Raw genomic sequence first — 56851 nt, forward strand, 5'->3', positions numbered from 1 at the left:
GACTGGATACACACACACCGCAACTGGCCACTGGATCAACGGGGAGGTCGTCACCGCCGGATCCGCCGAAACCACCGCCGTCGTGAACCCCGCGAATGGGGAGATCGTCGCCGAGGTGCCCGCCGGCACCGCCGCGGACGTCGATCGGGCCGTCGCCGCCGCGCGGGCCGCCTTCCCGGGCTGGGCCGCGACGCCGCCGGCGGAGCGCGCCGCCGTCGTACGGCGCATCGGCGCGGGCCTGACGGCCCGGCGCGAGGAGATCGCCGCCGCGATCACCGCCGAGATGGGCTCCCCACTGACCATGTCCCGCACCGCCCAGGTCGGCTTCCCGGTCGCGGTCGCGGAGTCCTTCGCCGACCTCGCCGGCGACTTCCACTGGACCGAGGAGGTCGGGAACTCGCTGGTCGTACGCGAACCGATCGGCGTGGTTGGCGCGATCACCCCGTGGAACTTCCCGCTGCAGCAGATCGTGTCGAAGCTCGCCCCGGCCCTGATCGCGGGCGACACCGTGGTGTTCAAACCCTCCGAGGTTGCCCCGCTGACCGCGCGGATCCTGGCCGAGGTCACCACCGAGGCGGGCCTGCCGGCCGGGGTCTTCAACGTCGTCTACGGCAAGGGGTCGGTCGTCGGCGAGGCGATCTCCGCGCACCCGGACATCGACATGGTCTCCTTCACCGGCTCCACCCGGGCTGGCCGACGGATCTCCGCCGTCGCCGCCGGGACCGTCAAGCGGGTCGCGCTCGAACTCGGCGGCAAGGGCGCCAACGTGATCCTCGACGACGCCGACCTGCCGAAGGCGGTCGAGACCGGGTTGATGATGGCGTTCGCCAACGGCGGCCAGGTCTGCGGCGCCTGGCCCCGGATGCTGGTGCCGGCCTCCCGGCTCGATGAGGTCGTCGAGCTGGCCGTCGAGGCGGCGAAGCAGTACACCGTCGGCGACCCGACCGACGAGGCCACCCGGATCGGACCGATGGCCTCCGAGGCCCACCGGGAGAAGGTCAACGGTTACATCGAGCGCGGCATTGCCGACGGCGCGCGGCTGGTCTTCGGCGGTTCCGGGCGGCCGGAGGGGCTGGAGAAGGGAGCCTACGTCCGGCCGACCATCTTCGCCGACGTCGACCCGTACTCGGTCATCGCCCAGGAGGAGATCTTCGGCCCGGTGCTGACGATCATCCCGTACGCCGACGAGGACGAGGCAGTCGAGATCGCCAACAGCACCGTGTACGGCCTGACCAGCGGCGTCTTCGGCGAGCCGGAACACGCCCTCGCCGTCGCCCGGCGGCTGCGCGCCGGACAGGTCGACGTCAACGGCGGCCAGTGGAACCCGCTCGCCCCCTTCGGCGGCTACAAGCAGTCCGGCAACGGCCGCGAGTTCGGCCACGCCGGTCTGGAGGAGTTCCTCGAAACCAAGGCCATCCAGCGCTGACGACGGGCACACGTCCCGGAGCCACGTCCCGCCCGAGCGGGGCGACGGTTCCGGGACGCCGCTGGCCGGAAGGAATCCCCTGCCATGACAGACCTGTTGACCGACCGCCGGGCGTCCGGCCGTACCGTCGCCATCCTCGCTTTCGCGACCCTCGCCTTCGCCGCGGCGCAGACCGCGATCGTCCCGGCGCTGGGCGCCATGGCCGGTGCGTTCGGCGTCTCTGCCACGGACGTGACCTGGACCTTCAGCACGCACCTCATCGCGGCGGCCGTCTTCACCCCGCTGATGGGGCGGCTCGGCGACATGTTCGGGCGGCGCCGGCTGCTGATCGTCGCCCTGCTCTTCTTCGCGATCGGGTCCGTCGTCGCCGCCGTCGGTCCGGACCTGGCCTGGGTGGTGGTGGGGCGGATCGTCCAGGGTGTCGGCGGCGGCATCTTCCCGCTCAGCTTCGGCATCCTCCGTGAGGCGGTACCGCCGTACCGGGTCGCGAGGTCGGTCGGCCTACTCTCCGCGATCTCCGGCCTCGGTGCCGGCCTCGGCCTCGTCCTCGGAGGGCTGCTCACCGATCAGGTCACGTACCGATGGATCTTCTGGCTCGGCGCCGGAGCGGCCGCACTGTCCACGCTCGCCATCCGGCTGTTCCTGCCGGCGTCGCGAGTGCGCGGCGGCGGGAAGGTCGACGTACCGGGTGCGGCCGTGCTGGCACTGGGGCTGGCGGTGCCACTCATCGCGATCATCCGGTCGAGCCGGTGGGGCTGGGCCGACGCCCGCACGCTCGGGCTCCTGACCGTGGGGGCGGTCACCCTGACCGCGTGGGTCCTGCTCGAACGGCGTACCGTACACCCGCTGGTGCACATCCCGACCCTCGCCCGGCCGACGGTGCTGCTGACCAACATCGCCACTCTCTTCGTCGCCTTCGGGATGTTCGGAGCGTTCGTCCTGCTGCCGCAGATCGCCCAGGCGCCGCCGGGCACCGGATACGGACTCGGCGCGGATGCCACCACGGCCGGCCTGCTACTGCTACCGGGCAGCGTGGTGATGCTGCTGACCGGCCCGCTCTCCGGGATTCTCGGCAAACGGTTCGGCGCCAGGCACGCCCTGATTCTCGGCGCGCTGGTCACCGCGACCGGGCTATTCCTCCTGGCCCGCGACTTCGACTCCCGGGCCGCGCTCCTGGGCTACAGCCTGATCACGTTCGCGGGGATCGGTCTCGCCCTCGCCGCCATGCCCAACCTGGTCATCGAGGCGGTCCCGCCCGCGCTGACCGGCCAGGCAACCGGCGTGAACACACTCATCCGCTCGGTCGGCTCCTCGCTGGGAGCCCAGATCGCCGCCACGGTCACGGCGGCGAGCGCCCTTCCCGGCGCACTGCCCACCACCTCCGGCTACCGCCTGGCCTTCCTGCTCGCCGGAATCGCGAGCGCCACGGCCGCCGCCATCGGCGTACTGATCCCGGGTACGAGTGCGGGTGCGATCAGGGGGTTTCGGCGCTCGTCGTTGCGGACGGAGCCCGCCGCACCGGTTACCTCCCTATCGGACGCGTCGTCGGACCGCTGAGATCGTCACAACTTGCCCCCGGGCTGCGTGGCCGCGCCGTATCCGTGCCCGGCGACGTGGGGCGGGCCCGTTGCCGGGGCCGGCCCACGTCGTCAGCCTGCCTTGCGCACCTTGTAGGCCAGGTGGGTGACGCCGTTGCCCTCGACGACACTCGTTGGCTTCGTACTCCTCGCTGGGGCCCGGCTGCAGGTCCGCCTCGCGCTGGAGGACTGCCGGCACCTGACCCGCCGTTTGGAAGGCGACCTGCTGCGCGCCGGGCACCAGGTGGTCCGGGTGCCGACCCGGCTGATGGCCGCGGCGCGTCGGAGTTCGCGGGCCGGCAAGTCTGATCCGATTGACGCGCTCGCGGTGGCGCACGCGGCGCTGCGTGAACCGGACCTGCCGGTGGCGCAGCTGGACGGCCCGGCCCGGCAGGTGAAACTCCTGTCTGACCACCGCCGGGATCTGGTCGTGGAGCGGACCAAGTTGGTCAACCGCCTGCGGTGGCATCTACACGAACTTGACCCGGGCCTGCAGATCCCGTCCCGAGGTTCGCGCCGCTACTGCGTCATCGACGACCTCAGCTGACCGACTCGCCGGAGCCGAGGGCACGGTGGCGCCACCATCAAGACCGAACTACTGCACCGGCAGCCCTGGCCCACCCGCAAAGCCGCCCGCCAAGCGGTATTCGAATACGTGGAAGGCTGGTACAACACCCGCCGACGACACTCCAGCCTCGGCTACCTCAGCCCCGCCGCCTACGAGGCCACCGGCCTCACCCTGCTACCGGCCAGCAAGGTAGCGTGAGATCACCACACCGACCCTGTCCGTCGAAACGGGTCAAGCCCAACTGGGGTTGCGTCACCCGCTGACGTCGACGGTTCTTGGAACGGGTTGAGTCCGGCCCTCAGATTGACGCTGGATCCGGCCCCCCGATAGTACTCCGGGTCGCTACTTGTAAGAGGACCATGCCGCTGGCGCGGCACCCCGGCTGTCTGGAAGTAGCCCAGAATGGTCTCGCTCACGCCTGGGGCGACTTCCGTCTGAGCGCGAGTCTCTGAATCCTGATCTTCATGCCGGATCCGCGGGCGACGCCTCCTGGCATGCCGAGCAGCGACTGAAGGGAGACCGCCGTGAAGGTCGTGTATGCGCGGGTGGCGGCAATCGATGTGGGCAAGAAAGAGCGTCGCCGCCGCCGAGGTGACTTCGGGGCGCACGTGGACCACGGAGAACCCGATGCCGACCAGAGCGACGATGCCGACCAGTCGGGGCAGGGTCACGCGTCCGAAGACGAGATAGATGCCGTCGATGCTAGGCGGGGACCTGCGCGGTGGCCTCACATTGACGATCACCGTGGGTCGCCCAGGCTAGGACCGCCCGCCCAACGGCGGGCGGTCCCGTCCGTCGAACGACGATGACCGTCGAGAGAGTGTGCACCCTTCGACTGCCCGATCGGAATTGGCTATCAATCTGGGTCCACGGCACAGGTGGGGCAGGCTACGGCTTCAGCACGATCTTTCCTCGCGTGTGGCGGGACTCACTCAACTCGTGGGCAGCGGCCGCCTCTTCCATGGAGAACACGGCAGCGACCGGCACCGTGAAGCGGCCCCGCTCGGCGAGGTCGCCAGCGGCGGCGATTCCTTCGAGAGACGGTGAGTCCGCGCCGGGACCAGAGCCGCGCGATAGGTGCACGCCGTACGCCGCGGCGTTGATGTCTGCGATGCTCACCACCCTGTCCGGGCTTGCGACCAGGCGGACCAGGTCGGGTATAGAGCCAGAGCCGGCACAGTCGAGTACGGCATCTACTCCGCCGGGCATCAGAGCGTCGACCCGCTCGGCCAGCCCGGGGCCGTAGGTGGTCGGGATCGCCCCGAGCGAGGCGACGAAGTCATGGTTGCGGTCGCTGGCCGTGCCGATGACGGCCGCGCCGCGAGCGACCGCGAGTTGGATCGCGGTCGTACCGACCCCGCCAGCCGCACCCTCGATCAACAGCGTGGTGCCATCCTTCACGCCCAGTCGGTCGAGCACGCGCGTGGCCGTCTCGATGTTGCCGGCCGCGCCGCCGGCCTGTTCCCAGCTCAGGGCGGCCGGCTTCGGTGCCCACGCGGCCAGGACGGCGTATTCGGCGTTCGCTCCGCCCATCTGGGCGTAGTCCGTGATCCCGAAAACCTCATCGCCTACCCGAACCGTGGTCACTCCGTCACCGACCTCATCCACCACGCCGGCTGCGTCGACGCCGGGCACGTGCGGCAGGCGGAGCGGAATCCATTCCTGGAATCGGCCGGCGCGGACGTACGTGTCGGCCGGATTGACACCCGAGGCCCGAACCGCCACCCGGATCTGTCCCGGTCCGGCGTGCGGTTCCGGTGCCTCCGAGACCTCAAGCACACTCGCGGGACCATACTTGGAAAATTGCAGAGCCCTCATGCGCAGGGACGCTAACGCACGCTGCTGTCCACCTCGCTAAAGTGAGAGCAGTGACCGATCGTTTGCCTCACACCCTTCGCTCCGACGCCCTGGACAACCGCGAGCGCATCCTCGATGCCGCCCGCGCGGTCTTCGCCGTTGAAGGTCTGGACGTGCCGATGCGGGAGGTCGCACGGCGCGCCAGGGTTGCACCAGCCACCCTGTACCGCCGATTTCCGACCAAGGAGATGTTGGTCACCGAGGCATTCGCAGAGCAGATGTACGCGTGTCGCGCCGTCGTCGACGAGGGCCTTGCCGATCCGGATCCGTGGCACGGCTTCTGTCTCGTCATTGAGAAAATGTGTGAACTGCACGCACGCGATGAGGGCTTTACCGCAGCTCTCACCTCGACGTTTCCCAATGCCGTGGATTTCGACGCGCGCCGCGAATACGCGCTCAGGTCGATCGCCGAACTGGCCCGCCGCGCCAAGGAAGCCGGCCGTCTGCGCCCCGACTTCGCCCTGGACGACGTCATCCTCGTGCTCATGGCCAACAGCGGTATCCACGCGCCCTCGCCGACTGCCAAGGTCACCGCCTCCCGGCGCTTCGCCGCGCTCGCCATCCAGGCATTCCACGCCAGCCCGGATGCCTCGCCGCTCCCGCCCGTGGCGCGGCTGGCGCCCCCAGCATCGGTATCCCGCGGCCAAGCGGGCTAGAGGAGCTCGGCGACGTGGGCGATCTGGCCGCCGGCTAAAACACGTCCCACGCGGTGCCTGTTTCAGCGGTTTCCCATTTCCTCACTTACCGGGGTTCGGCCGCTGATCAGGAGCGCGATCCCGAGGAGTACGGCGACGACGAGAACCGCCACTTGACTTGCGGTATCCGTCGCAGGCATGTGTCCAAGGTGAGTGACGTGATACGCGAAGTGCAGAACTCCGAAGACGGTCCAGGCGATGCCCAGTAGTCGATATCCGATCTGGGAGGGTCGCATGAGCCCGTATGCGCTCGCCGCGCCCAGCGCGAGGTACATGGCGCCGTGGTCGCGGACGAGGTGCTCGTTGTACGGACCGTCCTGCGAGATCCACTCACCCAAGACGGCGGGGAAGTGATGGAAAGACGCCTGCGGGAGGAAGTACGACCACACGCCCACGACACCGGCGATGACCCACGGCCGCGATGAGCGCTGTGCGCTGGAGGCGGCCCACTTGAGCCATTCCGGATCCCAGCTGTCGATCCGTCGTCGCTTCAAGCATGCTGTCCACCTTTCGGTCAAGATCCATTGGCCGGGAGCCAGCCGGTGAGTTTGGCCGGGTTGAGCATGATCCACACGTCGGTAACGAGGCCGTTCTCCACGTGGAAGCTCATGACGCCGGTCACATCGACGGGTCCTACTAAGCCGGCAAGCTCGCGCAGGAACGTGCCGTCGCCGCTGGGTCCGTTCCCTACACCATCGCGCGTGCCGGGCAGTTCCACGAGTTCGCTGGGCAGCTGTTGGCCGGCATGAAGGGCCCTATCGCGGTGCTCCCCAAGACGCTGATGCGGCCCGTCGCGGCCCGCGAGGTCGGCGAACACCTGGTAAACGTCGCGGAGAGCGGGCCGGCCGGCCGCACCACCGACCTCGTTGGGCCGCATGACGAGCGGCTCGCCGACCTTGCCCGCCGCATGCTCGCCTACGACGGGGCACGCCGCAACGTTCCGGAGTTGAGGCTTCCGGGCAGATACGGGAGAGGTCTGGCCTCTGGCTCGCTGCGAGGAAACGAACCCCGACTCCAAGGCAAGATCACCTACGACGACTGGCTGAGAAGCGAGGACCACCAGCCGACAGCTTGACGGCCGGCCGGCTCGGGGTTTGGCCAAGAGTTCGTCGAGGCTGGTGGCGCGGGCGAATCGGCGCACGCCGTCGGGGCCGGTCCGCGTCGGCCAGACCCTGGAATCGCCGCATGAAGAACCGGCACCGCCATTTGCGCACCGTGTCCACGCGCACCCCGTGCGGGGCGGCGTTGGCGGTGTTCGTGGCGCCGTCCACGGCAGTCAGCACGATCCGCGCCCGCAGCACCCGCCGATAGGCACCGGTAGACCGACGCGCCAACCTCACCAGGGCGGCACGTTCATCGGGATCGAGGATGATCGGATACGGGCTCGTCGGGGGGATCGATATGTTCTGCCACCCCACACGCCGAAGCGCCCGCACCGACACGCCGCACAGTGCGGCACCATGGCAGTCGTGGCCAAGACCATTCGTCTCGGGTGTGGCGACGGTGCCTCGCGACGTGGATGTCGGGCACCCGGTGTTCGCTCGCTGATCAGCTGCGCAGGAACGCGAGCAGGTCCTTGTTGACCTGGTCTTGCATAGTCGACGTGATGCCGTGCGGTGCGCCCGGGTAGTAGATCTCCTGCGCGTTCGCGACCAACTGGGCGGTCTTGTGTGCCGAGTCCTTCACAGGGACGATCTGGTCGTCCTCGCCGTGCAGCACGAGCGTCGGGACGTCGAACTTCGCCAGGTCGTCGCGGAAGTCCGTCTCGGAGAACGCCTTGATGCTCTCGTACGCGTTCAGCAGACCGGCCTGCATGCTCCACAGCCAGAACTGGTCGAGGGTGCCCTTCGAGACCTTCGCGCCCGGCCGGTTGGCGCCGTAGAACATCTGCGCCAGATCCTGGTAGAACTGCGACCGGTCGGCGAACAGGTTGGCGCGCAGCTCGTCGAAGACGTTGCTCGGCAGTCCCTCCGGGTTGTCCGGGCTCTGCACCATGATCGGTGGTACGGCCGAGATGAGGACCGCCTTGGCGACCCGCCCGGTACCGTGGCGACCGATGTACCGGGCGACCTCGCCGCCGCCGGTCGAGTGGCCGACGAGGGTGGCGTCGCGCAGGTCGAGCGCCTCGATGACCGCGGCCAGGTCGTCGGCGTACCCGTCCATGTCGTTGCGGCTGCGGGCCTGGCTCGACCGGCCATGACCACGGCGGTCGTGCGCGACCACCCGGAAGCCGTTCTGGACGAGGAAGAGCATCTGTCCGTCCCAGGCGTCCGCGTTCAGCGGCCAGCCGTGGGAGAAGGTCACGACCGGGCCCTCACCCCAGTCCTTGTAGTAGATGTCGGTGCCGTCCTTGGTGGTGATGAAGCTCATCCCGTTGCTCCCCCATGTGTCGAGCTCGTCGCGAGCGAACGACGGCGGCAGGCGCGTCCGAACCGGCGTGTGCCTTTGGGGGCGCCGCCGCCAGAGCAGTCACCCGTTGACCACGGATCGCCGTCGCTCTTTCCGATGCTAGGCACGGATGCGGGCCCAGATGGGCGCTTTACCGGACCGCCGCGCCCATTGGCGCCACCGGACTGGGCCGCGCGTAGCGGGCCGGGCCGATGCCGAGACGGCGCCGGAAGTGGCGGGTGAGATGCGCCGAAGAGGTCACCGCTCCAGTGGACCAGATCAGGGCGGTGTACGTGAGATTCGAGTCTCAGCTCTCGGGATCCATACCGATGCCCGCGTCATCGAAAGTAGAGCCGCACGCCAATGCGGCAGAGCCTCATGACCGGCGCCATCGGGCACTTGACGACAGCCGACACCGAGAACGCGGAGAGCAGCGAGCCCTGACCACTTCGGCCTTCCCTGGGAGGTCACGCCGGATCGCTCGCCCACATCACCGCAGGTCAAAGCCCTCGGCTCCGTCCAGTGCCGGTGAGCACTTCGGGCGCGGTGACCACTTCGCCAACCTGCACCCAATCTGCACCCACCTGCAAGGCATGAACCCTCGCAGGGTCCTTACCGCGGTGACCTGCGGATACTCCCCTACCAGGCGACATAGAGTGCCGTTGGCTGCTGTTCGCTGCCGTTGAGTGCAGTTGTGTGAAGCAGGACGCTGCACCGACTCTGACCTGCAAAAACGAGAAGCCGCAGGCAGGGGTGGGTGCAGTTGCGTGCCGTTGGGTGCCGCTCGGTGCGGTTGAGGGCCGTTCATTGCACCCTGTTGCTCCCAACCTGCTCCCCCAATCCCGGGCTCGTCACGGGGTTCGGGGCTGTCTCTCTAACGGCACCTCTCTTGTCAACCTGCCGGCAGCAGAGAGGTCTCCATGTCGTGGATCATGGTGCGGTAGACGACGTCGGCCAGGCGCCGCTTCAGGCAGCGCATGGCTTCCTTGTGGGTTTTGCCTGCGGCTCGTTTGCGCTGGTAGTAGTCCCGGCCCGGGGTCGCTCGTTTGATCTGGGCCATGGCCATGACATACAGCGCGTAGTTCAGTTGCCGCTTCGTTGGCGTGCACCCAATCTGCTCCCGGTGCAAGGCCCGCCCCGGCTGCAGAGTCGTTACCGCTCTGACCTGCGCGCACTCCCTACCAGGCGACATAGAGCGCAGTTGAAGTAAGTGCAACCCAGTTGAGCACTGCGTGTGAAACAGGACGCCGCACTTCCTCTGACCTGCGGAAACGTGGAGCCGCAGGCAGGGGTGGGTGCAGTTGAGCGCCGTCCGATGCCGTTGGACGCAGTTCAAGCCCGTTCAGGGCACCCGGTTGCTCCCAACCTGCTCCCCCGAACCGGGCTCGCACCGGGCCGCCGACCGTGAGCTGCCAGCCCAGTGCCTTGGCTGGCGCCAGCGCTGGCTCCCGCAGCCACATCGGTCGATTAGGGCGCACCTCACGAACGCCGCGCCTTGTCAGCCGCGTATCGGCATCGTCCTCCCGCCCGTCTCACCCGGCAACCAGCGCTTCGCGGCTATGAGAGTGCGTCCGCACGATCGGCGGCCCCAGCATCGCCGTGCAGCGCACGCCGTCACGCCTTCGTTCTGGCGGGCCTTTGAACTGCTGGAATGCGGTTCGGGTTTGCCACACCGGGTCCAACCCGGAGCGATCCCGGGGTCAAGTCCTTGGAGGCATACGCGAACCGAGATCTGAGCGCGATCGGGGGGAGATGTCCGCGCCCCATCCTGCCGTTGTCGATCTTTCGTGGAGGCGGCCATGGACTGGATCCGGACGAACGTGAGTGCGCTGGCGTTCGCTGTAGTCGCTCTCCTGTTCGCCATACCGTTCGCGGCGCTGAAGGGTGAGGCCGAGGAATGGCGAGTGGCGGTGACCTGGACTGGTTGGGGCTTGACCGTCGGTGGCGGGACTCAGGTTCACCTGGAGACCCTGCTCTGGGATGGCGACCGTGGTCAGGTCGCCATGCAGGAGGTGCCGAACGAGGCGCCGCAGATCGGTCCCGATGAACCCATCTACCTTCCGGGGCAACCGCTCTTCATGGTCGCCGCGCTGGGTGTCCTGGCCGGCGTGCTTGCCAGGATCCTGGCCAGTGTCAAGTCCCGCCCGATGGTCTCCGCGGTAGCGGCGTTCGTCGCAGCGGGGGCCCTTGCGCTCGGCCTGCGGGGCGTACTGCGTCGCTTTGATCCGCCGCCCTACGACGAGGCCATGTCCGCCGTACCGGCCGTCGGGTTCTGGCTGGCGGTCGGCATCCTGGCATTGCTCGGCGTCGGCAATGCGATCGGGGCGTACCGGCTGCGGAGGCGTGGCGAAGCCCTCAAGTAGTTGGTCACCCAGCCAGGGCGCCTTCCACACCACCGCACCCGACGGATCGCCGGAGCACTGGCTCCCTGCGGAGACCGGGCTTGCGGCCCTCCCCCTAGTGGCCCCTGAAACCGACTCGTGGCGAGACGGGAGAGGCGCATGCCGCCGGGGCACGGCCGTATGGGGGCGACACGAAGCTCTGCCGAAAGGTGCGCGGCCGGCAAGGACCAGGTTGGCTTTCATGCTTGCGCACGAAGCATTCCCAGGCTGACTTCTGCTCGAGGGACGCTCAATTCGGCGCGGACGGGAGGGTTGGCGCCGCGACGAGCGCATGTGCGTGCCGCTACCTCGGCGGCGAACTCGACCACTTCGGTGAGGACGGCGCGGTCAGCGGCGGCGAGTGTGCTGCGCCGTTCCGCCTTGAGCAGGTCGGCCTCGCTGAGCGCGGCGAGCATCCCGGCGGTGAAGGCGTCCCCCGCCCCGACGGTGTCCACCACATCTGTATGGTGCGCCGCAACTTCGACTTCGTACCGGCGGGTCGCCGCCCATGCACCCAACTCGCCGAGCGTGACGACCACAACGTGTGCGCCGAGGGCCAGCCACCTCCGCCCCGCCTCCTGGTAGGGGCGGCCCGGGTAGATCCAGTCCAGATCGTCGCCGCTGACCTTGACGACGTCGCTCAAACTGACAAAGGCGTCGATTCTTCCTCGGGCGCCGATCGGGTCGCCGGTCACTGAGGGACGGCAGTTCGGGTCGAAGCTGATCATCGTCGACGGGCGTGCCCGCCGCACCAGTGCCAGCACGTCGTCGGCTCCCGGCTGTAGGACCGTGGCGAGCGATCCGGTGTGCAGGCAATCGCCGTGCGAATCCTCGACCATCTGCCCAGGGAAGGCTTGCCATTCGATGTTGAAGTCGTAGGTGGCCTGGCCCTTGGGATTCAGGTGCGTCGTCGCCACGCTTGTCTGCGCCAGGTTCAGGATCGACTGCTGGCTTAGGCGTACGCCGTTGCGCTCGATGTAGGCGCGGAGCATCCGCCCGTGGGCGTCGTAACCGATCTGCGTCAGCAGGGTGGTGGGCTGACCGAGTCGGGCCAGAGCGGTGGCGACGTTCGCGGGGCTTCCCCCGGGGTACGCCGCCATCGTCCCCGCTGTCTCCTCGATCAGATCCACGAGGGTCTCACCCACGACGGTGATCACGTCTCTCCTTTCTGCATGGCATCGATGCTGTGCCGGGCCGTGGATCAGCTCGTTGCGTGGCCGGGAGTTCGTTCGAGGGTGGTGGCACCGGTCATGATGGCCACCGCCTCGGCCATGGTGTGCGACGACGGGCTGACCACGCCGGCGCAGCGACCCAGTCGTTGGATGTGGATGCGGTCGGCGACCTCGAACACCTGCGGCATGTTGTGGCTGATGAGGATCACCGGGAGTCTGCGGGACCGCAGCTCCTCAATCAGTCTGAGCACCTGGTTGGACTCCTTGACCCCGAGCGCGGCGGTCGGCTCGTCGAGCACGATCACCTTGCTGCCGAAGGCGGCGGCCCGCGCCACCGAGACGGCCTGCCGCTGGCCTCCGGAGAGCGTCTCGACCGCCTGCGCGACGTTCTGTAGGGTGCCGATGCCGAGGTCGGCGAGGGCTTGGGCGGCCTCGCGGCGCATGCCCTTCTGGTCGAGCATCCGGAAGACGGAGCCGAGCGGTCCGCGGCGGCGCTTTTCGCGTCCGAGGAAGAGGTTGCTCGCGATGTCCAGCGCCGGGGCGACGGCCAGGGTTTGGTAGACCGTCTCGATACCGGCGTCCCGGGCGTCCTGCGGGCGCTTGAAGTGCACCGGCCGGCCCTCCAGGAACAGCTCTCCAGCGTCCGGGCCCAGCGCGCCGGTGAGGCACTTGATCAGCGTCGACTTGCCGGCGCCGTTGTCGCCGATGACGGCGAGCACCTCGCCGGGATAGAGGTCGAGGTCGACCCCGTCCAGCCCGACGACCTTGCCGAAGGTCTTCACCAACCCGCGGGCCGAGAGCACTGGCGTACGCTGCGCCGGTTCTGCCGCCGGCGGCCGGCTGCCTGGGCTGTGCGTGGTGGCGGTCATGCTCGCACCTTTCTGATCCACTGGTCGACGGCCACGGCGAGGATCACCAGCAGGCCCACGGCGAGCACCCGGTACTGGTCGTCGACGCCGGCGAGGGAGAGGCCGCTGCGAAAGAACCCGACGATCAGCGCGCCGAGCAGGGTGCCAAGCAGCACTCCCCGGCCGCCGAAGAGGCTGGTGCCGCCGATCACCACAGCCGTGATGCTTTCCAGGTTGGCGTCGGTGATGGCGTTCGGGCTGGCCGCGCCCGCCCGTCCGATGAGGATCCAGGCGGTGATGCCGTAGATGGCCCCCGCAACCAGGTACACGCTCAGCAGCACCCGGTCGACCCGGATGCCAGCGAGCCGCGCGGCCTCCTTGTCGTCGCCGACCGCGTAGACGTGCCGGCCCCAGGCGGTCTTGGCCAGGGCGTAGCCCACCAGCAGGTAGAGGAGCACGACCGCGACGACGCCGAAGGTGATCCGGAACTCGCCCACTGGGAAGGATTCCCCGGTCCAGCTGAGCACGGGCGGCAGATCGGTGGCCTGGACACTCTGGCCGCCGGAGTAGAGCAGCCCGATAGAGGTGAAGACGCTGAGTGTGCCCAGGGTGACGATGAAGGGCGGCAGCTTCAGCCGGGTCACCAGCCCGCCGTTGAGCGCGCCCGCCGCGGCGCCCACCGCGATGGCGAGCAGAACGGCGAGTACGCCCGGCAGCCCCTGTCCCTCGGCCAGTTTGGCCGAGAGCATCATCGCCAGGATGGCGATCGCGCCGACCGACAGGTCGATCCCCGCGGTGAGGATGATGAGTGTCTGCCCGACGGCGAGCGCGCCGATCACGGCCACCTGCTGCAGGACGAGCGACAGGGAGTTCGGAGAGGCGAAGCGGGGGTTGAGGGTGGAGAAGACGACGAACGCGATAACCAGCACGAGGAACGGGCTGATCGCGGGGTGGGCGTGCAGCAGGTGCTGAACGCGTTGCAGCGGTGAGTGCCGGCGCAGCGCGAACTGCTGGGCTGCGCTGGTTGGTGGAGTGGTCGTGGTCACGGGCTGCTCCCTGGGGTGGTCGACGGAGGCGGACGACTGCCCGGTCGAGGGCGCGGGATGCGAGTTCCCGGGCACCTCGACCGGGACAGCGGTGGACTCAGCCCCAGCAGCGCCCGGTGGCGTCGGCGCTGGTGATGCTCTCGACCCCGGTGGCCGGCTTGTCGGTGACCAGGGTGACGCCGGTGTCGAAGAAGTCGAGGCCACCGGTGACCTGCGGCTTCTCACCGTCGTTCGCGATCTTCTTGATGGCCTGCACGCCGAGTTCGGCCATCTTCAGCGGGTACTGCTGCGAGGTGGCGCCGATGACGCCGTCCTTGACCTGCCGTACGCCGTTGCAGCCGCCGTCGACGGAGACGACCAGGATGCCCTGGGTTTTGCCCGCCGCCTGCAGCGCCTTGTACGCGCCGACCGCGGCCGGCTCGTTAATGGTGTAGACGACGTTGATGTCGGGGTTCCTGGTCAGGCAGTTCTCCATGGCGGTGCGACCGCCGTCTTCGGCACCCTGGGTCGGCTCGTTGCAGGCGATGGTGTAGGTGCCGCTGGTGTAGTTGCCGGTCTTCGCCTCGTCGCCGTTCTTCTTCTTGTCGGCGGTGTCGATGCCCATCCCGGCCAGGAAGCCCTGGTCCCGGTTGTAGTCGACGGAGACGACCTTGTCGTTGAACAGGTCCAGCAGCGCGATGGTCGCCGGCTTGCCAGCGAGCTGGGCCGCCGTCCACTTGCCGACGAGTTCACCCGCCTTGAAGTTGTTGGTGGCGAACGTGATGTCCACGGTGTCGGCCGGGTCGGGCGGGGTGTCCAGGGCGATCACGTAGAGCCCGGCGTCACGGGCCTTCTTGATAGCGGGGTTCACCCCGGGACCGTTCGGGGTGATCAGAATGCCTTCGTCTCCCCGGGCGATCGCGTCCTCGATGGCCTGCACCTGGCCGGCCTCGTCGCCGTCCTCCTTGCCCGCGGCGAGGGTGAGCTTCACGCCCTCGGCGTCGGCGGCCTTCTTCGCACCCTGCTGCATGGTCACGAAGAACGGGTTCGTGGAGTTCTTGGTGATCAGCGAGACGGCCACGGTCGAGGCGCCGTCGCCGGTTCCTTCGTCGCCGGAGCCGCCGCAACCGCTGACGACCATGCTGGTCGCCGCTGCGGCGGCGATCAGCAGCGCCGTAGGGCGACGGCCAATGCGCTGGATCATGTCTTCTCCCTCGGAACCGTCCCCGGCGCCCTGCCGGGAAGCAGTGTTGACAACGATGTCAGCGCAGTTTCCAGTGACGTACCCGAAGATGTCAATGGCATGACAACGGTTTTTCCAGTTGCTGCTCGCAGTCGTACCGGCACGGTTGACATCGATGTCAAGCAGCCGCAGGATCGCTCCACCCGGCACCCACCGCCGGCCCGGCGGCCGACGCCCGCGCTGCACCTGGCGCCCCACCACCAACGGTGTCCAGCGCGGGGACCCGGGCGCCCGCCGCCGGCCGAACGGCCGGCGTCCATGACGGACGGAGGATGTGGATGAGAATCCGACGATGGTTGGCCGCGTGCGCGGCCGCGGCCGTGGTGGCGGCGATGCCCGGCGCCACCGCCAGCGGTGCGACCGGCGGCACGAGGGACGAGCCGTACCGCCCGCAGATCCACTTCAGTCCGGAGCGGAACTGGATGAACGACCCGAACGGACTGGTCTGGTACCAGGGCGAATGGCACCTCTTCTACCAACACAACCCCGAGGGTGCGCAGTGGGGCAACATGTCGTGGGGCCACGCGGTCAGCCGCGATCTGTTCCACTGGGAGGAGCTGCCGGTCGCGCTGCCCTACTCGGCCGACGAGCACATCTTCTCCGGGTCGATCGTCGTCGACGAGCGGAACACCTCGGGCTTCGGCCGCCCTGGCGTGCCGGCGATGGTCGCCGTCTACACCAGCGCCTACCCGGCTACCGGCATCCAGGCCCAGTCGCTGGCCTACAGCACCGACCACGGCCGGACGTGGACGAAGTACGCCGGGAACCCTGTGCTCGACCTCGGGTCGCGGGAGTTCCGCGACCCGAAGGTCTTCTGGGACGCCGAGGCCGACTGCTGGGTCATGGCAATCGTGCTGGCCACCGAGCACAAGGTTCGCTTCTACCGCTCCGCCGACCTCAAGGCGTGGACCTACCTGAGCGACTTCGGCCCGGCCAACGCCACCGGCGGGGTCTGGGAGGTGCCGGACCTGTTCGAGGTGCCGGTCGACGGCGACCCGCAGAGCACCAAGTGGGTGCTGGTGGTCAACCTGAACCCGGGGTCAGTGGCCGGCGGGTCGGGCGCGCAGTACTTCGTCGGCGACTGGGACGGGACCACCTTCACCGCCGACAACATGGTGACCGGCGAGCCGGAGCCCCCGGCCGGAACACTCTTCGCCGACTTTGACAGCGACTACGCCGGCTGGACGATCGAGAACGATCCAACGCTTGCCCCCGGGCCTTTCGGCACCGCCCCCTACCCGGGGACGGTCCCCGGCCAGCAGCTGGTCAGCGGCTTCCGCGGCCGCTCCCTGGTGAACAGCTTCCTCGGCTTCGACACCCCGAGAGGGCGGATGATCTCCCCCGAGTTCACCCTCGACCAGGACTTCCTGAACCTCCTCGTCGGCGGTGGCGCCCACCCGCACCTGCCCGGCACGACCACCGACTTCGTGCCCGAGGGCGCCGAGACCGTGCTCGACTTCGAGCTGCCCGACGGCCAAACGTACGAGCAGGCGGGCTGGACGGCGACCGGCGGGCTGCGCGGCCGGACGCCGGTGGTGGGTCCCGCCCGCTCGGAACGCGGGCACGTGGGCGACAAACTGCTCACCACCTTCTACGAGGCCGACACGACGACCGGGACGCTCACCTCGCCGGCGTTCCCTATCGACCGGAACCACCTCAGCGTGCTCGTCGGCGCCGGCGGTCACGCCGGTGCGAGCGCGCGGACGGTGGTGGAACTGCTCGTCGACGGCGAGGTGGTCCGCACCGGCACCGGAAACTTCTCCGGCTTCGTGAACTGGCGCAGCTGGGACGTGGCCGAGTACCGGGGCCGCAGCGCCCAGCTGCGCATCGTCGACGAGAACACCGGCGGCTGGGGGCACCTCCTGGTCGACCACCTGATCGCGACCGACGAACCGGTGCTGCCCCGGTCGGTGGAGACCGCGGTCAACCTGGTCGTCGAGGACGAGGTGGTCCGCACCGCCACCGGCAAGGACAGCGAACGCCTCGACTGGGTCGCCTGGGACGTCCGTGACCTGGCCGGCCGGCGGGCCCACCTGGAGATCAACGACTTCAACTCCGGCGGCTGGGGCCACATCCTCGTCGACCACGTCATGTTCGCCGACCGGCCGGCCCGCAGCGAACTGGAGCGCTACGACTGGGTCGACTACGGCAAGGACTACTATGCCGCGATCTCGTACAACGGCGTCCCGGGCGGCGAGCGGGTGCTCGTCGGCTGGATGAACAACTGGCAGTACGCCGGCGGCATCCCCACCTCCCCGTGGCGTGGCGCGATGGCACTGCCCCGGGAGTTCGGGCTCGCCACGATCGACGGGGAGGTGCGGCTGGTCCAGCGACCGGTCAGCCAGATCCGCCGGCTCCGCGGGGCCGGCGGCGCGTACGCCCTGCGAGACGCCGTCGTCGGACCCGGCGTGCGGGACCTGCCGGCAGCCGCCGACGGGACCGTGCTGGAGATCGAGGCCGAGTTCGAACTCCGCGACGCCGACCGGTTCGGCCTGCACGTACGCGGCGGAGACGGCGAGCGGACCGTGATCGGGTACGACGCCGCCGCGCGGCGCCTCTACGTCGACCGGACCCGGTCCGGCGACGTCGGGTTCAGCGCGCTCTTCCCCGGCGTGCACTCCGGCCCGCTCTCCGTCGATGGCGACCGGGTGCGCATGACGATCTACGTGGACCGCTCCTCCGTCGAGGTGTTCGGCGGGGCGGGTCAGACCACCATCACCGACCAGATCTTCCCCGCGCCGGGCAGCGACCAGACGCGGCTCTTCGCCGAGGGTGGGGAGGTGCTGGTGCGGTCACTCACCGTCCGGCCGCTGCGGTCCGTGTGGCGATAACCTGGGACCCGATCATCAGCAGTCCGGGGGCCGCGGCAGGTACCGCGGTCCCCGGCGTCGCCTCCGCTAGGAGCGCTCATGGACGGTGCGGTTTCCAATTCGACGGTCGCCCGGGCCCGGCCCACGCTACGGGACGTCGCCCTACTCGCTGGCGTGAGCACGAAGACGGCCTCCCGGGTGATCAACGGCGAACCGGGAGTCTCCCCGTCCAAGATCACGGCCGTGCAGCGGGCGATCACGCAGCTCGACTACCGTCCGAACTTCACCGCCAGCAGCCTGCGGCGCGCTGGCGGCCGCAGCGCGGCGATCGCCGCCGTCCTCGAGGACCTGGCCAACCCCTTCTCCTCGGCGCTGCACCGGGCGCTGGAGGACGCCGCCCGCGAACGGGAGGTGCTGATCTTCGCCGGAAGCGTCGACGAGAGCCCCGAGCGGGAGCGCGACCTGGTCCGGGCCTTCACCATGCGGCAGGCCGACGCCCTGGTGGTGGTGCCGGCAAGCGACAACCAGAGCTACCTGATGGGCGACGTCAACGCCGGCACCCCCGTGGTGTTCGTCGACCGGCCCCCGGTCGGGCTGCCCGTCGACGCCGTCCTCACCGACAACCACGACGGCGCCGCCGCCGCTGCCCACCACCTGGTCCGGCACGGCCACCGGGACATCGCCTACCTCGGCGACCTCCAGACGATCTCCACCGCCCGGCAGCGCTTCCGGGGTTTCAAGGAGGCGCTCAGCGACCACGGCATCCGGCCCGATGCCGCGAACATCGTCCACGACCTGCACACCGAGCGCGACTCCGAGGAGGCGGCCCGCCGGCTGCTGACCCGCGAGTCCCCGCCGACCGCCCTCTTCACCTCGCAGAACCTCGTCACCATCGGCGCCATCCGGGCGCTGCAGCAACTCGGCCGGCAGCAGCAAGTCGCCCTCGTCGGCTTCGACGACTTCCCCCTTGCCGACCTGCTCCAGCCTGGCGTCACCGTCGTCGCGCAGAACCCGTCCGAGATGGGCCGGGTCGCCGCCTCCCTGATCTTCCGCCGCCTCGACGGGGAGCAGTGGCGGCCGAGGACCCACCTCGTGCCGACCCGGCTGATCGCCCGCGGGTCGGGCGAAATCGCGGGGCCGCACCGGGACTGAGGCGCACCCGCAATGGCGGGAATGTAATAGAAGGAGCCTCGACCCGCCCGGACGCCCGTCAGGGCGGTATCACCGGATCGCCTCATGGATGTGCAACCGGCAGGTGAGCATCGGCCGTCGCGCCCATTGATGACTTCGGTCAACCCGGTCTGCGTAGTCCTGTCATGCGGACTGGGATTCGGTTGGCGAGGTAGAACCCCCAGTCAGGTTCGGTGCTCCGGGCCAGCTCGGTTCGCGCGGCGCTGATGATCGAATCGAGTCGGTCGCGGGTGGTGGACAGGTCGCGTACCTGGGCGTCGATGCGGGCGCTCCTCGCTCCCGATCTCCTGCGTAGACGGCGAGATGGGAGGGAGGGCTGAGCGACAGCGGCCCGGCGGCGAGGGCCTACCGCTCGGCGGATCACGGGCCTTTTCGGGTGCACTGTGCCGAGCCATCGAAGGTGCGTGCTGGACGGGACTTGCCAAACCCGCCATCCGGTCAGCCGGCGGTTGGCAGAGTGGGAAAGGTGAGCAGGAGGCGGCCGGTGCGGCAGCGGCACCAGCGCCTTGCGCGAGTCTCCCGGAACCTTCATTTCTCCAGCGAGGGTGCCGGCGTCACCAAGTTGGAACTGTTCCTCGACCTGGTCTTCGTGTACGCATTCCTCGCTGCGACGAACCTCATGGCGGAGAACTTCCGAGTCGAGGGCGTGTTCGAGGGCGTCTTGGTGATCCTGCTGCTGTGGAGATGCTGGAGCTCATATGCGTTGCTCGGCAATCTCGTCAAGGTAGACCGGGGAATCATTCGGCTGGTCATGTTCGGCGTGGCCGCGACGATCCTGTTGATCGGCATCGCCGCGCCGGTGACCTTCACCGACCGGCCGGGAGGCCTGTTCGGGCCGCTGATCTTCGTCGTCGCCTTCCTGCTTGCCCGGCTCGTTGCACTGCTGATCCTGACGTACGCCGCATCAGGCGAGCAGCGGATCCGAGCGTCCGTCCTCGGCAGGTGGTTGCCCTTTGCCGGCGGCGCGGTTCTGCTGCTGTGCGGCGCGCTACTTCCTCGTCTCCTACCCTCGGGCATCGACGGTGAGAGTGTCCGGCTGGCCCTATTCTTCGCCGCCGCCGCTGTCGATTTCATCGGCGTACGAGCGATCGGCATGGGTGGCCTTCGAATCGCCTCCGTGCCGCACTGGGCAGAGCGGCACCGGCTGGTCATGCTCATCGCGCTGGGCGAGACGATCATCTCGATCGGCACCAGCCGCGGCCTGATCGGTGATCCCCCGATCACCTGGTCGGTCATCGGGGGTTCGGCGCTGGGCCTCATCGTGGTGGCCGTGCTCTGGTGGCGCTACTTCGACATCGCCGGATTCGCCGCCGAGCGGGCATTGGAGCAGCAGCCGGCATCCGCCAGGTCACGACTCGGCCGCGACGTGTACACGATCCTGCACCTTCCGATGATTGTCGGCCTCGCCCTGTTCGCGCTGGGGCTCAAACGTGCCTTGAGTTCGGTCGAGCCCGCCGACGCAGCCAGGTGGGACGAGCTGAGCACGCTGGTCCTTTACGGAGGTGTCCTTCTGTACCTGCTGGGCATGGTGGCTCTCGAGTACCGCACCATTCGCCTGCTGGGTCGGAGCCCGTTGCTGGGGGTCGTTCTGGTGGGTGCCGCGGTGCCGGTCGCGGTCCACCTGCCGGCGGTGGGTGCCGTAGCGCTGCTTGCCGCCCTTCTCACCAGTATGGTCCTGGCTGACCTCACCGTCTTCCGTCGGCGGCACCGCACGCTGCACGAACGGGTGGCGGAGGCGGCAGACCGGACCACCGGCACCGGGGTCACGCCGAAGGAACTGTTCCTGGATCTGGTGGTCGTCTATACGTTCATCCAGGTCACGGTGTTGGCGAGCCGGCATCCCACCGGGCCGGGGGTCGCCCAGGCACTGGCAGTGCTCACCCTGCTGTGGATCGCCTGGTCCCGCTACACGCAGGTGGGAAACGTCCTGCGCAGCGAGTCCATCCCCGTCCGGTTGAGTGTCCTGCTGGTCGTGGCGCTGGCCCTGACCATCGGTATCGCCATCCCGCAGGCGTTCGATCACGTGCCGGACGGCCTGCCCGGGCCGACGGTCGTCGTCGCCTGCTACATCGCCGTCCGCCTACTGCACCTGGCCGCGCTCCGGCTTGTTGGCCGCCCGGACCGGGCGCCACCCGCACACGTGCTGCGGGCGAGCGTCCCGACCTTGACGGCGCTCGTCCTGCTGATGGTCGCCGCCCTGACGTCCGCGCGACCGGACGCTCCGGAGGTGCTGGGGCAGCTGGTGGCGAGCCTCTGGCTGGCAGCCATCGTCGTCGACCTCGCCGGCGGCTACCTCGTCCTGCGGTTCTGGTGCGTGAGTTCGGCCAGACATTGGAGCGACCGGTACGCCCTGATCATCCTCATTGCACTGGGAGAATCGATCATCTCAACGGGAGTGGCGGTTTCCGGCCGCCCCATCTCTTGGTCGGTCGTCGGTGCCATCGTCACCAGCATGGTCCTGCTGGCCACGCTGTGGTGGGCGTACTTCGACACCGACGCCGTTGTCGGAGAGCGCACCTTGCAAGCCCGCACTGGCGATCAGCGGGCGGCGCTGGCCCGCGACGCGTACGCCTACCTCCACCTGCCGATGATTGCCGGGCTGATGCTGCTCGCCGTCGGCCTGCGTGAGATTCTCGACGTGCTGAGCGAACCGTCAGGACCGGCGCGTACCCCGTTGGGACACGCCATCCTCTTCGCCGGGACAATCGTCTATCTTCTCGCCAACCAGGCATTCTGGTGGCGTGTCCAGCGCGAGGTCCGCTGGGTCCGCGTTGTCGGAATCCTGTTCGTGATGGTCCTCGCGCTGGTGACCAGCCCGCTGTCGCCGCTGCTGGCGCTGACTATCCTGACCGTCACCAGCGTTTTCGTGATGGCGATCGACTCGCTCCGTGCCGCCGACCTACGGCGACGACTGTCCGAACCACCACGCTCGGCCATCCTGACCGACGCCCGGCCGGGCAACCCGATCACGTAGCCCGGTGGAGCGCCGTACCTGGAATGTCGCCGAAGCTTGCCGGCGTTGATTCGTCGGGTTCGCCGCGCTGGAGGTCGGGGAAATCCGGGTTCGGTGGACCCCGACTTCCGGTGGCGCTCCGTCAGCTCAGCATCACATCCTGAAACTCCGCGACCGAGTCGAAGACGTTCACCCCGACCCGACCGGCGGGATAGGTGCCGTCGGTGGCATCGATGACCGGGATCGTTCCGCCGTCGAACCAGACCTGGATCCGCGGGCCGGTGGCGACGACCCGCAGTCGGTACATGCTGCCCGGCACGATGGTCACGGGGTGGACGGCGATGTCCCGGCCCGGCCGCCACAGCTTCACCAGGCCGTCGGTGTCGACGTTGACCGTGTAGTGCGCGCTGCCGTCGGCGGTGGCCCGGAAGGTCAGGCCGGCGGCGCGGCCGGCGAGCACTCGTAGCTCACCGGTGTAGACGAGGTCGGCCGCCATGCGATCGCTGAGCCGGAACCCGTTGTCCATCCGCCGCCCGCGCAGCCCACCGGTGGGTACCGTCCACTCCCCGCCCGCCGGGTGCCAGCGCGCGGCCCACCTCCGCCCCGCCCTGACCACGGTGGCCCTGCCGTACCCGATCCCGCCGCCGCTCCAGCGGCGCGTCGACCAGCAGCCCCCGAATCCGTTCGGCCAGGGGGTGCCTCAGGCCCAGCAATGCGGCCCCGCTTAGCTCAGCTGTCCCCGCTCGCGTTGCCGGGCGGCGAACCGTTCCAGTGCGGCCTGGTGGGCGCGTCGGTTCTTGCGCCAGTACCGGATGCGCCACCAGCGCAGCTGCACTCGTTGCAGGAACGACGCCCGCTGAAACGATTCCGGCTCTGAGAGGTACCAGCCACGCTCGCGCTCGGCTTCGCTCGGTCGCCGTTCGCGGGTCACGCGGCCAGTGTCGCAAGCTTTTCAGTAGCGCGGAAGCACTCGCGGCTACGCGCTCGGGCCGCGAGTCGACCCGTGTCGCTTTCCCCGGTAGCCGTCGGCCTGCTTGGCTGCGGTCGCGAGCACGCGTAGCGTGACATCGTCCGGCGCTGAAAGTGTGCGTCACGCTGGTGACACAGAAGGATCACCGCTCGGAGGGCCCTCGTATGCACACATCGTCGGGTCTGCAAGGTCCTGTTCTGTTGCTGGTGGTCTTCGGGTCCGCGGCGTTGATATTCGTCGTCCCCAGGCCGCGACTGTTGTGGGCAGCCCTGCTCGCGGCGGTCTGCGGGTTCTGCGAGGGGCGACTGGGTGACTTCTGGGATGCCATGTTTGGCACGACGGCTCCGGCTTGGCTGCCGCTGCTGCTACCAGCCGTTGTGCTCGGGGCGGGATTCGCGTGGCGGGCGCCTGGTTGGAGGGCCATGGCAGCCGGATGGCTGGGGATCCCGTGGGGGCTCGCGCTGACGGTGGGCGTGTACTGGGGCCTCCCCTGTTGGAACTGCGGCGAGTCGTACTACGGATATTGGGCGTTCGGTTTTAGCATGATCGGAGTCGTCCTCACCATTGTGGGCGCTGCGCTCACCGTGGCCCTTCGAGCCCTGATCCGCCGATTGCGGTCCTGACCAATGGCCGGCTGTAATGCTGGCCCGCTCAGTGCCGGGCCGGTGATGGCCCCTCCAGATCCTGGATGCCGTCCTACAGCTCCGCCCGCTGCCGCTACATCAACGAATGGGTTGCCACGAAGATCCGCTGGCGGCTCACCGGCGACACCGCCGCGAAGAGCGCCCTGACCAGCTGGGCGAACTCCTGCCCCAACGTCACCATCACCGTCGTCCGCGCCTTCTGACGGCACCCGGAGGGCGCCGCGCCTGCCGGTCTGTTGCGTTGCCCGGACCCTCGGGCACCGAGTCGACCGGCGCGGCCAACATCGGGGCGACAGGCCGGCCAAGCACCGGCCCACCTGGCGACGTCTCCCACTGCCAGGCCGGGCTCATCCCCTCCAGCCCCATCCGTCAAGACCGCGAGCGCCGCTCATGTGCGTCCCTCCCCCGCCATCGTCGGGCAGCGGGATCGGGCCTCGGGCGCAGATCAGGCACAACGAATGCACCGGATCTGCCGCATTACGAGTCGGTTCCCCGGCGCTGGTTCACCGCCCAGTCCTCGTGCCCGTCGTTTGGCAGACTTGGCCTTCACAATGGACGGGTGGCGTGACAAGATCTCCGATCAGCTGGCAAGTTCCCATCACCATGGAGCTTTGGCGGGCTATTTCGGCATTTTCGGCCCATGAGGGTCAGATACTAGAGAAGGCTACAAAATCAGGGCCTCCTCATTTTTGCCACGGATGTAGCACTTGGGCCGCTGCCACCCTATCAGCCAGTTGGTGGAAAGTTCATGCGTTGACTTCTCATCACGAGGCGAGCACCATCAGTGGCGCGTTCAGAGTTGACAGAACTAGGCGGCCCGGGTAAAAGGACCCGAAAAGTAGAGACACGATCGTTGACAAACGACCATGTCAACACGCTTTCGCAGTTCTTGTCGACACAACCTCCGTGGGATCCACAACCAACGGAGGGCAGTGACCACAGATGCCGCTCGGCGCGTATCGCGACCCGATTTGCGGAAGCGGCACCGTTCCTTATCCAACGCACACTCTGCGTCTCAGGAACGTCCCGATGTTGAACTCCCTCATGCTGGCAGCCGCCGCTGCCCTTTTCATCCTGCTCGGCACCCCCGCGCCCCGCCTTTGCAATTCAGCAGGTGTGGGCGGGTGTCACGACTACGCGATCCACGCGTAGCCACACCCATTAAGGAGACCCCCATGTCCAAAGCAAAGCGAAGACTCAGAGGGGCGGCATTCACGATTGTCGCAGTAACTGCGCTGACTGCCGCATTCTCCCAGCCGCTCTTCGCAGCAAAGCCCTCACCGATGGCCACTGTCAGCGGCGCGTCTCTGGCCGCCGCCTGTGACAAGGCGCCGACCGGTGTGCAGGTCAGCGATCACTGGCTGCCGTTCACGGTCCCCGCCGGGCTGATGCCCGACCCACAGTTCGACGGGCTCTCGGCCGAGCTGCAGGTGCATCGTGTCCAGCCCGTCTACGCCCACGGCAAGTGCCCCGCGGTGCCCAACCGGGCCGCGGTGCTGATCCACGGCCGCACCGCGTACGGCCCGGCTGTATTCGACCTGCGACAGCCCGCCCCAGTTGGCGGCGAGCTCAGCGTGCAGAAGGCGCTTGCCCGGGCGGGAATCGACACCTTCGCCCCCAACCTGCTCGGCTACGGCCGCTCGACGCGCTTCGCCCACGGCCTGGACGATCCGGGCAACGCGAGCCTGCGCGCCTACAACACGGACGGCACCTGCTCGTACCCCGAGGGGTGCGACCGCACTCACGTCCCGGTCTTCCCCCTCGATCAGCAGGGGACGGACCTGTTGATCAATCCGCTCGGCCAGCAGCGGCGCTCGCACTCAAGCCATGTCCGGTTCGCCCGTGTCGACACATTCGTACGCGACATCCGTCAGGTCATCGACGACGCCATCACGCGGGCGCAGCCATCGGACGGCAAGGTCACCCTGCTGGGCTACTCGGCTGGCGGGCAGCACGTCAGCCGGACGCTGTACGCGGCCAACCCGGTCCTTCCCCACAGCGACCAGTACATCGCGAAAGTGAATCGTGTCGTGTTCCTGTCGTCGCTCTTCGGTTTCCCGACCGAGGAGACACCACCGCCGACGGGATTCGCTACCTTCCCGCTGCACGTCTTCAAGACTGACGCTGCGAGTCTCACCGACATCTGGCAACTGGGGGCAGGCCGCGAGCCGGCCTGCACCGGTCATATCGTCCCGGGCAGTCCTCAGCAGCTCTCGACGCAGCTCCGTGAGGAGGAGACCGTGGGCCTTCAGTGGGGAGGGGACGACCCCGCGCACCCGACCGGCCTCGCCCGCAGTCCGGTGTTCTCTAGCTACGGCTGGAACACGTTTGTCGCCGGACAGCTGACCCCACCCACGCTGGTCATCCACGGGGTTGAAGACCAAGTCACGCTGGTGGCGAACGCGAACAGCATCTACGGCGCCCTCCCAGCGTCGATGACGAACAAGGTGCTGGTGAAGGTGGCGTGCGCGAGCCACGGACTTCTGTGGGAGGGCTGCTCCGGGCAGCGCTGCACCCCGGCCTCGGGCACGCCCTACGGCGGCAAAGTCGGTGCTCCCTGGGCCGGTCCGTATTCCACGCTCAAGGCGGCGCTGATCGAGTGGATCAATAGTGGAACATTCAACGGCGCCCCGAACGGGCAGTTCAACGTCAACGAGAGCGGTGTAGTGAGCGCCGGGCCCTGAGATCGGCTGGCTTGGCCCTGCGACGGTATGAAGAAGGCCCGGGTCACGATCGGCGATCAAGCCCGTGACCCGGGCCCTCTCCTATGGAGCCGCCTGAAGGAGTCGAACCGTCGACCTACGCATTACGAGTCCGTTCCTGGTTACTGCGACCCGGCCCGATCGGCATACCGGCTCTTCGAAGTTAAGCGGGGTTGAGGTGTCCGCGGTGGCGTCGGGTGGTGGCGGTGCGGGTGCGTAGGCGTTGGTTCTCGGGGTTGCGGAAGCCGTAGGCGTCGCGGGCGACGGTCTTGATCACGCGGTTGGTGCCTTCGGAGCCGGCGTTGGTGATTCCGGTGGTCAGGAACGCGTGGATGTGTGGCCACCAGGTCTCGATGGTGGTGGCGAGCTGGTGGAGCTCGGGCAGGTCGGTGGCGGCGCAGCGGGTGTAGAAGCAGTGCAGGAGCCGGTGGATGTGTTCGCGGTCGGGCTGGGTGCGGGCGGTCGCGAGGAGGTCGAGCAGGTCCTCTTTCGCGTTCCACGCGACAAGGATCGGGGCGCCGATCGTGGTGGGCAGGGTTTCGAGGGTGTCGACCAGGCGGTCGACGTGCTTGCCGGGCATGCGGGCGGCCGAGCGGGTCAGCCGGTTGCGCATCCGCCATTCGGGATCGGTGCCGCGTCCTGGCGTCCGCGCCGGGTCAGGGTCATGCGGCGGCGGACCTCGGTGACGGCCCGGTTGGCCAGTTGCACGATGTGAAAGTGGTCGACGACCAGCAGCGCGTGTGGCAGCACCTGGCGGAGGCGGCCTTGAAGACGGTGCACATGTCGATTGCGGCGGCTCGGACCTGGTCGCGCCAGGCCTGCGGGCGATCCCTCAGCCAGCCGGTGACCGTGGCGGTGGTGCGGCCTTCGACCCAGGGCCCCGGCAAAGTCGTGAGGGGAGTCCGGCTTGAGGTGGTTGGCGTAGACGCGCCCTGGGCGTGGGCAGCAGGGCGGCATGGCCGTCCCAGAAGATCATCAAGGTTCTCGAGGCCTGTTGATCTATCTGAAGTGAGCCATGCCCGCGCTGCCATCATCGCTGATCTCATCGTTGTCGACCGCACCGCCCGGGGCATCTGCCGTGGCCTCGGCTGCCGGCCTGCTCGCCGCGTTGAGTTCCCTGCCCGATCCACGTGCCCGACGTGGAGTCCGGCATGCTCTGGTAACCGTGGTCGCGGCGGCGGTGTGCGCGGTCGTCGCTGGTTACCGCTCGTACGCGGCGATCGGTGAGTGGGTCGCTGATCTACCCGCTGATACCGCGGCTGTGCTCGGGATCCACGCAGACCGGCGGCCGTCAGAGGCCATGATCCGCAGGCTGTTGCAGGCCCTGGACCCCGACCGGCTGGCCGCGGTGATCGGTGCCTGGCTCGCCACACAGCTGCCCGCGCCGCCGGCGGGAACACGCCGGGTGATCGCCGTGGACGGCAAGACGCTACGCGGCTCCCGCACCGGCGACACCGTCGCCCGGCACGTCCTCGCCGCCGCCGACCAGACCACCGGTGTCGTGCTGGCCAGCACCGACGTCGACGGCAAGACCAACGAGATCGCCCGCTTCGCACCCCTGCTCGACCAGCTCGGCGACCTCGGCGAGGTCGTGGTGACCGCCGACGCCCTGCACTGTCAACGCGACCACGTCGCCTACCTCGCGAGCGTGGCGCCCACTGGATTCTCACCGTGAAGGGCAACCAGCCCAACCTGCGCACCCAACTGGCCGCCCTGCCCTGGCGGGCAGTCGCCGACGCACACCGCGGCACCTGCCGCAGCCACGGCCGCCGAGAGATCCGCACCCTGAAAATCCTGTCCGTCTCCACCGGGATCGACTTCCCGAACGCCGCCCAAGCCATCCAGATCCGACGCCGCCGACGCCGACTCGACCAGCGAAACGCTTCACGACCGAGACCGTCTACGCGATCACCGACCTGCTCGTGCACCAAGCCAAACCCGCGCAACTCGCCGCCTGGATCCGCGGTCACTGGTCGATCGAGAACACAGTCCACTGGGTCCGCGACGTCACCTACGACGAAGACCGATCCCAGATCCGCACCGGCACCGGACCCCAAGTCATGGCCACCCTCCGCAACGCCGCCATCGGCGCCCTACGCCTGACCGGCGTCACCAACATCGCCGCCGCCAACCGCCACCACGCCCGCGACAGCAACCGACCACTCGCCCTACTCGGCATCACCTGAGGACTTTGCCGAGGCCCTGCCGCCACACCTAGAAGCTGACCGGGGTTGACTGGCGTCCCGCCCTATCGGGCACGCAACGGGCACGCCACAACCCCGGCGGATGGCGGCAGCTTTGGCCGTACCGATGGCTGTACAGTCCCGATCGTGAGCGTGGATTTGTTGCTCGGAAAGGCCAGACCTGAGGTGGGGGTCCTCACCGAAGCGGCTGACGCCGGAGGGTCGCGGCGGTGCTGGACATCGAGTGGGTCAAGCCTGAAATGACCTCTCCATTCGAGCCAGGTGCGTCGCCGTGGGTCGGACCACCTTTGACCGAAGACGCCGTTCGGCGTGCCCAGGAAACGCTTGGGGTTCGGTTACCCCGAAGTTACGTTGCGCTGATGTATCGCCAGAACGGCGGGGTCCTGAAGAACAACTGCTATCCCACGGACTTCCGGACGTCGTGGGCCGCCGACCACTTCCAAATCGATGTCCTCATGGGCATCGGACATGAGGAGGGGGTCGACGCCCAGTCCGCTTACCTGATCTCTGAGTGGGACTACCCAGATGTCGGGGTAGTGCTCGGTGTGACGCCTGCGGCGGGCCCTGACACGGTCATGCTCGACTACTCGGAGACCGGACCGGGCGGGGAACCGGCGATGGTGTATGTCGACGAAGACAGAATTCCCCGGCGGATCGCCGCCTCTTTCGAAGAGTTCATGGATTGCCTGGTCTCGTGCGAGGTCTATGACGATGAAGACGATGACCAGTAACCGCTGATTGAGCGAGCCCCCACCAACAGGGGTGCCCTTACTCGCGTGCGGGTGGACTAGTGAAAGCGGATCTCCTCGTCGGGCAGTCGCCAGACCGTCCAGCCTCCCCGGACGGGGACAAGGTGGAGCGCCTCACTAGCCGAACGACCTTGGCCCCGTCCGGGGAGGCTGGTAGCCCTTGTGGTGCCCGGCGAGGTGATCCGCGGCTGATCTTTGAGGAGGGCCGGGGCTCGGGGCGGAGCCCCGAGGTCTTCTAGGTCCTGGTCGTCCAAGCCTGGCCGGCCGGCCCGGCCGATGCCGGCCGGAGGTCGCCAGCAGGCCGGGGCCGGGCCGGCGCGGCCCGCTTTGCGGGCCGCCTTGATGTTCCTCACCCTCACCCTCGGCTCTTACGGCCGCGTCCACTCCGACGGCACCCCGGTCGACCCGGACGCCTACGACTACCGGCGGGCCGCGTGGGATGCCGTGCAGTTCCCCCGGCTGCTGGATCGGTTCTGGCAGAACCTACGCCGCGCGGTCGGCTGGAACGTCCAGTACGCAGGTGCCGTCGAGCCACAACGCCGGCTGGCCCCGCACGCGCACTTCGCCATCCGGGGAACCATCCCCCGCGCCCTCGTGCGGCAGGTCGCCGCCGCGACGTATCACGCGTACTCCTCGCCGCCTGCGCCGCAGCCGGCATGGGCGGCGGCGAGCACGACGGCCAGGGCGGCAGGGAGCAGAGCCCGGCGCATCCGAGCACCGTAGGTCGGGGCCCGGCTCCCCGCAGCGGTGACGATTCCGGACTCCCGACCCGTTCACCGGGTGGCATGATGTCCGGCGTGTCCGCCCCTCGTGACCCGCACAGCGCCGACCTGGCCCCGCCCACCAGCGTGATGCCGGTGGTCCGCCCGGCCAGCAGTCGCCACCGAGCCCCGGACGACGGACGGCGGCTGATGTGGCTGGCGGTGGGGGGAGCCACCGTCGCGCTGGTGGCCGCCATGCTCGCGGCGGTCTTCACCGGCGGCGAGGAGGCCGGGCCCGCCACGGGTGGCACCCTGGCTGTCGGCACGTCCGCCCCCGCCGAGGCCACCGAACCGCTCACCGACGAGGTCTCGCCCACGCCCACCGGCCCCCCGTCTTCGTCATCGCCCGCCCCGCGGCGGTCGGCCAGCCCGGCCGAACTCGCGGCCGGGCTGCGGGACACCCTCGACGGGCTCGTACAGCAACGGCAGCTTCGTCCCGGTGACGGCAACGAGCTGCGAAAGCGGTTACGCGAGGTGGCGGAGAGGATCGCCGACGGCGAGACGGACAAGGCGCGCGAGAAGCTGCGCGAGTTCGCCGAAAGGCTGGTCAACCTGCGCCGTGAGGGCAAACTGAGCGTGCGCGGGTACGACGTCCTCGCCGCTGCGGCGACGCAGCTCGCCCAGGCGCTGCCCGCCCGCTGACGCCGGGCCGTCCGCCGGCGGCCCGCCGGTGCCGTCACCGGCACTGGCGTGGGTGCGGAATCTCGGTGGAGCAGTCGAGGCCCGATCGGTGAAGATCGGGTGGTGTCCGTTCCCGCCCGTCAGATCCGTGCCCGCTACTCGGTGAACACGATCACCGTGTACCACTGCCGGCTCACATCGCTGCCGGCATCGACGCCAGCCCGGACGTCACCGCTGACGACGTGCCCGAACGGCAGCACGGACCGTGATCGTCCTGCAGCAGGCCGGCGCGGCCGCCCGCGGCAGATCCGTGCACGTGAGCTTGGATGACCCACGGCCGGCGGCGGATGGCGCAGTCGAGGGTTGTCGGCAGGGGCAGGGTCGGTCGCCACCGGCTGACGTCGCTCACCCGATCATCGTGCGCGCCGCCGTGGAGAGCAGTTCCTGAAGCAGCAACCCGCGGCGGATGTCGAGGGAATGCGGTGTTTTCGTGCGGACGGCGGCCGCGAACTCGGCGCGCACGATCGGCCAGCACCCAGCGTGGTCCACGGTGGCAAAGTCGAGGCCCATCGAACCGACGGCCCCGAAGAGTTCGATGCCGGCGCGCGACGACGGCAAACCCACCGCGCCGGAAAGCGAGAGCTGGCTGACGGCCCCGCCTTGGTGTAGGCAGGTCAGCTCGACCCACCGCCGCGGGTCGCCGCAGGCGCGCAGGTCGGTGATCCGGCCGAGCGCGGCGTCTGCGAGGTCGAGCAGATGCGGACCGAGGTCGTGCAGTGCGCCGTACGTCATGCGCCAACCGGTGGCGAACGGGCCACCGAGGAACGCGCCGTGCAGGTAGCTGGCGCGAGCGCCGATGGCCGGGAAGTCTCGCGCGGCGGTGAGGAAGGCGCGGGTGCGGGGGTGGTAGCGCTTGGTCAGCACCACCTGGCTGACCACGCCTGCGTTGTCGACGGCGTCAGCGAGTCGGCGGGCGTCGTCGAGGGCGAGGGCGAGGGGCTTCTCCAGCAGCAGTGCCTTGCCGGCCTTCGCCGCGCGGATGCCGAGGGCGGCCTGGACATCGGGCGGCACGGCGAACGCGACCGCCTCGCATCGGTCGAGCAGTTCCTCGTATGACCTCACGGCGGTCGTGCCGAGTGTGGTTGCGAGTTCTGCCGCGGCCTGCGGACGGCGCGCCCATACGGCGGTCAGCCGCGTTTCGGGCCCGGCGGCGAGCACCGGCCCGTGCATGGTCGCCGCCCATGGTCCCGCCCCGACCAGCCCCACCGTGACCGGGCCTACGCTCGGGATCATGTCGCGTTGCACGGCTCATTCTCCAGGTCGGTGCGGCACGCCGCGCCGGAGAAGGTGCGGCGACGGTGGCATGCGGACGGAATGGTCAGGCTAGGGCGGCATCGACCGTTTCGGGGGCGTACACCTGCTCGATGACCATCGCGTGGGCGCCGGTCAGCACCGCCCGGTCGCCGAGCTGACTGGTCGTCACCTCGAGGCGGCGGGTCGAGCGGGGCAGTGCGCTTTGGTACAGCTTCTCGCGCACGCCGGTCACGAAGTGAAGGTCGGCCAGGTCGCCCGCGATGACCAGTACCCCCGGGTTGAGCAGGCACACCACGGTCGCGAGCACCTCGCCGACCAACTGGCCCGCCGTGCGGGCCAGGTGCACCGCCTCGGCGTGACCGGAGCGGATCCGCTCGATCAGCTCGGCCCCGGACGAGGTCGGCGTGCCGGCAGCGGTGAGGCGTTGGGCCAGCGCGAGCCCGCTGGCCACCGCCGCCAGGCAGCCGTAGAGGCCGCACTGGCAGCGGGCCTGCGGGTAGTCGTGCAGCCGGATGTGGCCGATGTCGCCCGCGCCACCGTCGATGCCGCGGTAGACCTGGCCGTCGACGATGACGCCCGCGCCGATCCCCGTCGCGACCTTGACCAGCACCAGCGTCGGGCAGTCGGGGTAGTGCAGCGTCTGCTCGCCCAACGCCATCAGGTTGGCGTCGTTGTCGACGTACACCGGCCGGTCCCAGGTGTTGCGCAGCCGCTCGGCGATCGGGTAGCCGTCCCAGCCCGGCATGATCGGTGGTTGGGTCACCATGCCCGCCTCGAACTCGACCGGGCCCGGCACGCCGAGGCCGATCCCGCGCACCTGAGTGGGCTCCCAGCCGGCCCTGGGAAGCAGTCGGGCGAAGGCGGCGTCGACCCAGCCCAGCACCGCCTCGGGGCCCATGCCGATCTTGATGAGGCGGTGCTCCTCGGCGAGCAGTTGTCCGCGGAGATCGACGACGGCGGCCCGGGCGTGATTGGCGCCAAGATCGGCCACCATCACCACTCCGTGGTCGGTGTCGAGCTCCAGCAGCTCCGCTGGCCGGCCGCCGGTCGAGCCTTCCACGCCGGAGGCGCGGAGGTAACCGGCGGCCCGCAGCGCGTCGATGCGCTGCGTGACTGTCGAGCGGGACAGCCCGGTGTAGATCTGCAGCTCCGCCCGGGTGCGGGCCCGGCCCGTCCGGACCAGCCACAGCAGGTGGCCAGCGGAACTCTGGTTGCCCGCTGGCCTAACCCTTGTCGGCACCAGCGGTTAATCCCTCCGTCAGCAGCCGCTCGGCAGCGAAGAAGATGATCACGATCGGCAGTGTGAGGACGACCGACCCGGCCATCAGCACCGTCTTGCTCACCTCGATGCCGCCGGAGAGCTGGGCGAGTCCTAGTGAGACGGTCCAATCCGCCCGGTCCTCGACCAGGAAGAGCAGGGCAAACAGGAACTCGTTCCAAGCTATCATGAACACATACAGGGCATTGGCCATCACCGCGGGCGCGGCCAAGGGCAGCACCACCTTGCGGATGATCTGCAACCGGGTGTAGCCGTCGACGGCGGCGGCCTCCTCGAGGCTTTCCGGGATCGTCGACAGGTAGTTGCGTAACATGTAGATCGATACGGGCACCGTCTGCGCGATGTAGACGATGGTCAAGCCTGCGAGCGAGCCGCGCAGCCCAAGCCGGGTGAACAGCACGAACAGCGGGATCGCCAGCAAGATGGACGGGAACAGGTAGACCGCCAGGAACAGGAAGTGCACCTGACGTCGGCCGGTGAAGCGGAGCCGGCTGACCGCGTACGAGCCCGGGATCGACACGAGCAGCGTGAGCACGGTCGCGGCGGCCGACACCAAGGCGGAGTTGGCGAGGAGTCGCAGGAAGCCCTGGCCGCCGGCGTCGGCCGGAGTGAGCACCTCCCGGTACGTCTCGATCGTCCACTCCGACGGGCCGGCCCAGATCCCGCCGGGGTTGGCCAGGACCTCCTCGATCGGCCGCACCGACAGCAGCAGCATGTAGCAGAAGGGGAACAGGGTCACCACGACCAGCACCGTGATGACCATCCAGCGCAGGACGCCGAACAGTCGCTTCTCGAACGTGTAGCGATCCATCACGCCTCCTCCCCCTCGATCCGCGGCGCGAAGAATCGCAGGTAGATCACCAGCACCACGACGAGTCCCGCGGCGAGCACCAGCGCCTGGGCGGCCGCCGCGCCGATGTCGAAGCGCGCGGTGAGGAACTCGTAGACCCGTACGCTGACCACCCCGGTGCCGGCGCCTCCGCCGGTGAGCAGGTAGACGTCGTCGAACTTGTTGAAGGTCATGATGAACCTCAGCACGCACAGCAGCGCGATGACCGGCGCGAGCTGCGGCAGCAGGATGCGGCGAAACGTCTGGCTCGGCGCCGCCCCGTCGACCAGGGCCGCCTCCTCCAGCTCGCCGGGTACCGCCTGGAGCCGGGCGAGCAGGAAGAGGAACGCGAACGGGAAGTAGCGCCACGCCTCGAACGCTATGACGGTCAGTAGCGCCATCGGCAGGTCGACGTCGAGCCCGAGCAGCGAGAAGGTGTACTGCCGCTGGCTGAGAAACGCGATCGGCTGGTCCCAGCCGAGAAACCGGGTGCCCCAGTTGTTGGCCAGGCCGAACTGTGGACTCAGCAAAATCTCCCAGACGAACGTCACGGCCACGACCGGTGCGACGTACGGGAGTAGGACCGACGCCCGCACGAGCGTGCGGCCTCGGAAGCGCCCGCGCAGCGCGAGCGCGGCGATCAGCCCGAACAGGACGGACAGGGCCGTGCTGCCAACCGTGTAGACCAGCGTGGTCCACAGCGACGACCAGAAGCCCGGCGAGGTCACCACCAGTTCGAGGTTGGCGAGGGTGTACTGGCCGAACACGCCGGCGCGGCGCACGTTGATCAGCCGGATCCGCTGGAACGCCAGCATGACCGTCCAGAGGATCGGCAGGATCACGACGACGATGACGACGATCAGCGTCGGCGACAGGTAGACCAAGCCCGCGCGGTTCTCCCGCTGCTTGCGCGTCAGCGGTCGCCGGGGGCCGGTGGGCCGGCGGCGGCGCTCCTGCGCCTCCGCCGGCCTCGGCTCGTGGGTGGTGACCATCGCTACCCGACGGACTTCTGGATCGTGCGGACGTCCTCGGCGGCCCGCTTCGCCGCCGCGGCGGCGTCGGACTCGCCGTTGGCGAGCGCGTTGACCGCCTTCGGCACGGGAAGCTCGCCGAGCGTGGCACCGAGCAGTGCGCCCTGCTTCTGCGGGAAGCCCCAGCGCTGGAACGTGTCCGGGCTCGTCGACAACGCGGCCAGCACGTCGGCCGGGTAGACGTCACCGAGCGGCTTCTTGGTGTCGACGCCCGCTGGCAGCCCGTTCCACGCGGTGGTGAACTTCGCCGGGTCGCTCTTGTCGCCCTTGCGGACCGGGAACTTGCCCTCCGGGGCGATGCCGAGCCACTGCGGGTAGCCCTCGTTCATCATGAACTGAGTGAACCGGCGGGCGTTGGCGGTGTCCTTGCCGGTGTTGCTGATCGCCCAGCTGGTGATCTCGCCGAAGCCCTGCGGCTGACCGCTCGGGCCGCCGACCGCGGTCACGATGCCGGTGTTCTTCGCCAGGAACGCCGGGTCCTGCTTGCACTCCGGGCAGGTCGGCAGGGCGTCGTTGCGCAGCGCCGCCATCTCGTCGAGCAGGAACGAGGACCAGACGACCATCGCGGACTTACCGGAGAAGTAGGTGGCCCGGGTGGTGTCGACGTCCTGCGCGCCCGGCACCGACCACTTCCGCACCAGGTCGCCGTAGAGCTGGAAGGTCTCGACGCACTGGGGCGAGTCGAGCGTGACGCTCTTCGCGTCGTCGACCAGCTGGCAGCCGTTGCCGAGCGCGAAGTTCTCGAAGGTCTGCGCGGTGAACGCGTCGTTGGGCACGGTGGCGAGGGCGATGCCGGCCATCGCGCCGGTGTTGAGCTTCTGCGCCGCCTGGCGGATCTTGTCGAAGGTGTCCGGTGCCTGCAGGCCGGCCTTGTCGAACAGGTCCTTGCGGTAGAACAGCAGCTGCGCCCAGCCGTCGGAGGGCACGGCGAGCTGCTTGCCGTCCTGACTGGTGAGTTCGAGCGCCCGTGCGGAGAACGTGTCGCGGCCGAGCTCGTCGACGACGGATTTGGTCGCCGTGGTGTCGAGCAGGTCGTTGGAGGCCATCTGCGCCACGGAGGCCAGCGGCAGTGCGCCGACCACGTCGGGCAGGGTGCCGGCAGCCGCGGCTGAGGTGACGAGGCTGGTGAACTGGTTCTCGTCGGTAGCGACGATCTTGACCTTGATGCCCGTCTGCTGGGTGAACTTGTCGGCGATCGCCTGCGTCGCCTGTACGCGGTCGGTCTGGTTTTCCAGGCTCCACACGGTCAGGGTGCCGTCGCCACCGCTGCCCTCATCGTCGCCGCACCCGGCCAGCGCCGGCATGGCCAGCAGGCCCGCCGCGACGCCGCCCGCGAGCCACCGCCGGCTCCGAGCGTTCTTGATCTTCAAGTGACTTCCCTCCGTGAGGTGTCGGTGACCATGCACTGTGAACTCGTTACGGGCAGATTTCAGCAGTACTTATACTTGATTGCAATACATAACTCGGTAACATCTGCGGCTGACTCCGCGCGTTACGACGCGCATCCAAGCCCAACCTTGGGGTGGAAGGCCAGAGTGTCGCAAACAGTCCAGTTCGCCTCGCCGCGTCGCGTCGAGGTGATAGAGCAGCCCAGCATCGAACTCGGACCTGGCCAGATCAGGGTTCGCACCAGCTATTCCGGCATTTCCGCCGGCACCGAACTGACGGCCTACCGGGGCACCAACCCCTACCTGAACAAGACCTGGGACCCCGAACTACGGCTGTTCGTCGAGGGGAGCAGCGGCCTCAACTACCCGATCGCCGGACTCGGCTACTCCGAGGTCGGCGAGGTCGTCGAGGTCGCACCCGACCTCGCCGACGACGACGATCCGGCGATCCCGGCGGTTGGCCAGCAGGTGTGGGGCATCTGGGGGCATCGCGGCGAGGCCGTGCTGCCGGTCGACCGGCTGCGCGGTCACGTGCTGCCCGACGGCCTCGACCCGGTCGCCGCGACCTTCGCCCGCGTCGGCGCGGTGGCGCTCAACGCCGTGCTCGCCGCCGACATCCACCTGGGCGAGGTGGTCGCCGTCTTCGGTCAGGGCGTGCTCGGCCTGCTCACCACCCGCCTGGTCCAGCTGAGCGGCGCCACCGCAGTCGCCGTCGACCCCGTACCGTCGCGGCTGGACAAAGCGCGCGAGTACGGCGCCGGAGCCACCATCAACGCCGCCACGGAGGCCGTCGCGCAGCAGCTGCGCCGAATCACCGAGGGCCGCGGTGCCGACGTCGCGATCGAGATCAGCGGGTCCTACCATGCGCTGCACGACGCGATCCGCTCCGTCGCCGTCGACGGCCGGGTCGTCTCCGCCGGCTTCTATCAGGGCGACGGGACCGGCCTACGACTCGGCGACGAGTTCCACCACAACCGGGTGCGACTCGTGTCCTCCCAGATCGGCGGGGTCCCACCCGAACTCGCGGGCCGGTGGAATGAGGCCCGACTCAACCACACGTTTCTCCAGCTCGCCCTCGACCGCCAGGTCGACCCGGTCGGGCTGGTCACCCATGTCATCCCGGTGGAAGAGTCGGCGCAGGCCTTCGACATGCTCGACCGCCGGCCCGAAGAGGCACTTCAGGTGGTGTTGAAGTTTTCATGATCAAGATTTCCTGTCAGGAGCAGCTGTTGCCTGGCGCGACGCTCCAGGACAAGTGGGACTTCGCCCAGCAGGCAGGCTACGACGCGATCGAGGTGCGGGGCCGAGGCGACTTCGCCCTCCGCGACCGGCTGCCCGAGCTGCGCCGCGCCGCCCGCGACGGCGTGCCCATGCCATCGGTGTGCGTGGAGATGCTGCACTTCCTCGGCGCCTTCGACGCGGACCTGCGCCGCGATGCGATCGCCCAGATGAAGTCCCAGCTGTCGGTCATCGCGGAGATCGGTGGGCCGGGCGCGGTCGCCTGCACGCCGGCCTCGTACGGCATGTTCTCCCGGCGGCTACCCCCGTTCGAACCGCCCCGCAGCGAGCAGGACGACCGCGCGGTGCTCGTCGAAGGGCTCACCGAGCTGGGCGAGCACGCCGCCCGGGAGGGAGTGGTGCTCGCTCTCGAACCGCTCAACCGCTACGAGGACCACATGGTCAACCGGCTTGAGCAGGCGGTCGAGCTGATCACCGCGGTCGGCCTCCCCTCGGTCAAGGCGCTCGCCGACACGTACCACATGAACATCGAGGAGGACGAACCCACCTCCGCCATCGTCATGGCCGCCACCCACCTCGGGCACGTGCAGGTCTCCGACTCCAACCGCTTCCAGCCCGGCGCCGGTCACCTGGACTGGGCGGCACTGCTCGGCACCCTGGACGCGATCGGCTACGACGGGCACCTCGCCGTCGAGTGCCGGCTGCGCGGCGAGCCTGCCAGAGCCGTCGCCGCCATCCCCGGTTTCCTGCGCCGCCATGCGGTGGGCGTCGCCGTATGACCATCGCACCCACCATCGAGGCCGACACCGCTCACGCCGTGTCCGAGCACCGTAGCCTCGATCGGGCCGCCCGACGGGTACTGGTGACGAACTGGCGAGTGCGCGCCACCGTGCCGGCCACCAAGCTCTATCCGCACCAGTGGAGCTGGGATTCTGCGTTCATCGCGATCGGGCTGCGCCACCTGTCCCCCACCCGCGCACAACAGGAACTCGAATCGCTGTTCGGTGCCCAGTGGCGCGACGGCCGGGTACCGCACATCGTCTTCGATCCTGACGTTGCCAGGGACGCGTACTTCCCCGGACCGGGGTTCTGGCGCTCGGGAAGCTCGAACGCCGCGGCCGTGCCGACCTCCGGGATCGTGCAACCACCCGCGCACGCCCTCGCGACCTGGGCCACGTACCGCGCCGACCCAGCGGTCGCGCACGTCCGCGGCTTCCTGCCGCGGATGTATCCCCGGCTCGTCCAGTGGCACCACTACCTGCTCACCCGACGCGACCTGGGCGGCGCCGGCCTCGCCTCGATCGTGCACCCCTGGGAGTCCGGGATGGACAACAGCCCGGCATGGGACGCCCCACTGTCCCGGATCGACCCGGTGTCGCCCGTCTCGTTCACTCGGCGCGACCTGGCACACGCGCCAGCGGCCGAGCGGCCCACCGATCTCGACTACGGCCGCTACATCAGACTGGCCAGCGACTACCGCGACGCCGGGTACGCCGACAAACCGTCGGTGCACGCCTTCGCGATCGAGGACCCGCTGTACAACGCGCTGCTGATCGCCGGCGAACACGCACTCGCCAACATCGCCGCGGCGATCGGCCGCGACCCGGCACCACACCGCGCCACGGCCGACCGCCTCACCGCCACCCTGGTGTCCCGGCTGTACGACCCGGCCGCCGAAATGTTCTTCCCGCGCGACGTACACACCGGCGAACTCGTGCGCTCCTGGTCGATCACTGGCCTGATGCCGATGATCGTGCCGGAACTGCCGGTGGCCCGGGAACTCGTCGATACCGCGCTGGGCAGCCGCTTCCGGCTCCGCGAGGCGTGCCCGCTGCCCTCCTACGACCTCACGGCACCCGACCACGCCCCGGGCCAGTATTGGAGGGGCCCGGGTTGGGTCAACACGAGCTGGCTGTTCTGGCACGGGCTGCGCCTGCACGGCGAGACGGCACTGGCCGACGACCTGCGCGAGCGGCTCCTGCACCGAGTGCTCAACACCGGGTTCCGCGAATACCTCGACCCGCTGACCGGCGCAGGACACGGCAGCGACGGGTTCAGCTGGACGGCCGCGCTGGCCCTCGACCTCATCCGCACCGCATGAACCCCTCGGTCACCGTGGCCGGAACGACCTGCCTGCTGGCCGCGGAACCCGGCGCCGATCTGGGAGCAGACCAGCTGGACGGGCTGTTCGTCGACGATTGCCGGCACCTGTCGACGCTGACGCTGCGCGTGCACGGCCAGCCACCGCGGACGCTGCGATCCTTTGGCGCCAGGTCGGTGGCCATCCCGGACACCCCGCGCGGTTCCAACCCGTCGTTCGCCGTGCACCGGCACCGCGAGGTGACGCCCGGCCGGCTGGTCGAGACCCTGACGCTGCGGTCCTACGTCGAGGAACCGCAGACCGTACGCCTCGGGTATCACCTCGCCGCCGACTTCGCCGACCAGTTCGAGCTGCGCTCCGACCGGGTTTTCGACAAGTCCGACGCGGTCCGGACCGCGACGCTCGACGGCGACCGCCTGATCCTCACCTACGAGCGGCGCGGCTTCCGGCGCAGCACCACGGTGACCGCCGCGCCCGCAGCCCGGCTGACCACCGACGGCGCGGACTGGATGCTGACGCTCGCGCCCCACGGCTCGGCGTCGGTCAGTCTCACCGTGGACGCCGGACGGCCCGCGCCGCCCATGGACGCATCCCCGCCGATGCCGCACGTGGCCCGCGACGACCTGGCCCGTTGCGTCCGACGCGGCCTCGCGGACCTTGACGCCCTCCGCCTCACCGTGCCCGGGCTGCCGACCGGCACCTACCTGCCCGCCGCCGGCGCACCCTGGTTCCTCACCGTCTTCGGCCGCGACAGCCTCGTCTCTTCGCTGTTCGCACTGCCCTACCGGCCGGAATTCGCCGCCGGCACACTGCGTGCCCTCGCCGCCTGCCTCGGCAGCCGCCATGACCCGGCCCGCATCGAGGAACCCGGCAAGGTGGTGCACGAACTGCGCACCGGCGAGCTGGCGACGCTCGGCGACGTTCCCTACGCCCGCTATTACGGCACGGTCGACGCGACCCCGTTGTTCCTGGCACTGCTGACCGCGTACCACGACCTCACCGGCGACGACGTCCTCGCCAAAGACCTCGAGGGTCCGGCGCGGGCCGCCGCCGGCTGGGTGTGCGGGCACCTCGACGCGCGCGGCTACCTGACCTACCGCACCGACGGACCGGGCCTGGTGCACCAGTGCTGGAAGGACTCCGCCGACTCGATCGCCTTCCGCGACGGCACCCCGGCCGCCGGGCCGATCGCGGTGTGCGAGGCGCAGGCGTACGCCTACCGCGGGCTGCTCGGCACGGCCCGGCTCGCCGAACGGGTGTGGGGCGACGCCACCTGGGCGACGGAGCTGGCCGCCCGCGCCCACGCGTTGCGGGCGCGGTTCGCAGCCGATTTCCGCCTGCCCGACGGTTTCGTGGCACTGGCCCTGGACGGCTCCGGCCGGGCGGTCGACGCGCTCGCCTCCAACGCCGGGCACGTGCTGTGGTCGGGCATCCTCGCCGACGACTGGGCCACGGCGGTCGCGCGGCGGCTCGCGGAGGACGATTTCTTCTCCGGCTGGGGCGTGCGCACGCTCGCCGAGGGCCAGGCGCCGTACCACCCCCTGTCCTACCACCGCGGCGGAGTGTGGCCCCACGACACCGCATTCGCCGTGGCCGGTCTGGTCGCCGCCGGCCAGCGGACCGACGCGGCGCGGATCGCAGACGGTCTGCTCGCCGCGGCCGCCCACTCCGACGACCGGCTGCCGGAGGTGCTCACCGGGCTGTCCCGCACCGCCCACGACGGTCCCGTGCCGTACCCGCACTCCTGCTCGCCGCAGGCCTGGGCCGCCGCGTCGCCGTTGGTCCTGCTGGCCGCACTGGGCTGACCTCCCGCCGTCAGTCAGGCCGCGAGACGTCGAAGCCGCGATTCGGGTGGGTCGGGTCAGAACATCGCCCACTGCCCGACGGCCGCCAGCTCTCGGTGCTGGGTGGCACTGCCGGGCAGTCCCCGCACTGCTTGGACGCGTGGGAGGTTCGCGCGTCGCGACGCCGGCGTGGGTCACCGCTGCGCGGGCGGTGCCCCGCTCGGCGTACCAACCCTTCGGGGTCCCCCGCCAAGCCAAGCACGACAGCGCCGGCCGCAACGGCGTCGACTCTCGTAACGGCACCCGCTCGAAGACGGTGTTGACCGAGATCGGGCCGTACAGATCGACGTGCCCGTGACCGGGACGGAAGCGCCGACCCGGTCATCGCCCCGCTGGCCGCCGAGATCCGGCCGTAGGACGCGGAACTCTTCCGGTGATCGCACCCGCCCACGGTCCCCTCGCTGTTAGCGTTCGGCAGTGCCCGCAGGGACTTTGCCGGGGTTGAGGGGCGACCGGGACGGTGCCGGCGCCGATTTCTTCGAGCTGACGCCGGCATAGCGGCCATGCGTCGCCGAGCGCCTGGGAGCATCCGGGCGACGAGGATCACGTCGATTCCGGGATGGCTGAACTAGATCCCGGCGCCCCAGATACTGACCACAAACGCGCCTCAATCTGCGCTTTCACGTTGCGGTGGCGTAGCCCGGTTTGCGTCGAGTTCGCACTATGCGGGGTCGAGGTTGCTGTCCACGAGGCGGGTCAGGAAGGCTTCGACAGCGTCGATGTCGTCCGCCGTCAACTGCCTCCCGAAGTGCTTCACGACCCCCCGCAGTTGGCTGCGGGAGGCCTGTTGGAAGTGGTCGTTGCCTTTCGACGTCAGGACGGCGTAGACGACGCGGCGGTCGGCGGGATCTCGTTCCCGCACCAGTAGCCCGGCGTCGCAGAGCCGGTCGAGCAGGCGGGTGATGCCGCCGGTGGTGAACAGCACCGCCTCCGCGAGTTGCCCTAGGCGCAGCCGCTGATCCGGCGCCGCGGACACGTGGGCCAACACGTCGAATTCCGCCAACGACAGGCCATGGGCGGCCTGCATCTCGCGCTCAAGCTTCTTGAGCACCAGGTTCTGGCTGACGAGATAGAGCCGCCACACCTCGAGGTAGCGGCGCGTCGATGGACGCTGCCGGTCGGTCACGAGCTGTCCCTCCCGTCATCCTGTCGTCGCGGCAACGGCGCGTCACGCCGGTGGGTATGGCGGCTGTCCACCGCCACGAAGACGAGCGCCCGGCGGTAGCGCTCGATCCACGCGGTCGGCGGCCTGCCCAGCGCGTGCCGGCCGGGTTCTTGCGTACGCCAAAGCCTATCCATAGGCAGGGCCCGCAGCGGTGGCGGTGCCGGACGGCCCTTGCGGACAGGTGACGGAGCCCACGGAACATCCAGACTCCCTGACACGCTAATGTCTGACGCGACAGATATTAGCCCGTCAGATGTCTGCCCTGCATGACCGGCGGCACGCGTTCCCGCGTCCGGCGACCGGCCGCCTCCCGCTCTGATCGAGCGCAGGCGCGCCGCAACCTTTTGAGAGGAGTGATCTGATGCTGCGTCGTGTGCCGTACAAGTGGCTGGTCGCTACAGCGTTCGTGTTCGGCCTGTTCATGGAGATCCTCGACATGACGGTGCTGAACACCGCGCTCCCAGCGCTCGGACAGCGGTTCGATGCCGACACCGCGACGCTGCAGTGGCTTGTCACCGGTTACCTGGTCAGCATGGCCGTGTTCATCCCCGCCTCGGGATGGGTAGCCGACCGGTTCGGCAGCAAACGGACATTCGTGTTCGCGCTCGCGGTGTTCACGGCAGCATCGTTGTGGGCAGGTTTCGCCGGCTCGCTCGGCGAGCTGATCACCGCCAGGGTCGTCCAGGGCGTCGGCGGGGGCCTGCTGACACCCGTCGGCACCGCGATGCTGTTCCGGGCGTTCCCACCGGTGGAGCGCGCGCAGGCCTCCGCGGTCCTGGCCATCCCGACGAGCATCGCCCCAGCGTTCGGACCCGTGCTCGGTGGCTGGATGGTCGACAACGTCTCCTGGCGCTGGATCTTCTTCCTCAAGGTTCCGATCGGCATTCTGGCGCTGATCTTCACCATGGTCGCCATCCGCGAGGAGCGGGCGGAGCGTCCCGGCCGGTTCGACATCGCCGGGTTCCTCACCGGCGGCGCCGCGCTTGCCCTTGTGCTCGTCGGCCTCGACGGCGGTGCCCGCGACGGGTGGACCACGGCGGCGGTGCTGGCCCAGCTCGGCGCCGGGCTCGCGCTGGCTGCGGCGTTCGTCGTCGTCGAACTGCGGAGCGCCGAACCCATGATCGATCTGCGGCTCCTGCGCAACCGGCTCTTCCGTACCGGAAACCTGCTGATGCTGCCCACCTCGGGGGCGCTGATGGGGGCGCTGTTCCTGGTTCCCCTGCTCCTGCAGCAGCAGATGGGCATCGACGCTACCGGTTCCGGCCTGGTGACCATGTTCCAGGCGCTGGGCATGGTGGCCCTGCTGCCGCTCGCCGGCCGCCTCTACCCGAGGTTCGGGCCTCGGCGGATGCTCGCCATCGGGTTCGTGATCACCGCGGCCTCCCTGGCGGCGCTGCTCGCCGTCAATCCCGGAACCACCCTGTGGGCGGTACGCGTGCCGCTGTTCACCATGGGCGGGGGCATGGCGCTGGCGATGATCGCTCTGCAGACCGCGACCTTCGCCGGGGTCAGCGCCGCGGCCACAGCCCGCGCCTCGTCGCTGTTCTCCACCACCCGCCAGGTGGCCGGCGCGGCCGGTGTCGCCGTGGTCGTCACCCTGCTCACCGAGCGGACCGAGACCAGACTCGCCGACCTCGGCGCCCGTGCCGGTGACGCGGCCAGCAGGAGCGAGGCGTTCTTCGCCGCCTACCACGACGTGTTCCTGTTCACCACCGCGCTAGCCGTGCTGGGCCTGCTCGTGGCGCTGCGAGTGCGTGACGCCGACGCGGCAGCAAGCATGCGCCACGCGCCCGCGACAGCGACCGAGGACGCGCGGGTGACAACCCCGTGACCGTCACCGACTGACCGCACACCCACTCATCCACACCTCACTACAAGCACGCAAGGGGTCATTGATGTTCGTCGCCGCCGTCATCCTGTCCGTTCTGCTGGCCATCGGTTTCGCCCTGGCCAGCCTTCCGAAGGTGTCCGCAGCCGACAGCATGGTCGCCGAACTCGGCAGGCTGGGCGTGTCCAACGGGCTCATCCGTCTCGTCGGGGCGCTGGAGTTCCTGGGGGCCGCCGGCCTCGTCGTCGGACTGTGGATCGGCCCCCTCGGTATCGCCGCCGCCACCGGACTCGTGCTCCTGATGGCCGGAGCCGTCATCTACCACCTCAAGGCGCACGACCCCGCGAAGAAAACCGTGCCGTCGCTGGTCCTGCTCCTGCTCAGCGCAATCACCCTCGCCCTGCGGGCCGCCAGCCTCTAACGCACCAGCTCGGAGCCCTGGCGAGCCCGCAACGACCCGACCCGACCCATTCGTAACGAGCGACTACCACCGAGGAATCAAAGTGACCAGCCTGACCACAGCCGAATCCGGTCTGCCGATCGACACGACCTTCGAGCAGCCGGCAACCGAGGAACAGTTGCAGCGTGCCGCCGCGGCGCTTCGCGACCACAACTTCGCCGTGGAGGTCGTCGACACCGTCGCGGACGCCCGCGCGCTGGTCAACCGGCTGCTACCCGCCGACAAGACGATCTTCACCGCGTCCAGCGAGACGCTACGAATCTCCGGGCTGGACGAGGACATCAACACCTCCGGCCGGTTCACCTCCCTGCGCCCGAAGCTCATGGAGCTACGCGAGGAGGGACGATTCGACGAGATGCGCGTCGCGGGCGCCGCGCCCGACGTCGTCGTCGGCAGCGTCCACGCGGTGACCGAGGACGGGCGGCTCCTCGCCGCCTCCGGCAGCGGAAGCCAACTCAGCCTCTACAGCTTCAGCGCGGCCCAGAGCATCTGGGTCGTCGGCGCCCAGAAGATCGTGCCCGACCTCGACACCGCCCTGCGGCGCATCGAGACCTACTCCTATCCACGAGAGGACGCCCGGTTCCGCGCCATTTCCGGGACTCCCGCCATGCTCTCCAAGATCCTCATCATCAACCGCGAGATGTTCCCCGAACGCGGCAGCGTCGTACTCGTCCGCGAACCCATCGGCTACTGACCACCCTCACCAGCGAGAACGCCATGAAGACCATCTCCACAACACGCACATCGATCGACGCAAGGGAAAGGATCGACCATGTCTGAGAAACGAAGCATCCTGGTCACCGGGGCCACTGGGCAGCAGGGCGGTGCCGTCACCCGCCATCTGCTCACTGCAGCCGAGTGGCGCGTGCTCGCGCTCGTGCGTGACCCTGACACGCCCGCAGCCGTCGCGCTGCGCGAGGCGGGTGCCGAACTCGTCCGCGGCAACCTCGACGACGCCCAGTCGCTACGCGAGGCGCTGGCCGGGGTCTACGGAGTGTTCAGCGTGCAGACCTTCATGGGCCCAGACGGCGTCGTCGGCGAGATCCGCCAGAGCAGAGCCCTTACCGACGCTGCCAAGGAAGCCGGCGTGCAGCACTTCGTCTACAGCTCGATCGACGGTGCGGACCGGGACAGTGGGGTACCGCATTTCGAGAGCAAGCATCGCGGCGAACAGTACATCCGGTCTCTCGGGCTGCCAGCCACGATCCTGCGGCTGGTTTCCTTCATGGACAACTTCGCCACCTACGCCACCCCGCCGCTGATCGACGACACGATCGTCATGAGCTGGCCGCCGAAGCCGGACACCAAACTGCAGATGATCGCCGTGGATGACATCGGAGCGTTCGCCGCGTTGGCATTCGCCCAGCCTGACGAGTTCATCGGCCGCACGATCGCTCTCGCCGGCGACGAGTTGACCATGACCGAGGTCGTCGAGACCTTCACCAAGGTCACCGGCATTCCAGCACGCTACACCGAGCAGGACATTGAGCAGGTACGCGCCTATAGCGAGGACCTCGCCGCGATGTACGAGTTCTTCGAGAACAAGGGCTTCCAGGCCGACATCCCGGCGCTGCGCAAGATGTACCCGCAGCTCACCACGCTCGAAGACTGGCTACGCCGCACCAACTGGCAGCCTGCACCCGCCTCCGACAGCTGGGGCGTCTAACCGACGGGCCGGAGGTGGCGTAACCACGCACCAACTCCGGCCCGGCCATGGTTCGGGCGCTCTTGCCGCATGTCGGGCACAGGCAGGTCGGACGGAAGCCGCAATTCACCCATCTTGGCTCAGCCAAAGGTGCGCGGTGACGACGACACGTTGGCGTCCTGCCCCAGCCGACCCAACGCCCGGTATCACGCCGCCGAGCGCGAGCCCTAACCGGTCCACAGCTAACCCACCCGCGCCTGGGCCGCCTACCCCTTCCTTCGGGCGGCGGCCCAGGCCACCAGCACCGAAGGACCGGCTATGAGCCCGATCGCCGAACGCTCACCGGTGAGCGTCACCAGTCGCCTGCCGGCCGCCACACGCACCACCGCGCCACCACCGGCGGCCGGATCCACCGCGCCACGTCCGCGGCCGTGGCGAGAACTGCTCCTGATCGCCGCGCACTTCCTGGCCTACAAGCTCGGCCGGCTCGCCATCGCCGGGCACGTCGCGGTGGCGTACGACAACGCCGAGCGCGTCTGGCGCCTCGAACGCGGCCTGCACCTGCCCGACGAGGCCGCCGTTCAGCACGCACTGCTGGACAACGACACTCCCGTGCAGGCCAACGGTTTCTACGCCTACGTGCATTTTCCCGCCACCGCCGCCTCCCTGCTGTGGATGTACCTGCGCCGCCCCACCCACTACCGATGGGCCAGGCGGACGCTGGCCGCACTGACCGCGGCGGCACTGGGGGTACACCTGTTGTTCGCCTTCGCCCCGCCGCGCATCCTCGCCGGGATCGACGTCATCGGCACCGCGGCCAGGTACGGGCCATCCGTGTACGGGTCACCGCAGACCGACGGGCTGATCAACCAGTACGCCGCGATGCCCTCCCTCCACGTCGGGTGGGCCATGGTGGTCGCCATCGGCCTGGTCGCCACCACGCGCAGCCGGTGGCGGTGGCTGTGGCTGGCCTACCCCGCCATCACCACCCTCGTCGTGGTCGGCACCGCCAACCACTACTGGCTCGACCCTGTGGTCGCCGGCGCTTTGCTTGCCGGCGTACTAGTCATCCTGCGCCAACCGCCCGGCCGCGTCGCATGGCACGCCTCAACCAGTCGCCTCCGGCAACTCCGCAATGTGGCTGCGATCGGCGCCGGCCCGCCGCCCGCCCGGTGTGCCGGGATGTCGCGATGAACAGCCTCGGGCTGTCGATCGCGCTTGCCGTTGCCTCCGCCGCCGCGTACGCCGCGGCGGCCGTACTTCAGGAGCGGCTCGCCGCCTCGCACACCGCCGAGCCAGCCTTGACCTTCACCCTGCTCGCCGTGCTGCGGCGCCGCCGATGGTGGCTGACCGTCGCACTCAACGCCACCGGAGCTCTCCTGCATGTCGCGGCCCTGCGGTACGGGCCGTTGACCGTCGTGCAACCACTTGGCGTGCTCACCCTCGTCCTCGCCCTACCCCTCTCCGCCGCAGTCATCCGGCGACGCGTCACCCGCACCGAGTGGCGCGGCGCGGCGATGACCACGACAGGAGTGGCCGGGCTGATGGTCCTTACCTTCTCCGCCAAGCCGATTGAAGCGCTGGGAACACCTGAAGCCCTCGCCATCATCGCGTCAACAGCGGTGGCCCTCGCAGCGCTGGTGTCAACTGCGGCCGGAACGCGTCGCCCCCTGTCTAGCAGTCTGCTGCACGCGACCGGGTCGGGCCTCGCCTTCGGTGTCTCGTCGGCGCTGACCCAGACCCTCACCGTGCACCTGTCCGAGCGAGGACCGGGCGCACTCCTGGCACCAGCGGGCGCGGCCGTGACCATCGCTGTCGTTGCCTTGGCCGCCGCCGGCTTGCTGCTCTCCCAAGCGGCCTATCGCGGCGGGCTCGGCGCACCACTCGCCGCCGCGACCTTGGCCAACCCGGCCGCCGCAGCCGCCATCGGTCTGGCAATGCTTGGGGAGCACCACACCACGGGTGCGGCGGGAATCGCTCTCACCCTCGGCACCGCAGCAGTCGCCAGCCGCGGCGTCATCCTGCTCGCCACCGGCCTTAACCGGCAGCCACCAGAACCGCCCTTCCCCGCACCTCCGGCGCAGGTAACGTCAACCCGTGAATAGTCGATCAGTTCATCCGCTCCCCAGGCGTTCAACGAAGGCATGAATCTCCTGGCGTGCGGTGGCACCGGTCGCGGTGACCAGCAGCGGACCGGTCAGCTCGGACCGACCCTGTCAACCGTGAGTGTCACGCGCCCATACGAGTACCTAGTGCTGAAGCAGCAAGTGCTCGTCTTACGCGGCAAGGCCGCCTGGCCGCGGCGGGGTGAGTCAGCCGTACGCCAGCTGGGCGACGGTGGCGGCGCGGGGGTTGACCAGCCATTGCCCGGCGACGTGGACGGTGGGGACGGTCTCGTTGCCGTTGGCGACGGCGCGCACGGCGGCGGCCGCATCCGGGTCGGCCCAGATGTCGACCTCGGTGAACGCGACGTTGCGGCGGCGCAGGCCGCGGCGCAGCAGATAGCAGTACGGGCAGCCGGGTCGGCTGTAGACGGTGACCGGTGCCTGCCCGCCCGGCCCGCTCATTGGGCGGCCGGACCGTCGGCGGGCCGGGTGGCGCTGCCGCGGACGTGCGAGGCGGCGGGGCTGCTCGGGCCGGTCGGCGGGAATCGGAAGCGGTGCAGCTCATCGACGGCGAACCCGGCGCCGGTGATGGCGGTGACGGTGTCGCGGCCGGTGCGGCACCCGCCGAACAGCCGCGGCCAAAGCGTCGCGTCGGCGAGGCGCTGCGCGCGGCGCATCGCGCCCGGGGCGTCGGCGGCGACGTGCTCGAAGAAACGCAGCTGCCCGCCCGGGCGCAGCACCCGCCGGATCTCGGCCAGCGCGGCAGCCTGATCCGGCACGGTGCATAACACCAGCGCGGTGACGGCGGCGTCGAACTCGCCGCCACCGGCGGGCAGAGCCTCGGCCACGCCGTCGACCACCCGCACCGGTACCGGCGCGGTGGCGGCGGCGGCCAGCGCCGCGGCCCGCAACCGTGGCTCGGGTTCGACCGCGACGACCTCGGTGACCTGCGGCGGGTAGTGCGCGAAGGTCCGGCCGTTGCCGGCGCCGATCTCGATGACCCGGCCACTAAGCCCGGCGACCAGGTCGCGGCGGTGTTCGGCGCCGCCGGCGCGGTCCATCATCACGCTGAGGCGTTCGTAGACCCGGGCGAACACCGGATGCGACACCGACGCCATGACTCCTCCACCCCGTGCGGTCGGCGTTCCCGGCGTGGAGACTCGGCCGCTAGCGTCATCGTGGAGGCTATACATAGTGGATGCCATACACAATCCCGCCGGATGGCGGCCAGGTGCCGGGTTCCCGGGGGCGCTGGAGCGGCTGTTCGCATTCGCGGCGACCGAGCAGTACATGCAGGCGGGGCTGGTCGCGCGTGGGCTGACGCGGGCGCGGGTGACAGTGATCTGGCAGCTGCACCGGCAGGGCCCGGTCACGCAGCAGCAGATCGTCCGCACGATCGGCGTGACGGCCCGCAACGTCGCCGCCCTGCTTGAGGGGCTGCAGGCGTACGGGTTCGTGCAGCGCGACCCACACCCGGTCGACCGGCGGGCGCTGCTGGTGCGACTCACCGACGCCGGGGCGGCGGTCGCCCGGCAGCTCGCCACCGACTACAAAGCCGCGTCAGCCCGGCTGTGCGCCGGGATGCCGGCCGAGCAGGTGCGCCAGTTCCTGGCCACCCTGGACCCGCTCACGGCGCGGCTGGCGCCGGCTGCCACGGACGATCCGGGTCGGTGACCGCCGCGCCGGCGGTGACCTGCACCGCGTAGGTGGGCCGGTCGGCCGAGGGCACGGGGCCCAGGTAGGTGTGCCCGGTGAGGTGGCACCAGGCGGGCAGGTCCAGCGGCGCGGCCGGATCGGTGGCGATCAGATGCAAGACTGTGGAGGATATTGACCCACCCGTTGTCCAGGTCGACACCGGGCGCCGACCACCTTCAACGCGCCCTGACAGACCCGCTCGGCGATGACTTCGCTGTGGCCGAGCATCTGCGCGCCTGGATGTTGGCGCGCACGGCGTTCTCGACCGGGTCACCCGGCTGGTCCATCAGCGGGGCGACGATCGGGCGCAGCGCGTCGACGAGGGCGCCGATGTGACCCAGCGCCGAGCCGCCCTCCCGGATGGCGTCGATGGTCGCGCCGATGGCGTCGCATCGCTCATGCCCCAGCACGACGATCAGTGGGCAGCCGAACTCCTCCACGGCGAACTCGACGCTGCCGAGCAGCAGGTCGTCGACGATGGTCCCGGCCACCCGGTTGTCGAACACGTCGCCCAGCCCCTGGTCGAAGAGCACCTCCGGGGCGACTCGGGAGTCGGCGCAGCCGACGGTGATGGCGAACGGGTGCTGGCCGGCCGTCAGCCGGTGCAGGTCATCCGACCCCTGGTGCGGGTGTCGGCACTTGCCGGCCGCGAAACGCCGGTTGGCGCTGAGCAGACGGGCGAGCGCCTTGTCCGGGCTGGTGACCGGCGGCTGGGTCGAGCGGGCGGCAGCGGGGCGGGCGGCAGCGGTCACGCCCAGGGCGACTACGGCGGCAGTACCCCCGGTCGCCAAAAACGACCGGCGGGAGAAGGCCTGACGCCAGTACGGTCCTCCAGGCAGTGGTGAAAGCTTGGTGTGAAGCAGGACGCTGCACCGACTCCGACCTGCGAAAAGGCAAGACCGCAGGCCGGGGCGTATGCCATTGGGTGCCGTTCGGTGCCGTTGAATGCACTTCAACGCCGTTCAGTGCACCCGGCTGCTCCCAACGCGCTCCCCCGATCCCCGCCCCACACGGACCCACTCGGTCAGCCGGGACAGTCTGCCTAACGCAGGGCCGTCCGCGCTGCGGCACGAAGCGAGCGATCCGACGGTGGGCACGGACGGTGACGAGCGCGCTCGCGGACGCCGCGCTTTGTCAGCGGCAGATGTATCTGTCGATTCTACACGGTCCGCTGGTGGCACTGTCGCTACCGGCGGATCGTCTCGCTGTCGAGTCCTGCGGGCCGGCGGCCCGGCGCGGTGGTTAGGCTTTACGGATGCAGGGGGCGGTGTGCTGGAGCGACCTCGATGGCTGACGCCGACGATGTTCGTCAGCAGGCGCTGGCGCTGCCTCATGTGGTCGAGATCGACAGTGACGGCTTCGACTTCCGGGTCGCCGTGCGTCGAGGATACGGAGCTGTTGCTGGGCGATCCCGTCGTGCCCGATGAGGTCGTGCGGTCGCGGTGACCGTTCAGCCCGGCGGTGGCCGTCGCCCGCGCGGGAGCGGGGGAAGAGCGGGCCGACCGTCTTCACTGACCGAGCTTTGCCACTGTCAGCAACACCACCGCGTCCTCGTGGGCGACCAGGCGGTGCCGCTCCGGTGGCACGAGGATCAGGTCCCCCTGGCGTCCGGTCCAGCTTGCCGCGGAACCGATCAGTTCGACCCGCCCCCGCAGCACCAGCACTGTCGCCTGGCCCGGGTTCTCGTGCTCGCTGAGCTCGACCCCGCGACGCAACGCGATGATCGTCTGTCGCAGCGTACGTTCATGTCCGCCGAAGACGGTCTCGGCGCTGCGACCGGACTCGGATGCCGCCGCCCGCTCGCTATGCTCGCGGGCCAGCGCGTCCAGGCTGAGTTTCTGCACCTCTCGCCCACCTGTCTGTTCAACCGGAACGACGCCACCGCCTCGGCGGATGCCGGAACGTCGTACTTGACAGCGTCGGATAGAGCGAGAATACCGATCTCGGGCCGCCAGCCGGTGTGGTCGGCGGAAGTCGTCAGCGCAGCCGTAGGACCAGCGAGATGCCCAGCCACGCCACCGTGACCAGCTTGATCGCTTCCATGGCGATGTATACCACGTGCAGGTGGGAGGCGACTGGTTGCCCACCGGCGATGATCTGCTGCGCCCGTACGTCGAGCAGGGGTCGCATGACGAAGGCCCGGGTCAGCAAGACCGCCCCGGTGACCGCAACGAGCGTCCATCGAACTGCCCCGGCGCCAGCGCCGACCAGCGCCAGAGCAAGCAGGAGGAACAGCGTCAGCTCCGCCACATTGAATGCGCGGAACACCATGGTGCCGGTCGAACGGGGTGGCGCGACGGCGTCGCGGGCGGCGAAGGTCGGTGCGGGGGTCGCCAACGGGTCGAGGGTCGGGCCGGGTTCTGATGTTCCGCCGCCGGCTGCGCTGGCGGAGGCGCCACGCCCACCGACACAATCTGGAGGGTCATGCCGGCCTGGCGATGTCCGGGCAGGGAGCACCACCCCCGATCGCCGCCCTGTCGACTCCCGCGCCCAGGCGGACCGATTCACCCCGGCCACCAGTGGGGTCCGAGTGCCAGGTCCTGAGATCCGACGGCCGGCGGCCGGTTGCCAATGGCAGGTCAGCCACCCGATGAGCGCGACTGACCTGGTGGGCGACGGACGAGTCGACCTGTACGCGGCGGGGCCCGGTCAGGACGAGGGTTGGCGGGTCCGAATGGTGTGGTGCTCGCTGCCCGTGCCGCCGTTGAGGCGCCGCAGCATCGACTGCGCGATCCGGCCGGCCTGCGCCTTGGCCAGCTCGGCCTTGGGGCCGGCGTGCCGGTCGTCGATGGTGCCGCACCACAGCTCCCACCAGCGGTCGAAGTGCCGCTCGGCCAGGGGCTCCCGTCGGTGCAGGTCCACATGCAGGCGGAAGGCGCTCCCGTGGTACGCGCCGGTGCGGAACAGCACGGTCTCCCAGAAGTCGCACATGATCGGCAGGTGGGCCGTGAGGTCCATCCGAGCCACGTCGATGAAGACCGGACCGAGCAGGTCGTCGGCGAAGGCCCGGCGGTAGAAGTCGGTCACCAGGGCGGTGATGTCGGCGCGGTCGGCGATGTCGGCCATGGGACCCTCCTTTTCACTATGCCCATCGTATAAAATAGGTGCGTGGTAGAAGACGTGAGCTACGCCGCACTCGCCGTGCAGAGCCGGCGCCGGATCCTCGACACGCTCCGCGCGGCGGACGGCCCGACCGGCGTCAGCGAGCTGGTCACCGTCACCGGACTGCACGCCAACACGGTCCGTTTCCACCTCGAGGTGCTGGTCGAGGCGGGCTTCGTCAGCAGCGGGCCCGGCCCGCGGCGCGGTCGTGGACGCCCGCACACGGTCTACCGCAGCGTCACACCGCCGGCGCCGTCGACCGGGTACCAGTTCCTCAGCCAGGTGCTGGCGGCCCAGCTCGACGACCGGGGCGCGGGTGAGCTGGCCGAGCAGGCCGGCCGCTCCTGGCTGCGCGGCGACGGCCGCTCCGCGGCGGCACCGCCCGGCGCCGATCCCGTGGGCGTCGCCACCGCCCGGGCGCTCGCCCTCTTCACCGAGCTGGGCTTCGAGCCGGAGCGCGCGGCCGACTCCGCCACCGTCCAGATCGACCTGCACGCCTGCCCGTTCCTGGAGGTCGCCCAGCGCCACCCCGACGTGGTCTGCGCCATGCACCGCGGCCTGCTCCGGGAGGTCGTCGAGGCGGCGGCGCCGGGCCTGGCCGCCGAGCTGATCCCGTTCGCGCGACCGGGCGTCTGCGTCGCCCGGCTCACCCCCATGGAGAAAGGACCCGTCCGCTCATGACCAGGCTCCGGGACATCGTCCAGCTGGCCGTTCCCTTCCTCTGGCTGGGGATGGTGATCGCCATCTCGCTCATCGAGGCGCCGCTGAAGTTCCGGGCACCGGGCGTCAGCCTGCCGATCGGCCTGGGCATCGGGCGACTGGTCTTCCGCGCCCTGAACGCGGTCGAGTTCGTCCTGCTGGCCGGGCTGACCGTGGCGGTGCTCGGGGCGTCGATCGGCGCGGCCCGCTGGACGGGGATCGGCGCCCTCTGGCTGGTCCTGCTCACCCAGGCAGCCGTCCTGCGGCCGCTGCTCGACCGGCGTGCCCAGCTGATCATCGACGGCCACCAGCCGCCGGCCTCCACGCTGCACCTGTGGTACGTGGCGCTGGAGCTGATCAAGATCGTCACCCTGGTGCTGCTCGGCTGGTCGCTCGCCGGACGACTGCTGCGCTAGCGCTCGTCGGCTGCGCCCCGCCGGTGGTGCCGGACGCACTGGGCGATCACCCGGCCCGCCCTCCGCTCAGCCGCCGGCCGCGAACTTCCGCAGCTTGTCCGGGTTGAGCACCAGGAGCAGTCCTTCGATCCCGCGCGCCGAGGCGTCCAGGGCGCCTCCGACCCGTCGTTCATGACCCCTGTCGGGGGAGCCTGGTCCCAGTAGTTAGGCAGTGTCAACAGGCACGGTTCGCGGCAGATGCCGTGGTCCGGCGGGGTGGGCAGGCCGGCCGGTCCGTGGCATGTGAGGATGCGGCGCATGCGTGCCGTGGTCTTCGACGAGTTCGGTGCCCGACCCGAGGTCCGCGACGTCCGGGACCCGGTGCCCCCGTCGGGAGGCGCGGTGATCCGCGTCGAGGCGACCGGGTTGTGCCGCAGCGACTGGCACGGTTGGCAGGGACACGATCCCGACATCCGCCTGCCACACGTCCCCGGCCACGAGTACGCCGGCGTCGTCACGGCGGTCGGCGCCGGCGTACGCGGCTGGCAGCCCGGCGATCGGGTCACCGCGCCCTTCGTCTGTGCCTGTGGGCAGTGCCCCGCCTGCCTCGCCGGGGACCAGCAGGTCTGCGAGCGGCAGACGCAGCCAGGCTTCACCCACTGGGGCTCGTTCGCGGAGTACGTGGCGGTCCATAACGCCGACGTCAACCTGGTCCGGCTCCCCGACGAGCTGGACTACCCGGCTGCGGCGGCCCTCGGCTGCCGCTTCGCCACGGCGTTCCGGGCCGTGGTCAGTCAGGGGCGGGCCGCCGCGGGCGAGTGGGTGGCGGTGCACGGCTGCGGCGGAGTGGGGCTGTCCGCGGTGATGATCGCGGCGGCGTGCGGAGCGCAGGTCGTGGCGGTGGACGTTGCCCCCGGTGCGCTCGAGCTGGCCAGGAGCTGCGGGGCCACGATCTGTCTGGACGGTAGCGCCCTCACCGGACCCGGCGAGGTGGCCGCGGCCGTACGGGAGGCGACCGGCGGCGGCGCCCACCTGTCGCTTGACGCGTTGGGCAGTCACGCCACCTGCACCGCCTCCATCGAAAGCCTCCGGCGGCGCGGACGCCACGTGCAGGTCGGACTCCTCCCCGCCGCCCAGGGCCGCCCAGCCCTGCCGATGGAGCTCGTGATCGCGTTCGAGCTGGAGCTGCGGGGCAGTCACGGCATGCCCGCGCACGCCTATCCCGAACTGCTCCGGCTCGTCACCGCCGGCGTACTGCGCCCCGCCGAGCTGATCACCCGCAGCATCGGCCTCACCGAGGTGCCCCACGCGTTGGCCACGATGGACCGGCCCGCTCCCGGCGGAATGCGCCTCATCCACCCCCGGTAAGTCGGCGTACCTACGACGGGTTGACCGGACTGCAACACGTCATCGACGACGAGCTGGCCCCGCGGTTGCGCCGGTGTGCACGAACGTGACGATGATCGGCTGTCACAGGTTGTGACGGTCGTCGGCCGGCAGGCGGGGCGGCTCCGGTGGCTCCGGGGACTGGTCGGGCTGACCGAGCTGCGCGACCTGGGTCGGGTCGAGGACCCGAGAGAGGAACGAGCGGGTCCGTTCGTGCTGCGGCGCGCCGAGCACCTCCTGCGGCGGCCCCTGCTCGACCACCACGCCGCCGTCCATGAACACGACCCCGTCCACCTGGGCGAAACCGGGATCGACGGCCCCGTCCAGAGCCATACGCTCGGGGCGAGCCTCAGCCCCCTATCACGGCGGCACAGAATCAGACCGGCCCGGACACGCCTAGGCTGGGGCTATCCCGGAATCGACGACATCCCACTCCTGAGGTGCCCGCCACGCCGGCTCCGTCCGAGGCGATGCCATGTTCGTACCCGCCCGCGCCCGATCCGCAGTGGCCCGACCGACCGATCTTTCGCCGTCGGAGCATCGGGAAGCACTCCCCACCTT

The 56851-nt window shown here is 69.6% G+C and carries 52 protein-coding genes and 5 pseudogenes; 31 read left to right on the forward strand and 26 right to left on the reverse strand.

Annotation, left to right across the window (positions count from 1 at the left end; all coding sequences use genetic code 11):
* Window positions 1-34 precede the first annotated feature (34 nt).
* The 4 genes and pseudogenes from NCC78_RS01235 to NCC78_RS01250 form a co-directional block, all read left to right on the forward strand.
* Window positions 35-1426: an aldehyde dehydrogenase family protein gene (locus tag NCC78_RS01235; protein WP_250791253.1), complete on the forward strand. Its 1392-nt coding sequence runs from the start codon at window positions 35-37 to the stop codon at window positions 1424-1426.
* 84 nt (window positions 1427-1510) lie between these two features.
* On the forward strand, window positions 1511-2983 hold the full coding sequence (locus NCC78_RS01240) for an MFS transporter (protein ID WP_250791185.1): 1473 nt from the start codon (window positions 1511-1513) through the stop codon (window positions 2981-2983).
* Between the two features lie 201 nt (window positions 2984-3184).
* A pseudogene (locus tag NCC78_RS01245) lies at window positions 3185-3490 on the forward strand (IS110 family transposase); the annotation flags it as partial.
* 93 nt (window positions 3491-3583) lie between these two features.
* Window positions 3584-3769, forward strand: a pseudogene (locus NCC78_RS01250) (IS3 family transposase); the annotation flags it as partial.
* Window positions 3770-4459: 690 nt separating this feature from the next.
* On the opposite strand, the gene NCC78_RS01255 reads toward NCC78_RS01250, so the two are convergent.
* Window positions 4460-5389: an NADP-dependent oxidoreductase gene (locus tag NCC78_RS01255; protein WP_250791186.1), complete on the reverse strand. Its 930-nt coding sequence runs from the start codon at window positions 5387-5389 to the stop codon at window positions 4460-4462.
* A 50-nt stretch (window positions 5390-5439) separates the two neighbouring features.
* Between NCC78_RS01255 and NCC78_RS01260 the strand changes: the two genes are divergently transcribed.
* Window positions 5440-6084 (forward strand): TetR/AcrR family transcriptional regulator, encoded by a 645-nt coding sequence (locus NCC78_RS01260; RefSeq protein WP_250791187.1) that lies wholly within the window; start codon window positions 5440-5442, stop codon window positions 6082-6084.
* A 62-nt stretch (window positions 6085-6146) separates the two neighbouring features.
* Here the strand turns inward: NCC78_RS01260 and NCC78_RS01265 are convergent, their stop codons facing one another.
* Together NCC78_RS01265 and NCC78_RS01270 are read right to left on the reverse strand one after the other, a co-directional pair.
* Complete coding sequence (locus NCC78_RS01265; protein WP_250791188.1) at window positions 6147-6617, reverse strand: hypothetical protein; 471 nt, start codon at window positions 6615-6617, stop codon at window positions 6147-6149.
* 20 nt (window positions 6618-6637) lie between these two features.
* Window positions 6638-6841, reverse strand: coding sequence for a hypothetical protein (locus NCC78_RS01270; RefSeq protein WP_250791189.1), 204 nt, complete (start codon window positions 6839-6841; stop codon window positions 6638-6640).
* 18 nt (window positions 6842-6859) lie between these two features.
* Here NCC78_RS01270 and NCC78_RS01275 point away from each other — a divergent pair, with 18 nt between their 5' ends.
* Window positions 6860-7198: a Rossmann-fold NAD(P)-binding domain-containing protein gene (locus NCC78_RS01275; protein WP_250791190.1), complete on the forward strand. Its 339-nt coding sequence runs from the start codon at window positions 6860-6862 to the stop codon at window positions 7196-7198.
* A 473-nt stretch (window positions 7199-7671) separates the two neighbouring features.
* Here the strand turns inward: NCC78_RS01275 and NCC78_RS01280 are convergent, their stop codons facing one another.
* Window positions 7672-8493: an alpha/beta fold hydrolase gene (locus NCC78_RS01280; protein ID WP_250791191.1), complete on the reverse strand. Its 822-nt coding sequence runs from the start codon at window positions 8491-8493 to the stop codon at window positions 7672-7674.
* 910 nt (window positions 8494-9403) lie between these two features.
* Window positions 9404-9577 carry a hypothetical protein gene (locus NCC78_RS01285; RefSeq protein ID WP_250791192.1) on the reverse strand — a complete coding sequence of 58 codons (174 nt, stop codon included), beginning with the start codon at window positions 9575-9577 and terminating at the stop codon, window positions 9404-9406.
* Window positions 9578-10310: 733 nt separating this feature from the next.
* On the opposite strand from NCC78_RS01285, the gene NCC78_RS01290 reads away from it, so the two are divergent.
* A complete protein-coding gene (locus NCC78_RS01290; protein ID WP_250791193.1) occupies window positions 10311-10874 on the forward strand; it encodes a hypothetical protein in 564 nt (187 codons plus the stop codon).
* Window positions 10875-11092: 218 nt separating this feature from the next.
* Here NCC78_RS01290 and NCC78_RS01295 read toward each other — a convergent pair whose 3' ends face one another.
* The 4 genes from NCC78_RS01295 to NCC78_RS01310 all read right to left on the reverse strand — a co-directional run bounded on the left by NCC78_RS01295 (window position 11093) and on the right by NCC78_RS01310 (window position 15141).
* Window positions 11093-12049 carry a carbohydrate kinase family protein gene (locus tag NCC78_RS01295; protein ID WP_250791194.1) on the reverse strand — a complete coding sequence of 319 codons (957 nt, stop codon included), beginning with the start codon at window positions 12047-12049 and terminating at the stop codon, window positions 11093-11095.
* Window positions 12050-12093: 44 nt separating this feature from the next.
* On the reverse strand, window positions 12094-12933 hold the full coding sequence (locus NCC78_RS01300; protein WP_250791195.1) for an ATP-binding cassette domain-containing protein: 840 nt from the start codon (window positions 12931-12933) through the stop codon (window positions 12094-12096).
* Complete coding sequence (locus NCC78_RS01305; protein ID WP_250791196.1) at window positions 12930-13958, reverse strand: ABC transporter permease; 1029 nt, start codon at window positions 13956-13958, stop codon at window positions 12930-12932. Before NCC78_RS01305 ends, NCC78_RS01300 begins: the two co-directional genes overlap by 4 nt.
* Window positions 13959-14055: 97 nt before the next feature.
* Window positions 14056-15141 carry a substrate-binding domain-containing protein gene (locus tag NCC78_RS01310; RefSeq protein WP_250791197.1) on the reverse strand — a complete coding sequence of 362 codons (1086 nt, stop codon included), beginning with the start codon at window positions 15139-15141 and terminating at the stop codon, window positions 14056-14058.
* Window positions 15142-15458: 317 nt separating this feature from the next.
* On the opposite strand from NCC78_RS01310, the gene NCC78_RS31915 reads away from it, so the two are divergent.
* From NCC78_RS31915 to NCC78_RS01330, 3 genes are all read left to right on the forward strand, one after another.
* Complete coding sequence (locus tag NCC78_RS31915) at window positions 15459-18011, forward strand: GH32 C-terminal domain-containing protein (protein ID WP_284706199.1); 2553 nt, start codon at window positions 15459-15461, stop codon at window positions 18009-18011.
* A gap of 78 nt (window positions 18012-18089) precedes the next feature.
* Window positions 18090-19142 carry a LacI family DNA-binding transcriptional regulator gene (locus tag NCC78_RS01325; protein ID WP_250791198.1) on the forward strand — a complete coding sequence of 351 codons (1053 nt, stop codon included), beginning with the start codon at window positions 18090-18092 and terminating at the stop codon, window positions 19140-19142.
* A gap of 523 nt (window positions 19143-19665) precedes the next feature.
* Window positions 19666-22155 (forward strand): low temperature requirement protein A, encoded by a 2490-nt coding sequence (locus NCC78_RS01330; protein WP_250791199.1) that lies wholly within the window; start codon window positions 19666-19668, stop codon window positions 22153-22155.
* 121 nt (window positions 22156-22276) lie between these two features.
* Here the strand turns inward: NCC78_RS01330 and NCC78_RS01335 are convergent, their stop codons facing one another.
* Window positions 22277-22750, reverse strand: coding sequence for a LamG domain-containing protein (locus tag NCC78_RS01335; protein WP_250791200.1), 474 nt, complete (start codon window positions 22748-22750; stop codon window positions 22277-22279).
* Window positions 22751-22858: 108 nt separating this feature from the next.
* Complete coding sequence (locus NCC78_RS01340; RefSeq protein ID WP_250791201.1) at window positions 22859-23065, reverse strand: hypothetical protein; 207 nt, start codon at window positions 23063-23065, stop codon at window positions 22859-22861.
* Between the two features lie 727 nt (window positions 23066-23792).
* Here NCC78_RS01340 and NCC78_RS01345 point away from each other — a divergent pair.
* Both NCC78_RS01345 and NCC78_RS01350 read left to right on the forward strand, forming a co-directional pair.
* Window positions 23793-23951 carry a hypothetical protein gene (locus tag NCC78_RS01345; RefSeq protein ID WP_250791202.1) on the forward strand — a complete coding sequence of 53 codons (159 nt, stop codon included), beginning with the start codon at window positions 23793-23795 and terminating at the stop codon, window positions 23949-23951.
* A gap of 972 nt (window positions 23952-24923) precedes the next feature.
* Complete coding sequence (locus tag NCC78_RS01350; RefSeq protein WP_250791203.1) at window positions 24924-26432, forward strand: alpha/beta fold hydrolase; 1509 nt, start codon at window positions 24924-24926, stop codon at window positions 26430-26432.
* Between the two features lie 181 nt (window positions 26433-26613).
* Here NCC78_RS01350 and NCC78_RS32660 read toward each other — a convergent pair.
* Window positions 26614-27322, reverse strand: a pseudogene (locus NCC78_RS32660) (ISL3 family transposase); the annotation flags it as partial.
* 143 nt (window positions 27323-27465) lie between these two features.
* On the opposite strand from NCC78_RS32660, the gene NCC78_RS01365 reads away from it, so the two are divergent.
* The 5 genes and pseudogenes from NCC78_RS01365 (at window position 27466) to NCC78_RS01385 (ending at window position 30806) form a co-directional block, all read left to right on the forward strand.
* Complete coding sequence (locus NCC78_RS01365) at window positions 27466-28125, forward strand: ISAs1 family transposase (RefSeq protein ID WP_250791206.1); 660 nt, start codon at window positions 27466-27468, stop codon at window positions 28123-28125.
* 247 nt (window positions 28126-28372) lie between these two features.
* Window positions 28373-28636, forward strand: a complete 264-nt coding sequence (locus NCC78_RS01370; RefSeq protein WP_372495024.1) for a transposase — start codon at window positions 28373-28375, stop codon at window positions 28634-28636.
* A 227-nt stretch (window positions 28637-28863) separates the two neighbouring features.
* Window positions 28864-29385, forward strand: coding sequence for an SMI1/KNR4 family protein (locus NCC78_RS01375; protein WP_250791207.1), 522 nt, complete (start codon window positions 28864-28866; stop codon window positions 29383-29385).
* Window positions 29386-29631: 246 nt separating this feature from the next.
* Window positions 29632-30063, forward strand: a pseudogene (locus NCC78_RS32155) (replication initiator); the annotation flags it as partial.
* A 137-nt stretch (window positions 30064-30200) separates the two neighbouring features.
* Window positions 30201-30806 carry an FIMAH domain-containing protein gene (locus tag NCC78_RS01385; protein WP_250791208.1) on the forward strand — a complete coding sequence of 202 codons (606 nt, stop codon included), beginning with the start codon at window positions 30201-30203 and terminating at the stop codon, window positions 30804-30806.
* 384 nt (window positions 30807-31190) lie between these two features.
* On the opposite strand, the gene NCC78_RS01390 is transcribed toward NCC78_RS01385, so the two are convergent.
* The 5 genes from NCC78_RS01390 to NCC78_RS01410 form a co-directional block, all read right to left on the reverse strand.
* On the reverse strand, window positions 31191-32090 hold the full coding sequence (locus tag NCC78_RS01390; protein ID WP_250791209.1) for a Gfo/Idh/MocA family protein: 900 nt from the start codon (window positions 32088-32090) through the stop codon (window positions 31191-31193).
* 73 nt (window positions 32091-32163) lie between these two features.
* Window positions 32164-33339, reverse strand: coding sequence for an ROK family transcriptional regulator (locus NCC78_RS01395; protein ID WP_250791210.1), 1176 nt, complete (start codon window positions 33337-33339; stop codon window positions 32164-32166).
* Window positions 33323-34189, reverse strand: a complete 867-nt coding sequence (locus NCC78_RS01400; RefSeq protein WP_250791211.1) for a carbohydrate ABC transporter permease — start codon at window positions 34187-34189, stop codon at window positions 33323-33325. The genes NCC78_RS01395 and NCC78_RS01400 overlap by 17 nt, the downstream gene beginning before the upstream one ends.
* Complete coding sequence (locus tag NCC78_RS01405) at window positions 34189-35199, reverse strand: carbohydrate ABC transporter permease (protein WP_250791212.1); 1011 nt, start codon at window positions 35197-35199, stop codon at window positions 34189-34191. Before NCC78_RS01405 ends, NCC78_RS01400 begins: the two co-directional genes overlap by 1 nt.
* Before the next feature lie 2 nt (window positions 35200-35201).
* Window positions 35202-36608 carry an ABC transporter substrate-binding protein gene (locus tag NCC78_RS01410; RefSeq protein WP_250791213.1) on the reverse strand — a complete coding sequence of 469 codons (1407 nt, stop codon included), beginning with the start codon at window positions 36606-36608 and terminating at the stop codon, window positions 35202-35204.
* Between the two features lie 165 nt (window positions 36609-36773).
* Between NCC78_RS01410 and NCC78_RS01415 the strand changes: the two genes are divergently transcribed.
* Genes NCC78_RS01415 through NCC78_RS01430 form a run of 4 tightly spaced genes read left to right on the forward strand, consistent with a single transcriptional unit; the run spans window position 36774 to window position 41771 of the window.
* Entirely contained in the window at window positions 36774-37829 is a 1056-nt protein-coding gene (locus NCC78_RS01415) for a zinc-dependent alcohol dehydrogenase (RefSeq protein WP_250791214.1), read from the forward strand.
* Complete coding sequence (locus NCC78_RS01420) at window positions 37826-38644, forward strand: sugar phosphate isomerase/epimerase family protein (RefSeq protein ID WP_250791215.1); 819 nt, start codon at window positions 37826-37828, stop codon at window positions 38642-38644. The genes NCC78_RS01415 and NCC78_RS01420 overlap by 4 nt, the downstream gene beginning before the upstream one ends.
* Window positions 38641-39966 carry an MGH1-like glycoside hydrolase domain-containing protein gene (locus NCC78_RS01425; RefSeq protein WP_250791216.1) on the forward strand — a complete coding sequence of 442 codons (1326 nt, stop codon included), beginning with the start codon at window positions 38641-38643 and terminating at the stop codon, window positions 39964-39966. Before NCC78_RS01420 ends, NCC78_RS01425 begins: the two co-directional genes overlap by 4 nt.
* On the forward strand, window positions 39963-41771 hold the full coding sequence (locus NCC78_RS01430; RefSeq protein WP_250791217.1) for an amylo-alpha-1,6-glucosidase: 1809 nt from the start codon (window positions 39963-39965) through the stop codon (window positions 41769-41771). Before NCC78_RS01425 ends, NCC78_RS01430 begins: the two co-directional genes overlap by 4 nt.
* 700 nt (window positions 41772-42471) lie before the next feature.
* On the opposite strand, the gene NCC78_RS01435 is transcribed toward NCC78_RS01430, so the two are convergent.
* A complete protein-coding gene (locus NCC78_RS01435; protein WP_250791218.1) occupies window positions 42472-42936 on the reverse strand; it encodes a MarR family winged helix-turn-helix transcriptional regulator in 465 nt (154 codons plus the stop codon).
* Between the two features lie 400 nt (window positions 42937-43336).
* Between NCC78_RS01435 and NCC78_RS01440 the strand changes: the two genes are divergently transcribed.
* The 6 genes from NCC78_RS01440 to NCC78_RS01465 all read left to right on the forward strand — a co-directional run bounded on the left by NCC78_RS01440 (window position 43337) and on the right by NCC78_RS01465 (window position 49013).
* Complete coding sequence (locus NCC78_RS01440) at window positions 43337-44806, forward strand: DHA2 family efflux MFS transporter permease subunit (protein WP_250791219.1); 1470 nt, start codon at window positions 43337-43339, stop codon at window positions 44804-44806.
* Between the two features lie 64 nt (window positions 44807-44870).
* Window positions 44871-45224 (forward strand): DoxX family protein, encoded by a 354-nt coding sequence (locus tag NCC78_RS01445; protein ID WP_250791220.1) that lies wholly within the window; start codon window positions 44871-44873, stop codon window positions 45222-45224.
* Window positions 45225-45306: 82 nt separating this feature from the next.
* Entirely contained in the window at window positions 45307-45957 is a 651-nt protein-coding gene (locus NCC78_RS01450) for an LUD domain-containing protein (protein ID WP_250791221.1), read from the forward strand.
* A gap of 78 nt (window positions 45958-46035) precedes the next feature.
* Window positions 46036-46929 (forward strand): NmrA/HSCARG family protein, encoded by an 894-nt coding sequence (locus tag NCC78_RS01455; RefSeq protein ID WP_250791222.1) that lies wholly within the window; start codon window positions 46036-46038, stop codon window positions 46927-46929.
* Between the two features lie 297 nt (window positions 46930-47226).
* Entirely contained in the window at window positions 47227-48102 is an 876-nt protein-coding gene (locus tag NCC78_RS01460; RefSeq protein WP_250791223.1) for a phosphatase PAP2 family protein, read from the forward strand.
* Window positions 48099-49013 carry a DMT family transporter gene (locus NCC78_RS01465; protein ID WP_250791224.1) on the forward strand — a complete coding sequence of 305 codons (915 nt, stop codon included), beginning with the start codon at window positions 48099-48101 and terminating at the stop codon, window positions 49011-49013. The genes NCC78_RS01460 and NCC78_RS01465 overlap by 4 nt, the downstream gene beginning before the upstream one ends.
* Before the next feature lie 207 nt (window positions 49014-49220).
* Here NCC78_RS01465 and NCC78_RS31920 read toward each other — a convergent pair whose 3' ends face one another.
* Together NCC78_RS31920 and NCC78_RS01480 are read right to left on the reverse strand one after the other, a co-directional pair.
* Window positions 49221-49475 (reverse strand): glutaredoxin family protein, encoded by a 255-nt coding sequence (locus NCC78_RS31920; RefSeq protein ID WP_284706200.1) that lies wholly within the window; start codon window positions 49473-49475, stop codon window positions 49221-49223.
* Window positions 49472-50131, reverse strand: a complete 660-nt coding sequence (locus NCC78_RS01480; RefSeq protein WP_250791225.1) for a class I SAM-dependent methyltransferase — start codon at window positions 50129-50131, stop codon at window positions 49472-49474. The genes NCC78_RS31920 and NCC78_RS01480 overlap by 4 nt, the downstream gene beginning before the upstream one ends.
* 76 nt (window positions 50132-50207) lie before the next feature.
* Between NCC78_RS01480 and NCC78_RS01485 the strand changes: the two genes are divergently transcribed.
* Entirely contained in the window at window positions 50208-50687 is a 480-nt protein-coding gene (locus NCC78_RS01485) for a MarR family winged helix-turn-helix transcriptional regulator (protein WP_250791226.1), read from the forward strand.
* On the opposite strand, the gene NCC78_RS01490 is transcribed toward NCC78_RS01485, so the two are convergent.
* The 5 genes from NCC78_RS01490 to NCC78_RS01510 all read right to left on the reverse strand — a co-directional run bounded on the left by NCC78_RS01490 (window position 50641) and on the right by NCC78_RS01510 (window position 53774).
* The gene (locus tag NCC78_RS01490; protein ID WP_250791227.1) at window positions 50641-50826 is read right to left on the reverse strand and encodes a sulfurtransferase TusA family protein; all 186 of its coding nucleotides are present in this window, start codon (window positions 50824-50826) and stop codon (window positions 50641-50643) included. The two genes, NCC78_RS01485 and NCC78_RS01490, sit on opposite strands and share 47 nt — an antisense overlap.
* Before the next feature lie 58 nt (window positions 50827-50884).
* Entirely contained in the window at window positions 50885-51460 is a 576-nt protein-coding gene (locus NCC78_RS01495) for a carbonic anhydrase (RefSeq protein ID WP_250791228.1), read from the reverse strand.
* Between the two features lie 756 nt (window positions 51461-52216).
* Window positions 52217-52552, reverse strand: a complete 336-nt coding sequence (locus tag NCC78_RS01500; protein WP_210778567.1) for a cupin domain-containing protein — start codon at window positions 52550-52552, stop codon at window positions 52217-52219.
* Between the two features lie 133 nt (window positions 52553-52685).
* Window positions 52686-53045 carry a hypothetical protein gene (locus NCC78_RS01505; protein WP_250791229.1) on the reverse strand — a complete coding sequence of 120 codons (360 nt, stop codon included), beginning with the start codon at window positions 53043-53045 and terminating at the stop codon, window positions 52686-52688.
* 312 nt (window positions 53046-53357) lie between these two features.
* Window positions 53358-53774, reverse strand: a complete 417-nt coding sequence (locus NCC78_RS01510) for a group III truncated hemoglobin (RefSeq protein ID WP_250791230.1) — start codon at window positions 53772-53774, stop codon at window positions 53358-53360.
* 42 nt (window positions 53775-53816) lie between these two features.
* Here NCC78_RS01510 and NCC78_RS01515 point away from each other — a divergent pair, with 42 nt between their 5' ends.
* The 3 genes from NCC78_RS01515 to NCC78_RS01525 all read left to right on the forward strand — a co-directional run bounded on the left by NCC78_RS01515 (window position 53817) and on the right by NCC78_RS01525 (window position 56272).
* A complete protein-coding gene (locus NCC78_RS01515) occupies window positions 53817-54491 on the forward strand; it encodes a helix-turn-helix transcriptional regulator (protein WP_250791231.1) in 675 nt (224 codons plus the stop codon).
* Window positions 54488-54925, forward strand: a complete 438-nt coding sequence (locus NCC78_RS01520; RefSeq protein WP_250791232.1) for a hypothetical protein — start codon at window positions 54488-54490, stop codon at window positions 54923-54925. Before NCC78_RS01515 ends, NCC78_RS01520 begins: the two co-directional genes overlap by 4 nt.
* A gap of 297 nt (window positions 54926-55222) precedes the next feature.
* On the forward strand, window positions 55223-56272 hold the full coding sequence (locus NCC78_RS01525) for a zinc-dependent alcohol dehydrogenase family protein (protein WP_250791233.1): 1050 nt from the start codon (window positions 55223-55225) through the stop codon (window positions 56270-56272).
* 102 nt (window positions 56273-56374) lie between these two features.
* Here NCC78_RS01525 and NCC78_RS01530 read toward each other — a convergent pair.
* Window positions 56375-56596, reverse strand: a pseudogene (locus NCC78_RS01530) (amino acid ABC transporter ATP-binding protein); the annotation flags it as partial.
* Window positions 56597-56851 lie beyond the last annotated feature (255 nt).

This window comes from Micromonospora phytophila, assembly GCF_023656545.1.
Taxonomy (GTDB): Bacteria; Actinomycetota; Actinomycetes; order Mycobacteriales; family Micromonosporaceae; genus Micromonospora; species Micromonospora phytophila.

Excerpts from the sequence above, each read along its gene's own strand:
- NCC78_RS01240 (WP_250791185.1), top strand. The coding sequence starts at position 1,511 with ATGACAGACCTGTTGACCGACCGCCGGGCGTCCGGCCGTACCGTCGCC.
- NCC78_RS01255 (WP_250791186.1), bottom strand. The coding sequence starts at position 5,389 with ATGAGGGCTCTGCAATTTTCCAAGTATGGTCCCGCGAGTGTGCTTGAG.
- NCC78_RS01280 (WP_250791191.1), bottom strand. The coding sequence starts at position 8,493 with ATGAGCTTCATCACCACCAAGGACGGCACCGACATCTACTACAAGGAC.
- NCC78_RS01285 (WP_250791192.1), bottom strand. The coding sequence starts at position 9,577 with ATGGCCATGGCCCAGATCAAACGAGCGACCCCGGGCCGGGACTACTAC.
- NCC78_RS01290 (WP_250791193.1), top strand. The coding sequence starts at position 10,311 with ATGGACTGGATCCGGACGAACGTGAGTGCGCTGGCGTTCGCTGTAGTC.
- NCC78_RS01300 (WP_250791195.1), bottom strand. The coding sequence starts at position 12,933 with ATGACCGCCACCACGCACAGCCCAGGCAGCCGGCCGCCGGCGGCAGAA.
- NCC78_RS01310 (WP_250791197.1), bottom strand. The coding sequence starts at position 15,141 with ATGATCCAGCGCATTGGCCGTCGCCCTACGGCGCTGCTGATCGCCGCC.
- NCC78_RS31915 (WP_284706199.1), top strand. The coding sequence starts at position 15,459 with ATGAGAATCCGACGATGGTTGGCCGCGTGCGCGGCCGCGGCCGTGGTG.
- NCC78_RS01325 (WP_250791198.1), top strand. The coding sequence starts at position 18,090 with ATGGACGGTGCGGTTTCCAATTCGACGGTCGCCCGGGCCCGGCCCACG.
- NCC78_RS01345 (WP_250791202.1), top strand. The coding sequence starts at position 23,793 with ATGCCGTCCTACAGCTCCGCCCGCTGCCGCTACATCAACGAATGGGTT.
- NCC78_RS01350 (WP_250791203.1), top strand. The coding sequence starts at position 24,924 with ATGTCCAAAGCAAAGCGAAGACTCAGAGGGGCGGCATTCACGATTGTC.
- NCC78_RS01365 (WP_250791206.1), top strand. The coding sequence starts at position 27,466 with ATGCCCGCGCTGCCATCATCGCTGATCTCATCGTTGTCGACCGCACCG.
- NCC78_RS01400 (WP_250791211.1), bottom strand. The coding sequence starts at position 34,189 with ATGGATCGCTACACGTTCGAGAAGCGACTGTTCGGCGTCCTGCGCTGG.
- NCC78_RS01405 (WP_250791212.1), bottom strand. The coding sequence starts at position 35,199 with ATGGTCACCACCCACGAGCCGAGGCCGGCGGAGGCGCAGGAGCGCCGC.
- NCC78_RS01420 (WP_250791215.1), top strand. The coding sequence starts at position 37,826 with ATGATCAAGATTTCCTGTCAGGAGCAGCTGTTGCCTGGCGCGACGCTC.
- NCC78_RS01425 (WP_250791216.1), top strand. The coding sequence starts at position 38,641 with ATGACCATCGCACCCACCATCGAGGCCGACACCGCTCACGCCGTGTCC.
- NCC78_RS01430 (WP_250791217.1), top strand. The coding sequence starts at position 39,963 with ATGAACCCCTCGGTCACCGTGGCCGGAACGACCTGCCTGCTGGCCGCG.
- NCC78_RS01440 (WP_250791219.1), top strand. The coding sequence starts at position 43,337 with ATGCTGCGTCGTGTGCCGTACAAGTGGCTGGTCGCTACAGCGTTCGTG.
- NCC78_RS01445 (WP_250791220.1), top strand. The coding sequence starts at position 44,871 with ATGTTCGTCGCCGCCGTCATCCTGTCCGTTCTGCTGGCCATCGGTTTC.
- NCC78_RS01455 (WP_250791222.1), top strand. The coding sequence starts at position 46,036 with ATGTCTGAGAAACGAAGCATCCTGGTCACCGGGGCCACTGGGCAGCAG.
- NCC78_RS01460 (WP_250791223.1), top strand. The coding sequence starts at position 47,227 with ATGAGCCCGATCGCCGAACGCTCACCGGTGAGCGTCACCAGTCGCCTG.
- NCC78_RS01465 (WP_250791224.1), top strand. The coding sequence starts at position 48,099 with ATGAACAGCCTCGGGCTGTCGATCGCGCTTGCCGTTGCCTCCGCCGCC.
- NCC78_RS31920 (WP_284706200.1), bottom strand. The coding sequence starts at position 49,475 with ATGAGCGGGCCGGGCGGGCAGGCACCGGTCACCGTCTACAGCCGACCC.
- NCC78_RS01480 (WP_250791225.1), bottom strand. The coding sequence starts at position 50,131 with ATGGCGTCGGTGTCGCATCCGGTGTTCGCCCGGGTCTACGAACGCCTC.
- NCC78_RS01510 (WP_250791230.1), bottom strand. The coding sequence starts at position 53,774 with ATGGCCGACATCGCCGACCGCGCCGACATCACCGCCCTGGTGACCGAC.
- NCC78_RS01520 (WP_250791232.1), top strand. The coding sequence starts at position 54,488 with ATGACCAGGCTCCGGGACATCGTCCAGCTGGCCGTTCCCTTCCTCTGG.
- NCC78_RS01525 (WP_250791233.1), top strand. The coding sequence starts at position 55,223 with ATGCGTGCCGTGGTCTTCGACGAGTTCGGTGCCCGACCCGAGGTCCGC.